The organism is Bacillus sp. FSL R5-0659, from assembly GCF_038008785.1.
GTDB lineage: Bacteria > Bacillota > Bacilli > Bacillales > Bacillaceae > Bacillus > Bacillus safensis.
On record NZ_JBBOZU010000001.1, the window covers coordinates 633,737 to 691,407 of the forward strand.

Genomic DNA, 57,671 nt, shown 5'->3' on the forward strand with positions numbered 1-57,671 from the left:
ATTGGTGAGGTGTTTTTTATCGATTTTTCGGTATCACTTTGTTTAAAATCCCATTCCCAGGGCTTTATTTCTAGCTCTTCGCACTTTTTAAACCAGTCTTCTATCCATGTGTTATACGTCATTTGTTTCTCCTCTGTCCAATAGAATTTTATTCGTAATTCCTCTTCAAAATCGCATACATAAACACATCATCAAACCCATACTGACCAAGATCATACTCCCGCAATAAACCCTCTCGTACAAAATCAAAGTTCTCCAATAATTGAACAGAAGATATGTTTGCTGGATCAATGATCGCTTCAATCCGATTCAGGTTCATTTCCTGAAATCCATATCGTAACACTGCAGCAATCGCTTCGCTCATGATGCCTTTTCTCCAATGATCGTGATGCAATTCATAGCCAATTTCCGTGCGGCAGTGCTGTTTTTCTAGATTGAGAAAGCCACAGCTGCCGATGATCGTAGGATCTTCTTTTAAAGAAATGCCCCAGCGGATGCCTGTTTGTTCTTTGAAGATGTTGTCATACCACTTGATTTCTCCTTTTGTGTCTTCAATCGTTTCATGAGCATCGATTCCCATGTAGCGGCACACGGTTTCATTGGATAAGTAGATGTGCATATCCTCAACGTCTTTGATCGTTGCTTGTTTTAAGATTAGTCTTTCGGTATGTATCGTTGGAAATGTTTGTGGAAAGTTGATTTTGTTCATTTGGTTATCCTCCATGCGATGTCTTTTGTTCTGTACATGCCTTACAATAAAAAACCCCTTCATTCCTCAGCCAAGCCTTTACCTCTGTCATTCCACGTCTCTTTGGATAGACGAGCTTGATGTACACTTCTTCGTTACCTTCTATCTTCTTCTGACAGCTAGCACATACGGGTTCTTCAAATAGAAACAATCGGCATACTCCTTTATGTAGATATTTCTTCCATTATATCAAATATGCAACATAATCTTTGCGGCCTGTTCTTCACTTTTTCTATTTTTGTCCGACATATGCTACGTGAAAGAAATTTCCGTTTGTTGAAACCGTTTGAGAGAAACCTTGCTCTAACAGGTGTAGGAGGTGTGGATGAGATGAAGCAAGTGCGTCTAATTAAAAAAGCACAAAAAGGGAATGTTCTGGCATTTGAGAAATTAATGCTGATGTATCAGGAGCGTTTATATAAAACGGCTTTTCTCTATACAAGAAATAAAGAGGATTCGTTAGATGCTGTTCAAGAGACGGTCATTAAAGCGTTTAAGCATTTATCTGGCTTAAAAGAACCGGCTTATTTTTCTACCTGGCTGACGCGGATTTTGATTCATACGATTTTTGCGATGAAGAAAAAGCAGCAAGATGTTGTTCCGTTTGAACAGCATCATGAGAGCGTTGAGCGACATGATTTTTTAGAAGACAAGCTCGATTTAAAAAATGCACTTGAAGTGTTAGATGAGCAATATCAGCTCGTGATTCAGCTATTTTATTTTCAAGATTATTCGATTTCGATGATTTCTGAACAGATGGGTGTGCCTGAAGGAACGGTTAAAACTCATTTGTATCGAGCAAGAAAGTTATTAAAGCAAACATTGGAGAAGGAGGAGAGTGTCGATGGAACGAAAAGAAATGAAAAAGCTTTATGATGAGATTGATGTACCAACAGTTGAAGTGACCTCTGCTATTCACCAAGCCATTGGGGATGTGAAAGCGGAACAAAAAAGACACTGGTTCAAATGGAACTGGAGAACGCCAATATACTCTGCCATTGTTCTCATCGTCCTTTACTTTTCATCAGGTTTCCTTTTTCCTTCTCTTAATACAGCGATGGCACGTGTCCCGATAGTTGGGCAATTTTATATGATGTTTCACGATAAAGTAGGAATGGCTCTTTTTCAGAGTGATTTGGTGAAGCATGTCAATGAGGGGGCTGAATCAAGAGGAATTACTGTGAAAGTAAACAGTGTATACTATGATGCCGGGCGTCTTGTTTATACGTTTACTGTCGATCATTTGAATACAAAGGAAGATTCTGTACCATTCATCGTCAGCAACTTAAATCATATAAATGAAAATTTCCAACCGAGTTACGACAATCAGGAATTGAAAAAATTAAAGGATGGCCGATATCTTGGGCAAATGGAAGTCTATACAAATGGACAGACAATTAAGCAAGGTCAAAAATTCCCACTCGTCATTTCAAAAATTGGAGATATTGTAGGGAATTGGCGTTTTGAATTACCTGTAGTGAAGCAAAAAACCACCTTACTAGCGGGACAAAAAGACGTGTCTATTTTAAATGGACGTTATCAAATAAGAAACGTAAAGGTAGAAAATGGAGTGAATGGCTCTGCTATTCAATATGCCATTGATTACAATGGTTTTGCCAAAGATGATAGAGTTAGTATTGATAGAATGAAGGATAATTTAGGGAATGAGTATGAGCTTGAGATTGGAACCGTTTTAAGAAAAAAACAACTGACTTCTGACAAAACTAGAAAAGATCATTTGACAATTTTGAATCAGCCGATCAATCCAAAGGCGACTGAATTGACATTTTACACAGATGTGAGATACGAACGAGAATACAGCCACATTATTCCTCTCAAGACAAAGCTGCCTGTTCAGTTCAAAACAAAACACCATGGCATCGGAATCAAAATCATTAAGATAGAGCAAAAAGACCGTTCTGTGATTGTTGATTATCAATTTACTGGAGTAGATCAAAAAGAATTAGATCAGGATGTGATGGAGAATATAGGTGAATTCCTTGGATTAGGCGATGTTGAAAAGATGAAATCATGGCCCGATCCACAAGCAGACTATGAAAGCGGATATTACTTGAAGGGGAACCATGCGAAGGTGACGAATTTAAAGACAGCTTCCATGCAATCCACCTTTGAATTTGATGATAAGAATTTAGAGACTTTATCATTAAACCATTTTTCTTTTAAAGAATATGGGCTTTATCTTGATTTGACTGAACTGAACATGTTGGCACCACAGGAAGAGATAAAGGTAACCATTCCAGTCAAAAAAGAAACTTCAAAAGCTAGTCAATAAATAAGTGAGCGAACATGATTACACATGTTCGCTTTTTGTCTGTTGTTCTACCAGTCGATGACGATTGAACGAGTACCGAATCAACATCAACGCCACAAAACTAGCTAATCCACCAATCCAACTTAAATTCGTTACATTTGTATACTGAATAATCACGCCGCCCATGGACGATCCGAGCATCATGCCGATGTTCATTATCGCTGTATTAAAGCTCAGCACGGTTTCAGATGCATGGGGTTTAAGGGAGATCAGATAAAACTGCTTCGCTGGTGTTGTTGTCCATGTGGCGATGCCCCAAATGGCAAGCGTTATCAAGACGGTAATTGTAGAGAATTGCGTAAAAAATAAGGTAAAGAGAGCGAACATCTGGATCATGATGCTGATCGAGATGGTTCGGTTTGGTCCCCATTGATCGACGGCGAATCCGCCAAAACGTGAGCCAATAAAAGCAGAAATTCCTAAGACGAGCAAGGCAATGCTTGTCATTTCAAGTGAAAAGCCGGCGGTCTGTCTTAATAATGGAGAGATATAAGCAAAGACCATCGTGTAGCCTAAGATCCAAAAGACCGTCGTTGCTAGGCTGCTGATCACTCTGCGGTCTTGAAGAATGTGTAATTGCTGCTTTAATGGCAGGTGAGAATGTCCCTCTATGCGTGGCAATAATTGATAAAGAAGCATGAAGAGACAAGCAGTACCTAGTGCAATGATGAGAAAAATATAGTGCCAATCCACATGACCTGATAGAAATGTTCCAATCGGCACACCAAGTACGAGTGAAACGGTGAATCCAGTGATGACCGTCGCCATTGCACTTCCCTTTTTTTCTGGCGGGGCGATCTGCGCTGCATAATTCGTGGCAACGACAATATATAAGCCGCCGTTCATGGCCATGATGACGCGAGATAGCAGGAGCAGCACGAAATGATGGCTAAAAAAGGCGAGCAAATTGCCTAAAATAAACACAAAAATAGCCGCTAACAAAACCTTTTTTCGGTTCAGTTTCGACGTTACCATGACTAAAAAGAGAGCGCCTACTGCATAAAAAAGAGAATAGACGGTGATGAGCTGTCCGGCAGCAGGAATGGAGATGTGTAAATCGACAGCAATGATATCTAGAATGCCTGACACGACGAATTCTGACGTGCCTGTGACAAATGAACCGACAGCTAAAAGAACAATCAATAGCTGATGAGATGTGTTTTTCATTTTGAACCCTTCCTTCATGTTGATACGTTGTCTTTAGTTTAAATTCCGTGCTAACATAAGTAAAATTGATGTTTTTCATGGAGGAGATGAGTAAATACTCATGAGCTTTGTTCGTTTTGATATTATCGCAAAAGTGGTGGAACTTGGCAGTTTTACAGCAGCAGCTGAAGCATTAAATATGACGCAGTCAGCTGTTAGTCATGCAGTGGCGAATTTAGAGTCAGAGTGGGGTGTGTCTTTATTCATTCGCGACCGAAAAAAGGGCATTATGCTGACGGACATTGGTCAAACGCTTCTCCCGCATATTAGAGAAGTGTTAAATAGAGTGGAGAAAATTCAGCAAGAAATTGCGTTAACGAAAAATATTGAAACAGGCTTGATTCGTATCGGCACATTTGCCAGTGCCTCTGCTTGTTTATTGCCTAAACTGCTTGTGAGCTATCAGAAAAAGCATCCAAAAATCGAATTTAAATTCTATGAGGGAACGTATGAAGAAATATTGGAGTGGCTGGATTCAGGCATCATTGATGTTGGATTTGTTGTGAAAGGCCATGCGGATGAAGCCTTTGATTTACTGCCGCTTATGAAAGATGAGATGGTCGTCGCTTATCACCCAAATCATCGATATGAACAGCAGCCCATTGTAGATATAACGGATTTGGCGGGTGAACCATTTATTATGCCGACTGGCATGTATCAATCACATGTAGAGGATATTTTTTCGGAGGCGCAAATGAAGCCGGCTGTTTTATTTGAAGTTCATGATTGTACGACCATTGCTCGTATGGTAGGGGAAGGACTCGGCGTCACGATTGGTCCGGAGTTGTTTTTAAAAACGCAGCAGCTTGTGCATATTCGTCAGCTGAATGTCTCTCATCATCGTGAAGTTGCGCTCGCCTGTCCTTCACTCACCCAAGCTTCTCCGGCAGTGAAAGAGTTTTTCCGTGTAGCCGAAACAGTATTTGCCAAAAGAGAAGGATTAGGAGAAGGGTGTATAAAGATCTAGATGTGAATTTCCAAATTCGTGTAATAAGACGAATGAAGCGGACATTTCTTTGAAAAATGTTCGCTTTTCGTATTGTGTTTTAAAAATGAAGTTGGTACAATAGACACAGAAATCAAATAGATAGAAGTCGTATAATCGCGGGGATATGGCCCGCAAGTTTCTACCAAGCTACCGTAAATGGCTTGACTACGTCAATTCACACTCGTTTGATATAAATCATGCATTGTTCTTGTTTTATGTCACAGTCTGAATTCACATATGTAGTCAAGCGTCCCAAAATTGTTGGGGCGTTTTTTATTTGACTAGTGAATGGGGCAGGCTAAAGCAAAAGGACATGAAGGGAGTCAGTTGGCTTGAAACAGTTTTTTCAGTTTGATGAGTTAGGAACGAATTACCGCAGAGAAATCATCGGTGGTTTAACCACATTTTTGTCGATGGCTTACATTCTGTTTGTTAATCCGATCACACTTGCATTAGTGTCGGTACCGGATTTTCCAGATAAATTACGTATTGATCAGGGCGCTGTCTTTACAGCAACGGCATTAGCTTCTGCTGCAGGGTGTATCCTGATGGGATTGATCGCCAGGTATCCAATTGCGATTGCACCAGGTATGGGTCTGAATGCGTTCTTCGCCTTTTCGGTTGTGCTTGGCATGGGCATTAAATGGGAAGCAGCACTTTCGGGTGTGTTTGTTTCAGGATTGATTTTCGTAGCCCTTTCTTTAACAGGTTTCCGTGAAAAAATCATCAATGCCATTCCGGCTGAGCTGAAGCTGGCGGTTGGGGCAGGTATTGGTTTATTCATTACGTTTGTTGGTCTTCAAGGCTCTGGCATTATCGCCAATAATGATAATACACTCGTTTCGATTGGAAATATTCATAGTGGTCCGGTTCTGTTAACGGTGTTTGGTATCGTAGTGACTGTTATATTAATGGTTCTTCGTGTGAATTCAGGTGTCTTCATTGGGATGCTTGTGACTGCTATTGCCGGGATGATTTTTGGTCTTATACCAGTACCGTCTCAAATTGTGGGAAGTATTCCAAGCTTGTCTCCAACCTTTGGTCAAGCCTTGATTCACTTACCAGAAATATTCTCGATTCAAATGCTTATTGTGATTTTAACGTTCCTTTTCGTTGGATTCTTTGATACAGCTGGTACGCTTGTAGCTGTGGCAACACAGGCTGGTTTAATGAAAAATAATGAGCTGCCACGTGCAGGAAGAGCGCTCTTGGCGGATTCTTCTTCAATCGTTGTAGGTTCTGTTCTTGGTACATCAACGACAACGTCTTATGTTGAATCTAGCTCAGGTGTAGCGGCTGGTGCGCGTTCTGGTTTTGCAGCGGTCGTCACAGGGATTTTCTTCTTGCTGGCGATGTTCTTCTCACCGCTTTTATCCATTGTTACACCTAATGTGACAGCACCTGCTTTGATTATTGTTGGTGCACTGATGGTCGCTCCGCTTGCAAAGATTGCATGGGATCGCTTTGAAATTGCGGTACCAGCGTTCTTAACGATGATTATGATGCCACTGACATACAGTATTGCAACAGGGATTGCGGTTGGCTTTATTTTCTACCCGATTACGATGATCTTTAAAGGGAAAGCGAAAGAAGTGCATCCAATCATGTACGGATTGTTTGTCATCTTTATTCTATATTTCGCTTTCTTAAATCATTAATTGAACATCTGAAACAGCAGCTCATGGGGCTGCTGTTTTTTTGTTAAAAAAATCAAAACATAGTTGACTTATAGGAATTATGTGTTTATGATAAAAAGACATAATTCGCTGATTGGATCACCAAAGGCGCTTTGATTTCCTTTTTTAATAGAAGGTTTCAGGGTGCCTTTTTTTCTTGCATACATTCAAAAGGGGAGGAGATGTCTTTTGTCACACTGGCTTAGACAGGTGATTGAACGAAAAAAGCAGGTGCTGATTCAAAAGCTCCTTTTATGGGGGCATGAAGAAAAGCAGGAAGCGCTCATGCATTACACGATTCATGAGCTGGAAAATGAGGTTCTCTATTTAAAAGAGCGAAAACAAAAATAGGGGGATGAGCGATGGATGAACAAAAGCTGAATTATATTTTATCTGCCTTAAAAGGGATCGACTATGGATCAGTGGTCATCACCATTCATAATGGCCATATTACACAGGTCGATACGACCAAAAAGACTCGGTTCCCCGCTCATCAGGAGAATCTCCGAGTTCAGCAAGGAAAGCGGAGTCACTATCGTTGACCATGAATTTCAACATTGATAAAAAGCTGATGGAGGCCGTCAGCTTTTTTGTTTTGTCTTATTTTCTCTCCATTTTAAAACCTCTGCTGGCTTTTATCCGTCTATTCGTATGAACGTCAAGGAATCTTGACTGAATAGAGAGACTCCGCTACTTTAAGAGGAGTCATCCGAACAGTTCATTCACTTGAGCCTGTAAGGATTGGATAGGAGTTGATATGAGATGTTAGAGAAAGATCAAGATCAGAGGACATCTGAAAAGAAAAATGAAGAGTCATCAATAGATCAAGAAACAAGGCAATCCCGCCTCAGCCGCAGCGCTGCAAAACGTGGAAGAATCTCAAAATCAGCGGATGATGAGCGTTCAACCATCCAGCGTATGCTGCAAGGTGCAGGAGGCGCGTTTAAGCGTTATGGTTCATATGGACTGGCGATGTTAAAATCACCGAGCAAGGCCATCAATCAAGCGGAAACATTGCGTATGAAGTACGCCTGGATCTCGATTGTGTTATTCAGTGTGTTTTTTGCTTTAGGCAACTATGTTCAATTAAAGGCGTCAAAAACCCGTTTATTAGGCTTTGGCATTCATTATTCTTTTGGTGACGCCTTTTTGAGGGTTGCAGTCTTTACACTCATTGTGTTGACATTGATGATGCTCACTGTCTGGCTGCTCGGAAAATACATGCTAAAAGGAAACATATCACTGAAAGAAGTGATCATGAAGTTTGGTGCTGCGCTTGTGCCGGTGTTGGTTTTATCCATCCTTTGGCTTGTATTTGCCATGCTGAATATTCCATATGTGACCGTCATATTATCCGTGATGATGTTTGTCGGCCTTCAGTTGATTGCGGTCGTGCTCTTTCGCTCGATTCAATCGGAGCATGATGCCGAACGTGGAGATTTGATGTATGCAGGCTGGGTCTTTTTATTGGTTGAGCTTGTCATCATCGCGCTGCTCTGGGGCATAGTCGGGGAGTATTTGATTCCATCACTTGTTCCTGTTCGATTCGGATAAAACACACATGAAAACCTCCTTTTTTGAAAAAGGGGGTTTTCATGTTGAGAAGAGAAAAAAACGGGTAAACTCTTGGTAACAAACACCACCCTTGTTGTCGAAAGATATATGTGTTTTGATCGCGTAAATTTGATTGTATCAAGGTATGTTCTCTAGTAGAATATGGGGTGCTTTATTTGATTTTTTAGTGCAGGGGGTTCGAATCGTGCTTCAACAACTTTTATCCAATGCGTTCACCATGGTTTTAATCATTTTAGTGATTAATATTGTCTATGTTTCTTTTTCCACCATGCGTTTGATTTTAACAATGAAAGGCAGACGGTACGCAGCTGCTTTTGCGGGTACGATCGAAATGCTCATTTATGTCATTGGGTTAAGTATCGTTCTAGATAACTTAGATCAAATACAAAATGTCATTGCGTATGCCCTAGGTTATGGAATGGGGATCATTGTCGGGATGAAAATTGAAGAGAAGCTGGCACTTGGCTACACAACTGTTAACGTGATCACAAAAGAATTGGATGTCGATCTCCCAAGACAATTGAGAGAAAAAGGATATGGTGTCACCAGCTGGGTAGCAGGCGGTCTTGAAGGAGACCGGACAGCATTGCAAATTTTAACACCGAGAAAATATGAACTGCAATTATATGAAACGATTAAGACACTGGATTCAAAGGCGTTTATCATTTCATATGAACCCAAGTCGATTCACGGCGGCTTCTGGGTGAAGGCTGTGAAGAAAAGGAGAATTAAAGAATGACCGCAAAACCAAAGAAGAAAAAATTCTATGTGGAAGACAACATGACGATTGATCAAGTGTTGTCCCAGATGGCAGCGGAAGGCTACTCGCCTGTCCGACGAATGGAGGAACCGATTTTTCAGGAAAAGAAGGAAAATGGGTCGATTCAGATCATTCCGATTGGGAAAAAAATCGTATTTGAAGGAAAAATAGTCTAAATCCGAACATTAAAACGACGACTTCATAGATTGTTCGATAAATCCGTTGACATCATGAACATCCGTTGTTAAGATAAACATGAAATCAAAACACGAGCCTCATATAATCTTGGGAATATGGCCCATAAGTTTCTACCCAGTTACCGTAAATGACTGGACTATGCAGGATAGTGAACAAAACTGACATGGCAATTCAAAAGCGAACAGCGCTTACCATGGCCCGGTTTGTGTTGCTTCCTAACAATGCAATGCAAATCGGGCCTTTTTGTTCGGCGTTTGACAAGCTGCTTAGGTTTGGGAAGCGTGTCAAACGATACAAAATCGAATATCAGCTTAAAGGTGGGGACAAAATGAAGCCGCTTGTAGGTGTCATCATGGGAAGTACATCTGATTGGGAAACAATGAAAAATGCGTGCGACATCTTAGAGGAATTAAACATTCCGTATGAAAAACAGGTAGTATCCGCACACCGGACACCTGACTTGATGTTTGAATATGCGACTGAAGCAAGAGGTAAAGGACTAAAGGTCATCATTGCCGGTGCTGGAGGCGCAGCACATTTACCGGGAATGGTCGCAGCAAAAACGACACTGCCGGTCATTGGTGTGCCTGTACAATCAAAAGCACTAAACGGGCTGGATTCCTTATTATCCATCGTTCAAATGCCAGGCGGTGTACCAGTTGCTACAGTAGCAATTGGCAAAGCCGGTGCAACAAATGCAGGCCTTCTTGCCGCACAAATGATTTCAGCATTTGATGAAACAATCGCAGCTCGCCTTGAAGAAAGAAGAGAGCAGACAAAACAGACTGTACTAGAAAGCAGTGATCAGCTTGGCTAAGCAGACCATTTTTCCAAACGCAACCATCGGAATCATTGGCGGCGGACAGCTTGGCAGATATATGGCCGTCAGCGCAAAGCAAATGGGGTACCGGGCAGCAGTTCTAGACCCGGTCACACAATCTCCTTGCGGACAGGTTGCCGATACAGAAATCACAGCCGCATATAGTGACCTTGAAGCGATTCGAAAGCTGGCAGAAATCAGCGATGTGGTGACTTATGAGTTTGAAAATATTGATTATGATGCACTGAATCAGCTGAAGGAAGAAGCCTATTTACCACAAGGAAGCGACCTTCTCCTTTTAACTCAAAATCGTGAGACCGAGAAAAAAGGGATTGTAGACGCAGGCTGTGAAGTAGCACCTTACCGCATCATTCATGATGAAAAAGAGCTGGAAGATGCCGTGAACGCGCTCGGTTTGCCAGCCGTGCTGAAAACATGCAGAGGCGGCTACGACGGAAAAGGACAGTACGTCATCAAAGAAAAAGGACAGCTTCCGGAAGCAGCTGCACTGCTCACACATGGAACATGTATTTTAGAAAGCTGGGTTCCATTCCAAATGGAGCTTTCGGTGATCGTCACTCGTTCTGTTCATGGAGAGATCGCAGTATTCCCAGTCGCTGAGAACATTCATAAGCATAATATTTTGTTCCAAAGCATTGTGCCTGCAAGGGTAGAGAACCGCATTCAGGAGAAGGCGAAAGAACTGGCAACAACACTGGCTGAAAAGCTGGGGCTGGTTGGTACTCTTGCTGTAGAACTGTTCCTGACAAATGACGGAAAGCTGCTCGTCAATGAACTGGCACCACGCCCGCATAATTCTGGCCATTATACGCTCGATTTATGTGAGACAAGTCAGTTTGAACAGCACGTCCGTGCTATATGTGGTCTGCCGCTTGGCGGTACAGCCCTTTTATCAGAGGGAATGATGGTGAATTTATTAGGCGATGAAGTGGACATTCCAAAAGAGCATCCTGAGCTTCTCAAAGAAGCGAAGCTTTATCTATATGGAAAGCATGAAGTAAAAGCCGGCCGCAAAATGGGGCATATGACGTTTATGAAAAAGCTCGATGATGAATGGATGACAAACATCACAAAGATATGGACTGAAAGAGATGGAGGAAACGGGAAATGATCGAACGTTACGCACGACCAGAAATGTCAGCAATCTGGACAGAGGAAAACAAATTTAATGCATGGCTTGAAGTAGAAATTCTCGCTTGTGAAGCTTGGGCAGAGCTTGGCGTCATTCCGAAAGAAGACGTTGTGACAATGCGCAAAAATGCAAGCTTTGATATTGGACGTATTCTGGAGATTGAACAAGACACGCGCCACGACGTGGTTGCCTTTACGCGTGCTGTATCTGAATCTCTAGGAGAAGAAAGAAAGTGGGTTCATTATGGATTAACATCGACAGACGTAGTGGATACGGCGCTTTCATATCTATTAAAACAGGCGAATGATATCTTGCTCAAGGACATTGAGAGATTTGTTGACATACTAAAAGAAAAAGCAAAAGAGCACAAATATACCGTCATGATGGGCCGTACACACGGTGTACACGCTGAACCGACAACATTTGGCCTGAAGCTTGGTCTTTGGTACGAAGAAATGAAGCGTAACCTAGAACGTTTTAAACAAGCAAAAGCTGGCATTGAATACGGCAAAATCTCTGGAGCTGTTGGCACATATGCGAACATCGACCCGTTTGTTGAGCAATATGTATGTGAGAAACTTGGCATCAAAGCTGCACCAATTTCAACCCAAACCTTGCAGCGTGACCGTCATGCAGATTACATGGCTACTCTTGCTTTAGTGGCAACGAGCATTGAGAAATTTGCTGTTGAAATCCGTGGTCTTCAAAAGAGTGAAACACGTGAAGTAGAAGAGTTCTTTGCAAAAGGACAAAAAGGATCATCAGCGATGCCGCATAAGCGTAACCCAATCGGTTCTGAGAATATGACGGGAATTGCCCGCGTTATTCGTGGATATATGCTGACAGCTTATGAAAATGTACCGCTTTGGCACGAGCGTGATATTTCTCATTCATCTGCTGAGCGCATCATTTTACCAGATGCTACGATTGCACTGAACTATATGCTCAACCGTTTCTCAAACATCGTGAAAAACTTGACGGTCTTCCCAGAGAACATGAAACGCAACATGGACCGCACACTTGGCTTAATTTACTCACAGCGCGTTCTTCTTGCATTAATCGATACAGGCATGGCACGTGAAGAGGCATATGACACGGTTCAGCCAAAGGCAATGGAAGCGTGGGAGAAGCAAGTGCCGTTCCGTTCATTAGTAGAAGCAGAAGAAAAAATCACGTCACGCTTAACACCTGAACAAATCGCTGACTGCTTCGATTACAACTATCATTTGAAAAATGTCGATATGATTTTCGAACGTCTAGGTCTTGCGTAAGAAATGGGTCGCCTGCTCGCCAGGCGCCCAATCCTGAAAATTGCCAACATTCAAATTAGGAGGCCAACCTGAATGACTGTGAAACAAGAACTTCTCTACGAAGGCAAAGCGAAAAGAATTTATCAGACCGATGACGAGCATATTTTATATGTTGAATATAAAGACTCAGCTACAGCATTTAACGGCGAAAAGAAAGCTGAAATCGAAGGCAAAGGCAGACTGAACAACGAGATTTCAAGCTTAATCTTTCAAATGCTGCATGAAAAAGGGGTCAACAATCACTTTGTAAAACGCCTCTCTGAAACAGAACAGCTCATTCAAAAGGTACAGATTGTTCCGCTTGAAGTCGTTGTACGAAATGTAGTGGCAGGCAGTATGTCAAAACGCCTCGGCATTCCAGAGGGAACGAAACTGGACACACCTTTGATTGAGTTTTACTACAAAGATGATGCACTCGGCGATCCGCTCATTACAGAAGATCATATTCGCATTTTACATGCAGCCACACCTGAACAGGTAGAGGAAATGAAACAGATCACAAGACAAGTGAATGAAGAATTAAAGCAAATCTTCTCAGACTGTCATGTGAATTTAATTGATTTCAAGCTTGAATTCGGAATAGATCACGAGAATCGTATTTTGCTAGCTGATGAGATTTCACCTGATACGTGCAGGCTTTGGGACAAAGATACAAACGAAAAGCTTGATAAAGACGTGTTCAGACGAAACCTGGGCGGCTTAACGAATGCATACGAAGAAATTTTCAAAAGACTTGGAGGCCATAAACATGTATAAAGTGAAAATTTTTGTCAGCTTAAAAGAGAGCGTTCTTGATCCACAAGGAAGTGCCGTGCAGCACGCTTTGCACAGCATGTCTTATCAGGAAGTAAAGGATGTCCGTATCGGGAAATACATGGAGCTTGTCATTGAAAAATCAGATCGTGATTTAGACACAGTCGTCAAAGAAATGTGCGAAAAATTACTTGCCAACACGGTGATTGAAGATTACCGCTATGAGGTGGAGGAGGTTGTCGCACAGTGAAGTTTGCAGTGATCGTCTTGCCTGGCTCTAACTGTGATATCGATATGTACCATGCGATTCAAGATGAGCTGGGTGAACAAGTTGAATATGTATGGCACGACGAAACGAGTCTTGACGGATTTGACGGTGTACTCGTACCAGGCGGTTTCTCTTATGGGGATTACTTAAGATGTGGTGCGATCGCTCGCTTCTCAAACATCATGCCGGCGGTGAAGAAAGCAGCTGAGGAAGGAAAACCTGTTCTTGGTGTTTGCAACGGGTTCCAAATTCTTCAGGAGCTAGGCATTCTTCCGGGTGCGATGAGACGAAATAAAGACTTGAAGTTTATCTGTCGACCAGTTGAACTCATTGTAGAAAACAACGAAACGCAATTTACAAGCGGTTATCAAAAAGGCGAATCCATTACGATTCCTGTAGCGCACGGTGAAGGCAACTTCTACTGTGATGAAAACACTTTAGCGAAGCTCATTGAACGCGGCCAAATCGCTTTCACTTACGGAGACGATATTAACGGCAGTGTGAATCGAATTGCAGGTGTAACGAATGAAGAGGGCAATGTACTCGGCATGATGCCGCACCCTGAGCGCGCGGTTGATTCATTACTAGGCAGCGCAGACGGACTTAAATTGTTTCAATCTATCGTGAAAAATTGGAGGGACACTCATGTCACTACTGCTTGAACCAAGTCACAAGCAAATTAAAGAAGAGAAATTGTATCAGCAAATGGGATTGAGTGATGAAGAATTCGCTTTAATCGAATCCATTATTGGCAGGCTGCCAAACTACACAGAAACGGGTATTTTTTCTGTCATGTGGTCAGAGCATTGCAGTTATAAAAACTCAAAGCCTGTTTTAAGCAAATTCCCGACAAAAGGAGAGCACGTTCTTCAAGGTCCTGGGGAAGGCGCTGGAATCGTTGATATTGGAGACAACCAAGCGGTTGTATTTAAAATCGAATCACATAACCATCCATCTGCGATTGAACCGTATCAAGGAGCGGCGACAGGTGTCGGCGGAATTATCCGTGATGTATTCTCCATGGGTGCGCGTCCAATTGCTGTATTAAACTCTCTTCGTTTTGGTGAACTGACTTCACCGCGCGTGAAGTACTTGTTTGAAGAAGTAGTGGCAGGGATCGCAGGCTATGGAAACTGTATCGGAATTCCAACAGTCGGCGGAGAGGTTCATTTCGATCAAAGCTATGAAGGCAATCCGCTCGTGAATGCAATGTGTGTTGGACTAATCAACCATGAGGACATTAAAAAAGGGCAGGCCAAAGGTGTTGGCAACACGGTCATGTACGTTGGTGCCAAAACGGGACGTGACGGAATTCACGGTGCAACATTTGCGTCTGAGGAATTTTCTGATGAATCAGAAGAAAAACGCTCAGCTGTTCAAGTCGGTGATCCGTTCATGGAAAAACTGCTGCTTGAAGCGTGCCTTGAAGTCATCAAAAACGATGCACTCGTTGGGATTCAGGATATGGGAGCGGCTGGCTTAACAAGCTCAAGTGCGGAAATGGCGAGTAAAGCAGGTTCTGGTATCGAGATGAATCTAGATCTCATCCCGCAGCGTGAAACAGGCATGTCAGCATACGAAATGATGCTTTCTGAATCTCAAGAGAGAATGCTTCTGGTCATTGAAAAAGGCCGTGAACAAGAGATCATTGATATTTTTGAAAAATACGATCTTGAAGCGGTATCAGTCGGTCATGTAACAGACGATAAAATGCTTCGTTTACTTCACCAAGGTGAAGTAGTATGTGAGCTTCCTGTTGACGCTCTTGCAGAAGAAGCGCCGGTTTATCACAAGCCGTCAAGTGAGCCTGCCTACTACCGTGAGTTTTTAGAAACAAAAGTTGAAGCACCTGCTATCACAGATGCAGCTGACACGTTAAAGCAGCTCCTTCAGCAGCCAACGATCGCAAGTAAAGAATGGGTCTATGATCAATATGACTACATGGTTCGGACAAATACAGTCGTTGCACCAGGCTCTGATGCGGGCGTTTTAAGAATCCGTGGAACGAAAAAAGCCCTTGCGATGACAACCGATTGTAACGCACGTTATCTGTACCTTGATCCAGAGGTCGGCGGGAAAATCGCAGTCGCAGAAGCAGCACGTAACATTGTGTGCTCAGGCGCTCGTCCACTTGCAGTAACAGATAACTTAAACTTCGGTAACCCAGAGAAACCAGAAATTTTCTGGCAAATTGAAAAATCTGCTGACGGTATTAGCGAAGCGTGCCGCAAGCTAAGCACACCAGTTATCGGTGGTAACGTCTCTTTATATAACGAATCAAATGGAACAGCCATTTACCCAACACCAGTCATTGGGATGGTTGGTTTGGTTGAAGATACAGCTCATATTACGACGCAGTCGTTCCAGCAGGCTGGCGATGTAATTTTCGTGATTGGTGAGACGAAGGAAGAATTCGCAGGCAGTGAGCTTCAAAAGATGACAGAAGGCCGTATTTACGGAAAAGCACCGGAAATTGATTTGGATGTAGAGCTCACGCGTCAGGAAGCCCTTCTTGCTGCGATTCAAAACGGACTTGTTCAATCAGCACACGATGTGTCTGAAGGCGGTCTTGGTGTCGCACTTGCTGAAAGTACATTTGGAACAGACGGTCTTGGCGCTCATATCCAAATGGATTTAAACAGCGAAGCTTCATTATTTAGTGAAACACAGTCACGTTTTGTTGTCACAGTGAAACCAGGGCACCGCGAAGCATTTGCTGCGGCTGTCAAAGATGCGAAAGAAGTTGGAACGGTCACAAATGATGGTGTATTCACCGTCAAAAATCAAGAAGGACAACAATGGATTCATGCAGCGGTCAACGAACTTGAACGTGCATGGAAAGGAGCGATCCCATGCTTGCTGAAATCAGAGGCTTAAACGAAGAGTGTGGCGTCTTTGGGGTTTGGGGACACGAAGAAGCCCCGCAAATCACATATTACGGATTGCATAGTCTTCAGCACCGAGGACAAGAAGGTGCGGGAATCATTGCAACAGATGGTGAAAACCTGACGGCACATAAAGGCCTTGGACTGATTACGGAAGTCTTTCAAAACGGTGAGCTAAAGGATTTGAAAGGAAAAGGTGCAATCGGACATGTCCGGTATGCGACAGCAGGCGGAGGCGGCTTTGAAAATGTGCAGCCCCTCTTCTTCCGCTCGCAAAACAACGGCAGTCTTGCCCTTGCTCATAATGGGAACTTAGTGAATGCAACGCAATTAAAGCAGCAGCTAGAGAACCAAGGGAGTATATTTCAGACATCTTCTGACACTGAAGTGCTCGCTCATTTAATTAAGCGCAGCGGCTATATTGAATTGAAAGAGCAGATCAAAAATGCCCTGTCCATGCTTAAAGGAGCATATGCTTTCTTAATTATGACGGAAACTGAAATGATTGTGGCACTTGATCCGAACGGCTTACGTCCGCTTTCACTTGGTATGCTTGGGGACGCTTATGTCGTTGCTTCTGAAACATGTGCATTTGACGTTGTCGGCGCCACGTATTTACGAGATGTGGAGCCTGGCGAAATGCTGATTATTAATGATGAAGGTCTCAAATCTGAGCGCTTCTCCATGAATATTAACCGCAGCATGTGCAGCATGGAATACATTTATTTCTCAAGACCTGACAGCAATATCAACGGCATCAACGTGCATAGTGCGAGAAAGAACCTTGGCAAAAAGCTTGCTGAGGAAGCGCATGTCGAAGCGGATGTCGTGACAGGTGTACCAGATTCGAGTATTTCTGCAGCGATTGGATATGCCGAAGCAACAGGTATTCCATATGAGCTCGGTTTAATTAAAAACCGTTATGTCGGCAGAACCTTTATCCAGCCGTCTCAAGCACTGCGTGAGCAGGGCGTGCGCATGAAGCTGTCTGCTGTGCGCGGGGTCGTCGAAGGAAAGCGTGTCGTGATGGTGGATGATTCCATCGTACGCGGAACAACAAGCCGCCGCATTGTGACGATGCTAAGAGAAGCGGGTGCGACGGAAGTCCATGTCCGCATTAGTTCACCGCCAATTGCACATCCGTGTTTTTATGGAATTGATACGTCCACACATGAAGAGCTGATTGCTTCTTCTCATTCAGTGGAAGAAATTAGACAGGAAATCGGTGCAGACTCCATTGCATTTTTATCTGTAGACGGTTTAATGGACGGGATTGGCAGAAAGTATGATGATCCGCAGCGCGGTCAATGCTTAGCATGCTTTACTGGGAAATACCCGACGGAAATTTATGAAGATACTGTTCTTCCGCATGTGAAGGAAACAGCACTGACGAAATAATCGAATAAAGGAGCAGCAGTCAAGATGATTTGATATGCTGCTCTTTCATTCTGCTGAAAATAAATGGAAGAGAAGCAGCTAAAAGGAGTGAATGGGATGTCAGAAGCATATAAAAACGCCGGTGTCGACATCGAAGCAGGATACGAAGCCGTCAAACGAATGAAAACACACGTAGAACGTACAAAAAGAGCAGGCGTCATGGGTGCTCTAGGTGGATTTGGCGGTATGTTTGATTTATCTGAGCTGCCATACAAAAAGCCCGTTCTTGTTTCAGGAACAGATGGTGTTGGAACAAAATTAAAGCTTGCCTTTTTAATGGATCAACACGATACGATCGGCGTCGATGCCGTGGCGATGTGTGTCAACGATGTGCTTGCACAAGGGGCAGAACCGCTCTTTTTCTTAGATTACTTAGCAGTCGGGAAAGCAGATCCTTTGAAAATTGAATCCATTGTTAAAGGTGTGGCTGACGGCTGTGAGCAGTCTGGTTCAGCGCTTGTCGGCGGAGAAACAGCAGAAATGCCGGGTCTTTATACAGAAGATGAATATGATATTGCTGGTTTTTCAGTAGGCGTCGTTGAAAAGGATGAAATCGTGACAGGAGAGAGCATCAAAGAGGGGCACTTGCTGATTGGACTCAGCTCAAGCGGAATTCATAGCAATGGGTATTCTCTCGTTCGTAAAGTATTGCTGGAAGACGCTGGTCTGGACCTTCATCAAACGTATGAACCTTTTACAAGACCGCTTGGAGAAGAGCTTCTTGAACCGACCAAAATTTATGTGAAGCCTGTTCTTAAACAAGTGAAAGCCGGTAAGGTTGACGGTATGGCACATGTGACAGGCGGCGGCTTTATTGAAAATTTACCACGTATGCTGCCTGAAGGGCTTGGCGTTGAGATTGATAACGGCTCATGGCCAGTACCGCCAATTTTCTCCTTTATTCAAGAAAAAGGACAGTTAAAGGCTGAAGAAATGTTCAACGTGTTTAATATGGGCATTGGTTTTGTCTTAGCCGTAAAAGAAGATGACCTTGTCGAAGTGATCAGAGGACTTGAAGAAGACGGAGAGAAAGCTTTTCTCATTGGACGTGTTCAAAAAGGAGAAGGTGTCACATTCGGCGGTGGAAGCCTCTCATGAAGAAGTTTGCGATCTTCGCCTCTGGAAGCGGGACGAATTTTCAAGCCATTATTGATACATTAAAAAAGGAACAGTGGCAGGCAGAGGCGGCCATTGTGATTTGTGATAAACCGGGGGCAAAGGTGCTGGAGCGTGCTGAGAAAGAGGGCATTCCCTCCTTTGCATTTACCCCGAAGGCTTTTCCGAATAAAGCCGCTTTTGAACAAACGATCATTGAACAGCTTAGGCTGCATGAAGTGGAATGGGTTTTCCTTGCTGGGTATATGAGACTGATTGGTCCGACATTACTTGAAGCATTTAGAGGGAAAATTGTTAATATCCATCCGTCCTTGCTGCCAGCCTTCCCAGGGCTTGATGCCATTGGTCAAGCCTATCAAGCAGGCGTCAAAGTGGTAGGCATCACTGTCCATTTTGTCGATGAAGGCATGGATACAGGTCCGATCATTGACCAAGCGTCGATTTACATCGAACAAGGGGAAGAGCTTGAATCGATTGAAAAAAGAATGCATGAACTAGAACACACACTATATCCAAAAGTGATCAAATCACTTTTAGAATTATCTTAATGAGGTGACGAAGGCATGACGATCAAACGCGCATTAATCAGTGTTTCCGATAAAACGAATCTTGTACCTTTTGTGAAAGGATTAACAGAACTTGGTGTTGAAGTGATTTCAACTGGAGGTACACACAAGCTTCTTCAAGAGAACGGTATTGATGTCATTGGGATTTCAGAAGTCACTGGATTCCCTGAAATCATGGATGGACGACTCAAAACACTTCACCCAAACATTCATGGCGGACTTTTAGCAGTGAGAGAAAACGATGAGCATATGGCACAGATTGAAAAGCATGGCATTCAGCCGATTGATCTAGTTGTCGTGAATCTCTATCCATTCAAAGAGACGATCTCAAAAGACGATGTAACATATGAAGAAGCGATTGAAAACATTGATATTGGCGGACCGGGAATGCTTCGTGCAGCATCAAAAAACCACCAAGACGTCACAGTGATTGTCGATCCTCGTGATTATGATACAGTCATTCAACAAATCAAAGAAGGCGGCGTGTCACTAGAGAAAAAGCGTGAGCTCGCTGCAAAGGTATTCCGTCATACGGCTGCATACGATGCTCTGATTGCGGATTACTTAACAAACTTTGTCGGCGAAACAGAGCCAGAACAGTTCACTGTCACGTTTGAGAAAAAACAATCCCTTCGTTATGGAGAAAACCCGCACCAAGCGGCGACTTTCTATGAAAATGCTCTTCCAGCGAAAGGTTCGTTGGCTACTGCAAAGCAATTACATGGAAAAGAGCTTTCCTATAACAATATTAAAGATGCAGATGCAGCACTCCAAATTGTACGAGAATTCACGGAGCCGGCCGCTGTTGCTGTGAAGCATATGAACCCGTGCGGCGTTGGTACAGGAGAGACGATTGCAGAAGCATTTGACCGAGCGTTCAAGGCAGACGAAACTTCTATTTTTGGCGGCATTGTGGCACTTAACCGTGAAGTAGATAAACAAACGGCTGACGTACTGCATACGATTTTCTTAGAAATTGTCATCGCTCCTTCGTTCAGCCAAGAAGCACTTGACGTGTTAACGGCGAAAAAGAACCTTCGTCTATTAACATTAGATGTAGAAGCGGATCTCGGGAAAAAAGAAAAACAGCTGACAAGTGTACATGGCGGATTGCTTGTTCAGGATATTGATACGTATGGCTTAGAGGAAGCAACGATCTCTATTCCAACGAAAAGAGAACCAACAGAAGACGAATGGAAAGACTTAAAACTTGCTTGGAAAGTGGTCAAGCATGTGAAATCAAATGCCATTGTACTTGCGAAAGATCAAATGACAGCAGGGATCGGCGCTGGACAAATGAACCGTGTCGGCTCAGCGAACATTGCGATTGAGCAAGCAGGTGAAAAGGCAAAAGGAAGCGCACTAGGCTCTGATGCGTTCTTCCCAATGGGCGATACAGTGGAAGCTGCTGCAAAGGCAGGCGTCACAGCGATCATTCAGCCAGGCGGATCTATTCGTGATGAAGAATCGATTCAAAAGGCAGATGAATACGGCATCGCCATGGTCTTCACTGGCGTTAGACATTTCAAACATTAAGGGGATGACAGTGTGAACGTACTAATTATCGGCAGAGGCGGAAGAGAGCATACCATCGCATGGAAAGTGAATCAAAGTGAACTTGTCAGCCAAGTATTTGTCGCACCCGGCAATGATGGAATGACAGATGCTGCGAAGCTTGTACCAATTGACGAAGGCGATCATGAGGCATTAATTCGTTTTGCAAAAGAAAACGAAATCGGCTTAACCATTGTCGGTCCAGAGGTTCCTTTAATCGCAGGTGTCGTTGATGCATTTGAAGAAGCAGGTCTAAAAGTATTTGGACCGAATGCAAAAGCTGCGGTCATTGAAGGCTCAAAGGAATTTGCAAAAGACTTAATGAAAAATTATGATATCCCAACAGCCGCCTATGCTGCCTTCACATCGTTTGAAGAAGCAAAAGCGTATGTGGAAGAAAAGGGTGCGCCGATTGTCATTAAAGCAGACGGGCTCGCTGCAGGAAAAGGCGTGACAGTGGCTATGACGCTCGAAGAGGCGATCGATTGTCTGCATGATTTCTTAGAGGATGAAAAGTTTGGCGATGCCAGTGCATCTGTCGTCATCGAAGAATTTTTAACAGGCGAAGAATTTTCACTCATGGCCTTTGTCAACGGAGAAAAGGTGTACCCGATGGTGATTGCGCAGGATCACAAACGGGCCTTTGAAGATGACAAAGGGCCGAATACAGGCGGAATGGGCGCTTATTCACCAGTTCCGCAGATTTCAGATGAAGTGGTTCAGAAAGCGGTGGAGGACGTCGTCAAACCGGCAGCTCGCGCAATGGTGCAGGAAGGGCGTCCATTTACAGGCATTTTATATGCAGGCTTAATGCTGACACCAGAAGGCTCAAAGGTGATTGAATTCAATGCACGCTTTGGCGACCCTGAAACGCAAGTGGTTCTCCCTCGTCTACAATCAGATCTAGTTCAAGTATTTCTCGATATTCTTGATGGAAAAGATGTGGACTTACAGTGGAAAGACACTGCGGCTGTCAGTGTGGTTCTTGCATCAGAAGGATACCCAGAAGACTATGCAAAAGGCACACCAATCGGTACCTTGCAAACGACTGTCTCTGATGTCGTGACCTTCCACGCAGGAACAAAAAAAGAAAACAATCAATTCGTCACGAATGGCGGCCGTGTAGCGAATGTAACCGCATTTGACGACACATTTGAAGCGGCAAGATCAAGAGTGTATGAAGCGGTTGAAGAAATCATACAGCCAGGTCTATTTTATCGCCGTGACATTGGTGCCCGTGCGCTGAAGGCTGCGGGGAAAAACGTTTAATCAAAACACCTTTCTATCTGACGAGATGGAAAGGTGTTTTTTGTTCAGGAGAAGGGATGATGCTCGAATATGAAGAAGTAATATGGGATGACGAATTTATGAGGAGGCAGCATGGTCATTCAAGGAATCATTCTATTTGCCATCGTTCTACTTATTTTATTTATACTGTTCTCAAATCTCATCATGTATGAAGCGAGAAGGCAAAACAAAGCCAAAAAAGGCTCAGCCATTAGGTATATGATCATGTCGATTTTTTCTGGTATCGTCATTGTTTCATGTTCCATTTGGATTTTTTTTATTAGCTGATTTATAAGAGAGGATGAGTATATGGTGCAATTGAAGGAACTTGCGAACGAGCGTTTTTCTGCCTCGATCTGTATTGATTCATTTAATGAGCGAATCCGTTTGGATGACTATAGCGGCAGGGTGCGGGATGTGATTCAGTCGGTTCTTCAGGAAGCGGCGGACTGTAAGGCTTCTAAGGTCATTGTGAAAGTCAGGCGTGAGCATATGCCTCTTTTTTTAGAAAAAGGCTTTCGGCTTGAAGGTGTGTTTTCTCATTATTTTCTTGGAAGTGATGCGTACGGCATGTCGCTCTTTCTGACGGAGAGTCGAATGAACAGCCCGTATTGGCTGAAGGAAGATGAAATTGTTGCGTCTATTCAAGAAAAGCCTCTCAAAAAAGATCAAGGCACGTGGCAGGATGAGTATGTGATGAGGAAAGCGGATACGCAGGATATTCACAAGCTGGCAAAGCTCTATGATACCGTCTTTGAAACGTATCCTACGCCAATGAATGAGCCAGATTACATCCAAAAGGTGATGGAGGAAGGGACGGTTTTTTATGCCGTTGAACATGACGGGCACATTGTGAGTGCAGCATCTGCTGAAATCAATGACCCTTATGGTCATGCGGAATTAACAGATTGTGCGACCCTTCCGGCATACAGAAAGCTAGGATTCATGCACCATTTGATTCTAGCACTCGAAAAAGAACTTCAATCCATGCACATTTATGTCTTTTATTCTCTTGCACGTGCACTATCCTATGGAATGAATCAAGTGTTTTATCAGCTCGGCTATACATATACCGGCCGATTCCAAAACAACTGCTATATTTTTGACAAAATTGAAGATATGAATCTATGGGTCAAAACGCCGAATGAATCATGAAATGGTTCTCATCTGATCAAGCAGACCAGATAGGCGGTACGCCATGATACTGAGCTGCAGCTTCATCCGATCATCCGTGGATTTGAGGCTGCAGCCTGTTCTCGTTTCAATTTGTTTCAGCCGGTAGCTTAATGTATGTCTGTGAATAAACAATTCTCCCGCAGATTTTTGAATATTTTCATTGTGGGCCAAATACACTTCGAGTGTATGGATCAGGTCTGCTCCCTGTTTTTTCGTATAAAGCAAAGGACTTAACAGCTCCACGTAAAAGTCATGCAAATTCATCCCCGCTTCATTCATTTCAAGAAGCATCCCGTATAAGCCAAGCTTCTGATAATGAATGATGCATTCGTCTGTCTTTAAAAGCGGAAGAAGCCTTGCTGCATACTGCGCTTCCTTCGCGCTTTTTGCAAAGAGACCGATCTGGTCATAGGCTCTCCCAATGCCAATCACGATCGGATGGACGGGAAAAAAATAAGACCAAGTGCTCCGGCACTCTTCTGCTGCGCGATACCACTCCGCTTCTTGAAACGCTTTTTTTCCTGCGGGGGTAAGAACAAAAATGGAATCGAGCCTTGTCTTAAGTAAAAAAGGAATATGTCTGCGTTCAAATATCGACGTGAGCAATTGAGATAGGCGCTGCATCATTTGGTGATCGAGCTGTGTGTGCTGATGCTGAAATTGAAAGTAGATGACCACCTGCTCATCGCTCATATCATATTGCAGCTTTGTTGCTTGTTCGATGACATAGCTTTCTTCTGTGTATTGCTGCTGCAAAATATCATCTAACAAATGACCTTGCATTTGGTTTTCTGTATCTTGAATGGCTTTTTGCTTCAGCCATTCAATCGCATACACGGCCCCGGCATGCTCGATGGCAATCGCGTCGAGATGATGCCACGCATCCTTTCTTTTCAAAGACACAATAAACCCGAAAATATCACCCATCGCAATCACCGGGCACGCAGCCAGCACAAACGCACCGCACGTGTCATAGACGAGCCGCCCTTTCTCCTCAGCCTGCTTGAGAAGAGGTGTCGTTTCAATTGGTTCACGATCTGTCAGAAAGCCAAAAGCAGGAGAGTACGTCACTTCATCTTTGATGAGATGAGCTGCTGTTTGATGTAAAAAAACATCAAGCACAACAATGTTTGCCGAAGTGAGATGTGCCAGCTCATCTGTAATTTGTGTGACATTTTTATTGCTGACATTTAAATGAGTCAGTCTTTGGTGAATGGCTGAAGAATATTTAAGCTGGTGGAGCTGGCTGCTGACGATTTGCTCTAGAACGGCTTTTGTAATGTCTGAGAAGTTGACATGTGAAGGAATCTCGATGAGTGGAATGCCGCTGTTTTTGGCAGCTTCAATCAGTGATGCAGGAATTTCCGTTAAGTACACGCCTTTATAAATGGCAATGGCGGATAGACGATCAGATTGAATCAGTTCTTCAAGCCGGGCGCGCCTTTCCCTATTGTCTGCAAGCCCAAAGCCGGTTGTGACAAGCAGCTCTCCTTCTGAAAGCCTTGAAGTATCTTCGATAATTTCCACGATGGTCACCCACTGAATGAGGCGGTCCAGTCCATTTTCTCCAGCAAGCAGCTTTGTTTCCTTCATGATATCGAGCGAGAGTGCATCTTTGACGAGAATCGCCATAGACTCATGACCTCCTTTTGAACACTCTTATACACGATGTATAAAAAATACGTGTGAAATTCGGGCATATGGCGAATGGAGGATGACTGCCCTCTTGATTAAGCTAATCTTATAACAAGTATACAAAATTTTCTTGCGATTCATGAAAAAAGAAAGATGCAGCTGCTGACGAGAGAGGGAGGAATGACAAAGTGGAGACCCGGGATTACTTAATCAAACCAATGTTGAATCAGCATTATCCTGTGGCTGTGAAAGGAGAGGGGATTTATTTATATGATCGGGACGGGAAAAAATATTTAGACGGCTCATCTGGTGCTGTCACGGCAAGTATTGGACATGGCATAAGAGACATCATTGATGCCATGACAGAGCAAGCGAAAAAGGTGAGCTTTACGTACAGATCACAATTCACAAATGAACCAGCAGAAGAACTTGCCTATGAATTGAGTACACTCTGCCCAGGGAACCTGAACTGGTCTTTTTTTGTCGGAAGCGGGTCAGAGGCAACGGAAACTGCGATGAAAATTGCCATTCAGCATTGGCAGGAGCAGGGGAAGGCAGAGAAGAATCACATCATCTCAAGATGGATGAGTTATCACGGCATTACACTTGGTGCGCTGTCGATGTCAGGACATATTGCAAGGAGAGAGCGCTTTGAACCACTGCTCGAAAAACACCCGGTGCTGTCTCCGCCATACAGCTACCGTTCATGGCTACCAAAGGAAGAAAGTAAGCAGGTCGAATGGTATGTCCAGGAATTTAAAACGGTCATTCAGCGTATAGGAAAAGAGAGGATTGCGGCTTTTATTGCAGAGCCGATTGTTGGAGCAGCGGGCGCGGCACTTGTACCGCCAGATGGATATTTTGAGGCAATGAAGCGTGTCTGTGAGGAAAACGATATTTTAATGATTGCAGATGAAGTCATGACAGGCTTTGGACGAACTGGGAAAATGTTTGCCATGGAACATTGGGGCGTCGTCCCAGACATTATGGTGCTTGGAAAAGGCATGAGTGCCGGCTATTCACCGATTGCGGCAGCTGTCTCAGCGGATCATGTGATTGCACCAATTCTCAGCGGTTCGGGCTCTGTGATGGCAGGCCACACATATAGCGGCAATCCGCTTTCAGCAGCCATCTCACTGGCTGTCATTCGATATATGAAAAAACACCAGCTTTCAGAACGGGCTGATTTGTCTGGCCGATATTTAATGAATGCTTTAAAGGATTTGCAATCAAAACATTCCATTATAGGAGATGTGAGAGGAAAGGGACTGCTCATTGGCATTGAGTTTGTCGCAGACCGATTATCGAAAACACCATTTCCTGCCCATGCTCAAATGACACATTTAGTTGTGGAGACGGCCAAACAGAATGGTTTGCTTGTTTACCCAGCAAGCGCTGGAGAGGATGGCGTAGGAGGTGCAGCAATCATGATCGCACCGCCGCTTTCCATCGCGCAGCAGGAGATGGATGAACTCATTCATTTATTCGGGCAGACAATGACGCAGGTTGAACAAGAAGTCATCAATCGAGGGTTTTTCCCATCTGCGATGTAGGGAGGAAAGAGGATGAACAAAACAGCGAGTCTTGATGAAGTGATCACACATTTTAAGGACGGGATGACCATCATGTTTGGCGGGTTTGGCGGTGTGGGGTCACCGCCATCATTGATCGATGCCATCCTAGAAGCCAATATCAAAGACCTGACATTGATCGGAAACGATGCAGGCTTCCCGCAAATCGGTGTTGGCAGGCTGATCACAGAAGGAAGGGTGAAGAAAATCATTGCTTCACATATTGGCTCTAATCCAATTGCCGGGCAGAAAATGCAGGCGGGTACACTAGACGTTCTTTTTTACCCTCAGGGCATTCTAGCGGAAAAGATTCGGGCAGGCGGAATGGGTTTAGCGGGCATTGTGACAGATGTCGGCATGGATAGCCTCAATCTTGATGAGAAACAATTGGTTCCGCTAGGTGGAAAGCAGTATATTCTTGAGCCTGCGCTGACTGCGGATATTGCGATTGTGAATGCCCTCAAAGCAGATGAAGCAGGGAACCTGATTTTTGATAAAAGTGCACGGAATACAAACCCGATTGTGGCGATGGCAGGAGACTGGACCATTGCAGAAGTAGAAGAGATTGTGCCTGTGGGCAGGCTTCATCCAGAGGAAATTGTGACGCCAGGCGTATTTGTGAACCAGATCGTGCAATCAAAAGGAGTGAACTGGACATGGGCATGGGAGACATCGATTTAAGACACCGCATAGCCAAACGTGCGGCACAGGAAATTGAAGATGGGATGATCGTCAATCTTGGGATCGGCATCCCAACCCTTGCAGCTGAATACATCCCACCACATTACGAGGTGTTACTGCATGCAGAAAACGGCATTATGGGAGCAGGCGCTTCACCAGCACGAGGGGAAGAAGACCCGAATTTGTGCAATGCCGGAGGTTTCCCTATTACGTTAACAAAAGGCGGCTCATATATGGACAGCACAACCGCTTTTGGCATCATTCGCAAAGGGATGCTGGATATGACGATTTTAGGTGCACTAGAAGTCAGCAGTCAGGGGGATCTTGCGAATTGGATTGTACCAGGTAAACGAGTACCGGGTATGGGCGGAGCGATTGAACTCGCGCAAAAAGCGAAAAAGGTAGTGGTCGTGATGAGCCACCTTGATAAACACGGACAATCTAAGATAAAAGCCGCCTGCACGCTCCCTTTAACAGCTAAGTCTTGTGTGGATCTGATTATTACAGATATGGCAGTCATTGAGGTCAAATCACAGCTGCTCATTTTGCGTGAAGTCATGCCGCCGTTTCAGCCGGAAGATGTCATGAGGGCGACAGAGGCGCCGCTCATTTTAGCGCCTGATGTCAAATCTGTTGTGTAGAAAGGATGACCGACTTGCAGCCAACCACACGTATCAGAAACTGGATGAAAGAGCATAAGGAGGAAGCCGTGACGCTTCTTCAGCAAATGGTGCAATGTGACAGCACACAAGGAAATGAGCAAGAGGTACAGCAAATCGTAGCAAATAAACTTTCTGCCATTGGCTTTGATGTTGACGTATGGGACATTGGCGGAGATGATTTGCTGAACCACCCGTATTTTTATTCCCCGAGGCGTTCTTTTAAAGGAAGTCCTAATGTCGCCGGACGATTGAAAGGAAAAGGCGGCGGCAAATCTATTTTATTAAATGGGCATGTGGATGTTGTCCCAGCAGGAGATCACAAACAATGGACATATCCGCCTTACAGCGGGCATATCATAAACGGGAGACTTTATGGACGCGGGGCAACAGATATGAAAGGTGGAAACGTTTCTTTACTCTTTGCACTTGAGGCACTGCATGCACTTCAGATTCCGCTGAAGGGAGATGTCGTGTTTCATAGTGTTGTTGAAGAAGAGAGCGGCGGTGCAGGCACCCTTGCAGCCATACTGAGAGGATATACAGCAGATGCAGCCATCATTCCAGAGCCAAGTCATATGAAAATCTTTCCGATTCAGCAAGGATCTAAATGGTTCAGACTGCATATTAAAGGAAGGGCTGCTCATGGCGGAACAAGATATCACGGTGTTTCTGCTATAGAAAAGAGTACGATTGTCCTTTCACATATAGCGGCACTAGAAGAAAAAAGAAATCAGCGAATCACGGAGCCGCTGTTTCAGCATATCCCAATTCCGATTCCGATCAATATCGGGAAAATTCAAGGCGGTGATTGGCCATCCTCTGTAGCAGACCTTGTCACAATGGAAGGCAGGCTCGGGGTGATGCCGGGTGAAACGGTAGAACAGGCAGAGAAGGAACTAGAAAATTGGATGGCAGGACTCGGAGAAAAAGATGAATGGTTCCATGAACATCCTGTTGAGGTCGAATGGTTTGGTGCAAGATGGCTTCCGGGTTCAATCGATACGGATCATCCGCTTTTAGGTTTATTGAAGGAACAATATGAAGCGGTCATGAAGCAGCCGCCGAAGATCGAAGCCGCCCCTTGGGGAACTGACGGCGGATTACTGTCACAGGCAGCAGGTATTCCAATTATCGTGTTTGGACCTGGAACAACGGAGCTTGCCCATTTTCCGAATGAATCTATCGACATTGAGCATGTGATAGAAGCAGCAGAAATTATTGCAGGGACAATGGTCGAATGGTGTGAAGCAGCGGAATGAGATGAAAATGATCACAAAAAAGAAGGCTGCCTTACTCAGCCTTCTCTTTATGTGTGTCCTGCTGCTCACACATATATGTCACTGGACAAAAACGAAGAATGCCAGATCCTAGTTTCATACCGCCAAACATGATGCCCAAAAGCAGCATTTTACTCCATGGTTTTCTAGCATATAAGGATCCAGCTACAGTACATATTGTCATTCCGCAGGCAATTCTAATGAGCGCTTCCATTAAGCCGAGATTAGGTTTCATTGAAGGTGAATCTCCTTTTTTAAATTATTTTAAGTGTGATTTCAAGAAATTGTAACGTTTCATTAATGCGTAACGTGGTTCGTTATGTTACGATAGGGCTAATACAAATGAAGGAGAGTATGTGAATGTCCGAACGTACTTTTAATTGGAGAAATAATGACATCCGCACACAAATCGATGTAGTCGACTCAAAAATAGTTCCAACACTCCTTTTAACGAATGGACTCGTGCTTAACCCGTTTTTGAAGCAATGGGTGAAGGCAAATATTTGGATACATGATGATCGAATTGTTTATGTCGGAGCAGAGCTTCCTCAAAATAAATCAGCTAAACGTGTGATTGATTGTGAAGGGAAATACATTGTGCCTGGGTATATAGAGCCTCACGCGCACCCGTTCCATATTTATAATCCCCAATCACTTGCAGAATATGTGTCTCAATTTGGCACAACAACAATGGTCAGCGATAACTTATTTCTTCTTTTGCAAAGCAATGAAAAGAAAGCGCTTTCCACTCTATGTGAATTAAAAAAGCAGCCATTTCAGTATTTCTGGTGGTCCAGATACGATCTTCAAACGGAAGTCAGATATGAAGATGAGATGCTGCCAGTCAACTACCGGAAGGAATGGATTGATCATCCTGACGTCCTTCAAGGCGGCGAATTAACAAGCTGGCCAAGATTGATGGACGGTGATGATCTCATTTTATATTGCATGCAAGAAACGAAGAAGCAGAGAAAACGAATTGAAGGGCATTTCCCCGGAGCTTCTGAGAAAACGCTAACAAAAATGAAGCTGTTTGGCGCGGACAGTGATCATGAAGCGATGAATGCGGACGATGTGTTAAAACGCTTGTCCCTTGGCTATCATGTTTCATTGCGGCATTCTTCCATCCGCCCAGATTTAGTGAACATTTTAAGAGAATTGCATGAGCGTGATTTTAGACACTATGACCACTTTTTCTATACAACAGATGGTGCTGCTCCTCACTTTTATGAGGAAGGCATGATTAACCGCTTGATTTCGATCGCCCTTGAAGAAGGCGTGCCGATCATTGATGCGTATAATATGGCGACATTTAACATTGCAAAATACCATCAAATTGATGACTTATTAGGCGTTGTCGGTCCTGGACGACTGGCTTCTTTGAATATTTTAGATGATCCAATGAACCCAAATCCTGAAACGGTCATATCTAAAGGGGTTATCCTCAAATTAGATGGCGAGAACCAGCATCAATTCCAAGAAACAAAATGGGGAAATGGCGGGCTTCTTCCATTAGATTTGGGGTATGATCTGACGATGAGTGATTTGCAATTCTCTATGCCGCTAGGTGTGAAGATGAGAAATGCCGTCATCATGGAGCCTTATACAGTGGAAATTGATAACTCAATCAACCAGCTGTCATGTGACCATGATCAAAGCTTCTTTAGCCTGATTGACCGAAAAGGCGAGTGGCGTGTGAATACGATGCTAAAAGGATTCGCAAACAAAGTGCAAGGCTTTGTCAGCTCATTTTCGCTCACGGGTGACATTTTAGTGATCGGGAAAAATAAAGAGGATATGATGCTGGCACATAAGCGGATGAAAGAAATTGGCGGGGGAATCGTCCTCACAGAGAACGGGAAAATTTTGCATGAAATCCCGCTGCAATTATCAGGCTGTGCATCGGCTGAACCATTTGAGACTGTTCTTCAGCAGGAACAAACATTACGCGAGCTGCTCATTGAGCGCGGCTATCCATTTGACTGCCCAATTGATACACTTGTCTTTTTCCAAAGTACACATTTGCCATATATTCGAGTGACGCCAAGAGGAATATTTGATGTCATGAAAAAAACTGTACTCTTTCCGTCTATAATGCGTTAAAATATAACAGAGTGGAGCTGTATCATCTTTGCCGCATTTCTGACTGCTGTTATAGGGCAGAAGTGAGCTATGGTTCTCTTCACTGCCATGTAAGTGATCATGATCTTATGTGGAGCTGTTGACAAAGCAGAGGGCTTTGACATGACGAATGAAGTACTCTAATTGTAAAATGATTCTGTCGGTTACGCTGACCGGCCAACATATTTTGAATGATCGAGCAAGGCGGGGCGCATATTTGTGGGTCTCGCTGAGCTTTCCGCAAAGTCTATATATTAGGGCAGAAGACCTAACCAAGCAGAAGTGATCTTTATACCAGAAGCAAACAAGTTTGTCAGATTGTCATACAAGGAAAATGACAGAACTTGTCGAATTTGTTTACGATAAAGAAGCTTCGGCTTACGAAAGAACCTGACGGCATTTTCAGCGTAGAACCAAACCTGTCATGATCTGTTCAAAGCTCATTGCTGAGGTTTTAAAAAAATTAGTCAGGAAAGATACCGCTTTCTTAGAAGAAGATCGTGCGAAGCGGTGTGGCAATAGTAAAGGAGAAGATGTATTAAGATGCAAATTGATAAATTAAGGGGCAAAAGTTTAGATCAGTTATTCAACTCCATCTTATCCCTTAAAGACCTGGAAGAATGTTATCGATTCTTTGATGATTTGTGTACCATCAATGAAATTCAATCTTTATCACAGCGTCTTGAAGTAGCACGTATGCTTCGCGAGGGGAACACGTATCATAAAATTGAGACGGAAACAGGTGCAAGCACTGCAACTATCTCACGTGTCAAACGCTGCTTAAACTACGGCAACGATGCCTATACGATGGCACTTGACCGCGTAGCCGAACAGCAGGAAAATAACGAAACAAAATAAAGCAGCTTTCACTGTAAACAATCCTTTTCACGAAAAATGGACTTGTTTGCAGTTTTTTTATGAAAAGGCGGGCAGGGACTGATAAATGGTCCCTGTTTTTTTAATTTAGCTCGCCCATAAATCATCTTTCTCCCTCATAGGAGATGCTATCTTCGTTTGAGATGATTTTCTTAAACTCTACTGTTTGCTAACTTTATACGAAAATGTTAATAAAAAAAGGTGCGTTTCCGCACCTTTTCAAGCTAGACAGATGGCTGTGTGCCTGAGAACATCGGCACTTCGCTTGTCTCGCCATTCTCTTGTCTAAAAATAATATGTTTTTCATTAAAATGAATAGGCGATTCTATTCCCGCAGCTGCGGATAAGTTAAATAAACCTTCTCTAAGAGACAGGATATAATTGCACACTCGGTATTTTTTTTCTTCAATCGATAAACCCTTTTGCAGCTTTGGATCAGTTGTGGCGACCCCGACTGGGCATTTATTCGTGTGGCAGACTTGGGCGCGAATGCATCCGACTGAAAACATGAGACCTCTAGCAATATTCACAAAGTCAGCTCCCATTGAAAGGGCAATCGCAATTTTATCAGGCGAGAGAAGCTTGCCAGAAGCAAAGAGCTTCACCTGATCTCTGACACCGTATTCTTTCAAAATTTGATGAACCATAGGGAGTGCCGTGAAAATTGGCAGCCCTGCGGAATCCGCCAATTCATGAAAGGATGCCCCTGTACCGCCTTCTCCGCCATCAACTGTAATGAAATCAGGGTGTTTCCCGCTTGTTTTCATATAGCTGGCAAGCTCTTCAATATTTTCTTTATGTCCGACAACAAGTTTGATTCCAACTGGCTTTCCGCCTATACTCCGCAGCTCCTCAATGAAATCAAACATGTCAGGAATGGAGTGGAACATCTCAAAGCGGTTTGGGCTGTCAATGGATTGGTGAGGCGGTAATTTACGGATATTCGCAATTTCTTCCGTTACTTTTTCGCCGTCAATATGACCGCCGCGTGTTTTTGCTCCTTGTGCCAGCTTGAGTTCAAAGGCTTTGACTTCCTCGTGCTCGCTTTTTTTCTTGAATTCTTCAAAGGAAAATGCGCCATCCTCTGTTCTAACGCCAAATAAACCGGGCCCAATCTGACAAATGATATCTGCGCCGCCTTTGAGGTGATAAGGAGAAAGCCCGCCTTCACCTGTGTTCATCCACGTACCGCCGGCCATTTTTAATCCTGAGGATAGAGCGGTAATGGCCCTGTCGCCTAAGGAGCCGTAGCTCATAGCGGATTGACCGATCAGTCCTTTCACATGGAAAGGCTTTTGACATGTGTGTTCGCCAATGACTTGTACATCCTCTTGATGGAGAAAATAAGGATTTGCTTCGACTTCTTTGAAATGTTCACTTCTTCGCAGTAAATTGTCTTGATCAATTTGATACACTTTCGTTTTGATTTTTTCAGATTGATCGATTCGTAGTTCATCTCGCTGCTTTGGAAACAGGACGTTTCGAATGTAATAGCCTGGCTTGTCAAAATCACGTTTTGATCCAAAGCCCATCGTCCGGCTTTTGTACTTTCCTGACATGACCGCCTGCTCGTATTCTCTTCTTGAGAAGGGCAGCTCCTCTCGGTCATTCAGAAACAGATATTGGCGAAGCTCAGGTCCTATTTTTTCAAAGATAAACCGCAGCTTTCCAATGACCGGATAATTTCGCAGAACTGAATGTTCTTCTTGTTTTTCATCCCTCATCCAAATCCAGATCAATAGAATGATTGGGATGATCAAAAAAATGATTAGCAATGTGCCGATGATCATTAAGGTTGTGGTCATGAAGATCCCCTCTTTTCTCTTTCATTGCTGTTGTTATTCCACTTTTCATAAAAAGAGAAACCACATCAACATATTGTGACGTTTAGAAATGAAAAGGCGGGGTAACTTACAAATAAGATCATAAGGGGAGGGAACATACATGAATAAGCGTCCAAATGCGTATGTACTTGCAGGATTAGGGGTTGGAGGAGCTGTGTTATTAGCGGTAAAAAATAAACAGCATCTGAAAAAATGGGCAAGCATGTTCCGGTCAGATGAAAAGGTTCCTGAAAAAGCCGGCCACCCAGATCCATTAGATATCCAAGACAACAAGATGGTCGACGAAGGGGCCATGACATCCGTCCATTATTTTAATGAAGCGAGACAATAGTTTGAAAAAAAAACCGTTTTGAAAGATCAAAACGGTTTTTTTCTTGTGATGTTATATCGAAGAGGATCGACAATGGTAAAACCGATCAGCCTTTTTTGATCAGGTGTCGAGAATTGGAATTCAACGCCTGACAGATGATAGGTTGAGAGAACTTCCTGATCCGTCAAACGTAAAGAAAGATGATCCTCATAAACCGGAGCGTTCCGCAGCACTTCGGATCCTTCTGCAAATAACTCCAATCCAGCCACTCGGTCCTCTTTGTCGATATCTACATTGATACATTCATTGACATCTAATTCAATGGTTTCTTTGATTTTCAAACGCTCCGATTGCGGGGTGATATAGATGTATCCGATATCTATACTTTGTTCATATGTAATCGTTCTTTTCAAAAGAGTCACCTCTGTTCAATAGATCTTTTTTAAATCTATAGTAAAATATTCCTTTATTGTATAATAGCATGTGACAAAGTGCCAAAATATCAACCTCTTTCAGCTCCTCTCCAAGTCGATTTTTTCATCTATTCTCCAGCCATTTTATCTAAAGTCACAATCGCTCATTTTCAAAAGAATGAAACTTTTAGCTGAAGGAGGTTACCCATTTTTTGCGGCCTTTGATTTTGTTATAATATTTAAATGGAATGAAACGAATGGAGGAACGTTTTTCATGTATGATGTTACCGAGTGGAAGCATGTCTTTAAACTCGATCCAAATAAAGAAATTTCCGATGAACAGCTAGAAGCGATTTGCGAATCTGGGACGGATGCCATATTGATTGGCGGAAGTGATCATGTGACAGAGGACAACGTGCTTCAATTGATGTCAAAGGTCCGCCGCTTTCTAGTGCCATGTGTGCTCGAAATCTCCACACATGAGATGATTGTGCCGGGCTTTGATCTGTATTTCATCCCGACTGTCTTAAACAGCTCTCATCCTGACTGGATTGTTGGGCTTCATAAGGACGCGATGAAGGAATTCGGTGATTTGATGTCAATGGAAGAGATTGTGCCTGAAGGCTATGTCATCTTAAATGAAGATTGTAAAGCGGCCAAGCTCACAGAGGCAAATACAGCGCTGGATATCGATGACGTCAGGGCATATGCAAGAGTGGCAGAGCATTTGATGAAGCTGCCCATTTTTTATCTGGAATACAGCGGAACGCTTGGAGACATAGAGCTTGTCAAAGAAACAAAAGCAGTGCTTGATGAAACAGTTCTTTTTTATGGCGGCGGCATCGAGAACGCTAAGCAGGCAAAAGACTTCTCCCAGCATGCAGACGTCGTGGTTGTAGGAAACGTCATTTATGACAATTTCAAAGAAGCATTAAAGACAGTGGATGCAGTCAAAAAGTCATCATAGTCAAATAAGATGAAACGGGTTAAAATAGAACATAAGTTCGAATTGGCGGTGAATGGAATGAATGAAATATCGAATCATCTATTAGAAGGGCTGAATGACGCGCAGAGGGAAGCGGTCAAAGCAACAGACGGGCCTTTGCTGTTGATGGCAGGAGCAGGAAGCGGGAAGACACGGGTGCTCACACATCGAATTGCCTACTTAATGGCAGAAAAACATGTAGCTCCGTGGAACATTTTAGCGATTACATTTACAAATAAAGCAGCACGTGAAATGCGTGAACGTGTCCAGGCTATTTTAGGACCTGGCGCGGATGACATCTGGATTTCTACGTTCCACAGCATGTGTGTCCGTATTTTAAGACGCGATATTGACCGCATTGGTGTGAATCGCAACTTCTCTATTTTAGACACATCTGACCAGCTTTCAGTCATTAAAAACATTTTAAAAGAACGAAATATCGATCCTAAAAAGTTCGATCCACGCAGCATTTTAGGATCGATCAGCAGTGCAAAAAACGAACTCATTGACGCAGAGGAATACGCCAAAACAGCCGGTGATTTCTATGATCAAGTGGTGAGCGATGTCTATACAGATTATCAAAAGCGTTTACTCAAAAACCAATCACTCGACTTTGATGATTTAATTATGATGACAATTCGTCTGTTTGAGCGCATCCCTGAAGTGTTAGAGCACTATCAGCTGAAATTCCAATACATTCATGTGGATGAGTATCAAGATACGAACAGAGCGCAGTACATGCTTGTGAAACTGCTCGCGCAGCGTTTTCAAAATATATGTGTTGTCGGTGACTCGGATCAGTCTATTTATCGCTGGCGCGGAGCGGATATTACAAACATTCTCTCCTTTGAAAAAGATTATCCATCCAGTGAAGTGATTCTGCTTGAGCAAAATTACAGATCGACGAAACGCATTTTGCATGCTGCAAATACGGTGATTCAAAACAATGCAAACCGAAAGCCAAAAAATCTTTGGACAGAAAATGATGAAGGCGCGAAGATAGCCTATTACCGTGCAGATAATGAATTCGGTGAGGGACAATTTGTCGCAGGAAAGATTCGTCAGCTTCATCAAAGCGGAAAGCGTAAATTATCCGATTTTGCGATCCTTTACCGCACAAATGCCCAGTCTCGTGTCATAGAGGAAACGTTAATGAAAGCCAACATTCAATACAACATTGTCGGCGGCACGAAGTTCTATGACAGAAAAGAGATCAAGGACATCTTGGCATACTTACGCCTAGTGGCAAACCCAGATGACGATATTAGTTTTGCACGAATTGTCAACGTACCAAAGCGCGGAATCGGTGCGACATCTGTTGATAAAATTGCAGCATATGCGGAGATGAATGATCTGTCTATGTTTGAAGCACTTGGTCAGGTGGATTTCATTGGACTGAGTGCACGAGCAGCCAATGCGCTTGATGAGTTCAAACAGCTCATTGATCAAATGACGAACATGCAGGATTATTTATCTGTCACAGAATTAACAGAAGAAATTTTAGAGAAAACAGGCTATCGTGAAGCGCTTAAGCTTGAAAAAACGATTGAAGCACAAAGCCGCTTAGAAAATATTGACGAGTTTTTATCCGTCACGAAGAACTTTGAAGAACAAAATGAAGACAAGTCACTTGTGACCTTCCTGACAGATCTTGCCCTCGTCGCAGATATTGATAAGCTGGATGAAAATGAAGAAGAAGATCAGGATGCTGTCATCTTAATGACACTTCACGCCGCAAAAGGTTTGGAATTCCCTGTTGTTTTCTTAATGGGAATGGAGGAGGGTGTCTTCCCGCACAGCCGTTCATTAATGGAAGATGCAGAGATGGAAGAAGAGCGCCGCCTCGCTTATGTAGGCATCACACGGGCTGAAGAAGAGCTTTATTTATCAAGTGCGAAAATGAGAACACTTTTCGGCCGGACGAACATGAATCTTGAATCAAGATTCATTCGAGAAATACCAGCCGATTTATTGGACAACCTAAATGAGAAAAAAGAAACAAAAACACCGTTTGGCCAAACAAGAGAAAGACCGCAAAGACGGGGACCTGTCTCACGTCCGCAAACACAAACCATTCAAAACACAGGCGGCGGCAGTATTGGCTGGGCTGTGGGCGATAAAGCGGCCCATAAAAAATGGGGTGTTGGTACGGTTGTGAGTGTGAAAGGCAGCGGAGACAGCACAGAGCTTGATATTGCGTTCCCAAGCCCTACAGGCATTAAGCGTCTTCTCGCAGCATTTGCACCAATCGAGAAGCAATAAACTGATAGGACTGACAAAACGGATGAATTGAAAGGAAGAAGCAGATGGATAAAGAAGCAGCGAAACGCCGGATCGAGGAACTGCACCAGATTTTGAATCAATACAACTACGAATATCATACACTTGATCGTCCAAGTGTTCCTGACGCTGAATATGATGCGCGGATGCGTGAGCTGATCTCTTTGGAGGAAGAGCACCCTGACTTAAAAGCAGCGGATTCTCCTTCACAAAGAGTGGGCGGTGCTGTTTTAGACGCCTTTCAAAAAGTGCGTCACGGCACACCAATGCTCAGCCTTGGGAATGCGTTTAATGAACAGGACCTTCTTGATTTTGACCGCCGGGTTCGTCAAGCAGTCGGTGACGATATCGCATACAATGTCGAGCTGAAAATTGATGGACTCGCTGTTTCTCTCCGTTATGAAAATGGCGTGTTTGTTCGAGGAGCGACGCGCGGCGATGGAACAACGGGTGAGGATATTACTGAGAATCTCAAAACGATTCGTTCCATCCCGCTTAAAATCAAACGCCCTCTGTCGATTGAAGTGAGAGGCGAGGCATTTATGCCAAAACCTTCTTTTGAAGCATTAAATGAAAAAAGAATACAAAACGAAGAAGAGCCGTTTGCAAACCCGCGTAATGCGGCTGCAGGTTCACTTCGTCAGCTTGATACGAAAATTGCAGCGAAACGAAACCTTGATATATTCGTCTACAGTATAGCGGAGCTTGATGAAATTGGTGTTGAAACGCAAAGTGCAGGACTTGATTTTCTCGACGAACTTGGCTTTAAAACAAACAAAGAAAGAAGGATGTGCCAAACGATCGAAGAAGTCATCGACCTCATTGAAACATTAAAAATAAAGCGTGCCGATTTTTCATATGAAATCGATGGAATCGTTATTAAAGTCGATTCACTCGCTCAGCAGGAAGAACTCGGCTTCACGGCAAAAAGCCCGCGCTGGGCGGTTGCGTATAAGTTTCCGGCTGAAGAGGTCGTAACGAAGCTGCTTGATATTGAACTAAGTGTCGGACGTACAGGCGTGATTACACCAACAGCGATTCTTGAGCCTGTCAAAGTAGCAGGGACGACAGTGCAGCGTGCATCTCTTCATAATGAAGATTTGATCAAAGAAAAGGATATTCGCTATTTCGATCAAGTGATTGTGAAAAAAGCCGGGGATATTATTCCTGAAGTCGCAGGTGTCCTAGTTGATCAGCGGACAGGCGAAGAAAAGCCGTTTCACATGCCAACTGAATGCCCAGAGTGTCATAGTGAGCTGGTGCGAATCGAAGGCGAAGTGGCCTTGCGATGCATCAACCCAGAATGTCCTGCCCAAATACGTGAGGGGCTCATTCACTTCGTTTCCCGTAATGCAATGAATATTGATGGACTTGGCGAGCGGGTCATTACACAGCTCTTCAAGGAACAGCTCGTTTCTCGTGTGTCCGACCTTTATCGATTAACGAAAGAAGAGCTCATTCAGCTTGAACGAATGGGCGAAAAATCTGTCGACAATTTACTGCGTTCGATTGAACAATCGAAAGAAAACTCTCTTGAGCGGTTACTATTTGGACTCGGTATTCGATTTATTGGTTCAAAAGCGGCAAAGACCTTGGCGATGCATTTCGAAAACATCGATCAATTAAAGCAAGCGACGAAAGAACAATTACTTGAAGTCGACGAAATCGGTGAAAAAATGGCTGATGCCGTCGTCACGTACTTTGAGAAAGAAGAAATACTCGATCTGCTGAACGAACTAAAAGAGCTCGGAGTCAATATGACCTACACAGGGCCAAAGCCGGTAAAAGCAGAAGAAAGTGATTCCTACTTTGCAGGAAAAACCATTGTGCTGACAGGAAAATTAGAAGAAATGGCTCGAAACGATGCAAAAGCAGCGATCGAAGCATTAGGCGGAAAGCTGGCAGGCAGTGTGAGTAAAAAAACAGATCTAGTCATTGCCGGAGAAGCAGCGGGAAGTAAGCTGACAAAGGCAGAAGAACTCAATATTGAAATTTGGGACGAAGCTAAAATGCTCGAGGAGCTAAAGAAATAAGAGGAGTGTTTTCTATTGAAAAAGTTGTTATTGCTGCTGACAATGCTCACACTGGTATTGTCAGCGTGTGCACCTTTTGGGGGAAAGGAAGAGGAAGAGGTCACACAAAAAACGGATGAAACGAAGGAAACAAAGGAAACAGCCATCATCCCGATGTACAATATCTCAGACTCCTATTACAAAATGGTGCTGCCGTTTAAACAAGGAGCTGCTAGAGGTCTTACAGCGGAGCGTCTCAATACACGCTTGGACATTGATGAATTTGAAACAGGACTCATGCGCCTTGCAACAGAGTCATTTAATACAAACGACTATCTATTCCAAGAAGGACAGCATTTAGATGAGGACACCGTTCTTAGCTGGCTGGCGCGCAAAAAAACAGGCAGTGATCTGAAAAAGGCAGAAAAAGAAGATAAAGACTTTAAGAATCTGGGCTTAAATCCTGCTCTTCCAAACTCAGGTTCAACAAAGTCTAAAAATGAAAATAGTCCAATTTACTTAGCTTCAATGCTAGAGCATAATTACTTAATTCGAAAAGACAAAAACAGCTTACAGCTTGGCGGAGTTGTCATTGGTCTTGCGCTGAACTCGGTTTATTATTACCGTGAAAAGATCGGTGACCCGCAGCAAGAGGTGACCATCGATTCATCGAAAAATTCAAAGAAACTTTTGGCAGAGGGTGAAAAAATCGCTGAACAAGTGATCAAGCGAATTCGTCAAATGGACGGACTGCAAAAAGTGCCTGTCATGATTGCCCTTTATAAGCAAGCACCAAAATCATCTATCGTTCCAGGTAACTTTATCGCCAAAACAGATGTGAAAGCAGGCTCCGCTGATATCGGAAATTGGGATACGATCAAAGAGGAGAATGTATTCTTCCCTTCAGATAGTGCGAAAAGCAGCTACAAAGATGATTCAGAGCGATTTGACCGCTTCAAGACAAAGGTAGAAGATTACTTCCCGAATTACACTGGTGTTGTAGGAAAAGGCTTTTACAAAAACGGCAACCTGCAAAAAATGAAAATCGAAATTCCAATGCAGTTCTATGGAAAAACGGAAGTCGTAGCCTTCACACAATATTTAACCGGAGAAGTCATGGATTACTACAAGAGTACCAATATTGAAATCAACATCACATCTTCTGATCAACAAGAAGCCCTGATCACGAAAAATGCTGAGGACAAAGAACCGACTGTTCATATATATGACTAAATAAGAGGGATTTCCAAACTCTTGTCAAAATATTAGTAGAAACCAAGAAGAAAGGCAGGTATGTTGATGCTCGTATAATGCTGATTACCGTCAAGAACATTTAAAAAGACGATAAAAGGAGAATCAGCATGCATAAAGAAGTAAAAGCACGATACGATGAACAGAAAGTCTTAAAGAAAGCGGCTCACTTGTATGACTTTCAGCTTGACCAAGTGACATTTCTAGCCGATGCAGAAAATTATGTGTATGAATATAAGGCAATGAATGGGGAGAATTATATATTAAAAATCACCCATACCATTCGTCGCTCACCGACATATATTTTAGGAGAAATGGACTGGCTTCGTTTCCTGTCTCATCATGGTATTTCCGTAGCAAAGCCGATTTCATCAGCAAGAGGAAAAGACGTTGAAACCATTCCTGATCAAGCCGGAGGCGCATTTTTACTCCGTGTGTATGAAAAAGCACCGGGGAGAAAAGTGAATGAAGGAGATTGGAATGGGAAGCTGTTTGAAGCGTTAGGGTCCTATACAGGACGAATGCATCAAATAACAAAACAATATCAAGTAAAAGATCCTCTCTATAAGCGTCAAGAGTGGTATGAAGAGGAGCAATTAAAGCTTGATCAATATATTCCATCTGATCAAACGGTTGTGCTTCGAAGAAAAGATGAACTGATGCAAAAGCTTCACCAGCTCCGAATTTCGAAGGATGTGTATGGACTGGTGCATGCCGATTTGCATCACGGGAACTTTCATTATCATCAAGGAGAGATTATCGCATTCGATTTTGATGATATTGGATACCACTGGTTTATCAATGATATTAGTATTTTGCTATACAATGTTCTTTGGTATCCAGTGATTCCATATGATGATAAAGCTGAATTTACGGCAGAATTTATGAGTCATTTTCTAAAAGGCTATCGACAGGAGAATGAGCTTGATGACGCGTGGCTGGCAACAATCCCTGATTTTCTCATGCTGCGTCATATGCTTATTTATGGGCTTTTACATCAAGCATTTGATCTCCAAACATTGACTTCTGACGAAAAAGCCATGCTGTCATGTTTTCGAAAGGAAATTGAGCAAAAAACACCCATTACTCCTTTTGACTTTCAACAGCTAGCACGATAAAAGAAACCCCTTGCTGTGTTAAACAGCAAGGGGTTTTTTTATAACTACACCGTATCACACTTCACGCCAACGACGCCTTCTAGATCTTTAATATCAAAGTACACATCGGTTGTATAGCGGTCTTTATGCACACGTACGCGTACTTCCATGATTGGATAGTCTTTTTCTTTTAAATCATCAATTCGTACAGAATGAATGCGGATATTGAGGGCTTTCATTTCTTTTAAAATATCGGTCATGCGGTTTCTGTCAGAAAGAGACATTCTGATGCGAATTTCTTTTTCCTGCAGGCGAATCGGTCCGATCCGCTGGAAGAGCCATGGCAGGAATTCGACACTAATCAGAATAAAGAAAAGGCTGAGGAAGGCTTCTTTATAAAATCCTGCACCGGTTGCAACCCCAAGTCCTGCTGCTCCCCAGATCATCGCAGAAGTCGTGAGACCTGAGATGACATCATTGCTTTTTCGAAGAATCACACCTGCTCCAATAAAACCAACACCAGATATAATTTGCGCCGGTAACCTGAGTGGGTCCATTTGAAGCTTAGAGACTCGAGGGAAATTGTAGGCTGCATCAATGCTGATGATGGTTAAGACGCAGGAGCTGACAGCAATGACAATACACGTTTTTAAGCCGAGGGGCTTTTTCTTCAGCTCTCGTTCAAGCCCGATAATCAGCCCGATTAAAGTGGCCACGGCTAATTTTAAGACTGTATCCCATTCAATTGTCCAAAACATGCGTATCGCTCCTTTCACTTCATGTACGTTTCACAACATGTATATGATCTTCTCACAGCCCATATGGCTGCACAACTCTTATTTTATTCAGTTTCTGAAGAAAGAAAAGCTTTTTATTTTATTTAAAAAGAGAGTCATCCGCATAGGGCAGATGACTCTTCAATTCTTTATTTTGTTTCTTCCTCAAGATGATCTTCCATTTTGTGAAATAGCTGTTTTGATGCTTTTGACGGCTTACTTGTCAATAAGCTCACAATAATGGCAGCTAATCCACTTAGCGTAAAGCCTGGAATCATTTCATAAATACCTGTGGCATGGTTGAGACCTGTCGTAATCCATGTCAGAACCACAACTGCACCAACGATCATCCCAACTAGGGCACCATGATGATTCATTCGTTTCCAGTATAGGCAAAGCAAGATGACTGGACCGAATGAAGAACCAAATCCTGCCCATGCATAACCGACAAGATCAAGAATGGTGTCACTTGGGTTAAGTGAAAGGCATAAGGCAATCACAGCGACAACGAGTACAGACATCCGGCCAATCATGACAAGCTCTTTGTCTGAAGCTGTTTTTCTAAAGAACGTTCTGTATAAATCCTCTGTCATTGCACTTGCTGTGACAAGCAGCTGAGACGAAATTGAACTCATAATCGCAGCTAAAATCGCAGAAAGTAAAAATCCAGTGATATATGGATGGAACAATACTTTAGAAAAGACGATAAAGATGGTTTCAGGGTCAGCAAGGTTCATGCCCGTTTCATGAACATAGGCAACACCCACTAAACCGACAGACAGTGATCCAATCACTGAAATAATCATCCAGCTCATTCCGATTCGGCGTGCTGGTTTTAAATCTTTTACAGACGTAATGGCCATAAAGCGCACGATAATATGCGGCTGTCCAAAGTAACCTAGTCCCCAAGCGAGGAAGGAAATAATGCCAATGACGCTCGTTCCTCTAAAAATATCTAGCAATTTAGGGTCAATCTGTTGAATATCTTGGAATGTAGCAACAGGTCCGCCTAATTGTGTAAAGGCAACGATCGGCACGAGCACTAATGCTAAAAACATGATAGCTCCTTGGACAAAGTCCGTTAAGCTCACTGCCAAAAATCCGCCGAACAATGTATACAAAATGACAATACTTGATGTTAAGATCAGTCCAAACATGTAGTGAGCACCGAATGCTGACTCAAATAAACGTCCGCCTGATACCATCCCAGACGATGTATACAGCGTAAAGAAAATTAAAATGATGACGGCTGACACAGCTTTTAATAAAGCAGATGATCCTTTGAATCGTTTATCAAAGAAATCAGGAATCGTAATTGCATCATCCGCAATTTCTGTATAAGAACGTAACCGAGGTGCAAGAATGAGGTAGTTCAAGTAAGCACCAACGATTAAACCAATCGCAAGCCAGGCTGTCGATAAACCTGTTTTATACATTTCACCTGGCACACCCATCAACATCCATCCGCTCATATCCGCAGCACCTGCTGAAAGGGCTGTAACGAATGGACCAAGCCCGCGTCCACCAAGCATATAATCATTTAAATCGTGTGTTTTCCTGAATGCATACCAGCCAATGGCAAGCATCCCGATAAAATAAATAGATAAGGAAATTGTAACTTCAATACTCATTTTGTGTTCTCACCTTTTTCGTATTAATTTGACATCACCTCAATCAAAATATACAGAAGTGCGATGGCAGCTTTTTTGTTTGACTGTCCCGCTCACTGCTATGGTTACTTAACCTAACAGAGTATTCCCAAGTGATCAACCTGCCTAAACCTCTTCATTTTGAAGAAAAAATGGACAGATCGGTGATAAGAATCATCATGTAAGCGATTACAAAAATGATCAAAAGTAAAAATTTTCTGAAAAATAAAAAGTCACCTGATGAATATTTCTTTTATCGATCTGATCATAGAGACGTTTCAAGAGAACGGACCTTTTACCGCACCTGCGTAAAGTTGCTTTAGAACAGTAAAATTTGATATGATAAAGTGTATATGACTTATGATCATGACCACGATCACGCATCATTTTTGGAGGTGAACCTGCATGTCAAGAATTTCAATAGAAGAAGTCAAGCACGTTGCGCATTTAGCAAGGCTTGCGATTACAGAAGAAGAAGCTGAGATGTTTACAGAACAGCTTGATAGCATCATTTCATTTGCAGAGCAGTTAAACGAGGTAGATACGGAAAACGTTGAACCTACTACACACGTATTAAAAATGAAAAACGTCATGAGAGAAGATGTTCCGAATAAAGGTCTTTCCATTGAGGCAGTCGTCAAAAACGCGCCTGATCATAAAGACGGCTATATTCGTGTGCCATCAATTTTGGACTAAAGGAGGCCCGAGACATGTCACTGTTTGATCACAAAATTTCTGAATTAAAAGAGCTTTTACATAAAAAGGAACTGTCTGTTTCTGATTTAGTGGACGAGTCTTATAAAAGAATCAATGAAGTAGACGGGAAAGTACAAGCATTCCTTGCACTGGACGAAGAAAAAGCACGTGCGTACGCAAAGGAATTGGACGAGGCAGTTGGTGAAAAGGACGAGCTTGGCCTATTGTTCGGTATGCCGATCGGTGTGAAAGATAACATTGTTACAAAGGATCTGCGTACAACAGCTTCAAGTAAAATCCTGCAAAACTTTGATCCAATTTATGATGCAACCGTTGTGAACCGCTTAAGAGACGCAGAAGCAGTCACAATCGGTAAATTAAATATGGACGAATTCGCAATGGGATCTTCTACGGAGAACTCAGGCTTCAAAGCGACGAAAAACCCGTGGAATTTAAACACCGTTCCAGGCGGATCAAGTGGTGGATCAGCAGCTTCAGTTGCAGCAGGTGAAGTACCGTTCTCACTTGGATCAGATACAGGCGGTTCTATTCGTCAGCCGGCATCTTTCTGCGGAGTTGTAGGTCTTAAGCCGACATATGGCCGTGTATCCAGATACGGATTAATTGCATTTGCTTCATCATTAGACCAAATTGGTCCGATTACACGCAATGTAGAGGACAACGCTTATGTTCTTCAAGCGATTGCTGGTGTCGATCAAATGGATGCAACTAGTGCAAATGTCGATGTCCCAGATTTTCTTTCTTCATTAACTGGCGACATCAAAGGTCTGAAAATCGCTGTGCCGAAAGAATATCTTGGCGAAGGCGTTGGCGAGGAAGCAAAAGAGTCTGTTCTTCAAGCGTTAAAAGTATTAGAAGGACTTGGTGCTTCGTGGGAAGAAGTGTCTCTACCGCATTCTAAATATGCGCTTGCGACTTACTACTTACTGTCTTCTTCAGAAGCATCTGCAAACCTTGCACGTTTTGACGGTATCCGCTATGGCTACCGTACAGATAATGCAGACAACCTGATTGATTTATACAAAAATACTCGTTCTGAAGGCTTCGGAGACGAAGTGAAGCGCCGCATCATGCTTGGTACATTCGCGCTAAGCTCAGGATATTACGATGCGTACTATAAAAAAGCGCAAAAAGTCCGTACATTGATCAAAAAAGACTTTGAAGATGTTTTCGAAAAGTATGATGTCATTGTTGGACCGACAACGCCAACTCCTGCATTTAACATTGGTGAAAAGACAAGCGATCCATTGACTATGTATGCAAACGATATTTTAACGATCCCTGTTAACCTTGCAGGCGTTCCAGGAATCAGTGTGCCTTGTGGATTTGCAAATGGTCTTCCGTTAGGACTGCAAATCATCGGCAAGCACTTTGACGAAGGAACAGTGTACCGCGTGGCTCACGCTTTTGAGCAAGCAACAGATCATCATAAAGCAAAACCTGAACTGTAAGGGGTGAATCAGAATGAACTTTGAAACGGTAATTGGACTTGAAGTCCACGTAGAGCTAAAAACACAATCGAAAATTTTCTCAAGCTCGCCGACACCTTTTGGTGCAGCTGCCAACACGCAAACAAGTGTCATCGACCTTGGATATCCTGGCGTACTGCCTGTACTGAACAAAGAAGCGGTGAACTTTGCGATGAAAGCGGCCATGGCGCTGAACTGTGAAATCGCAACGGATACAAAATTTGACCGTAAAAACTACTTCTATCCTGATAACCCAAAGGCGTATCAAATTTCTCAATTTGATAAACCGATCGGTGAAAACGGCTGGATTGAAATTGAAGTAGAAGGCAAAACAAAACGAATCGGTATTACGCGTCTCCATTTGGAAGAGGATGCAGGGAAACTAACGCACACAGGAGACGGTTACTCACTCGTCGATTTCAACCGTCAAGGAACACCACTTGTTGAAATCGTATCTGAGCCAGACATTCGCACGCCAGAAGAAGCGTATGCTTACTTAGAAAAATTAAAATCCATTATTCAATATACAGGCGTTTCTGACTGTAAGATGGAAGAGGGCTCACTTCGCTGTGATGCCAACATTTCTCTTCGCCCAATCGGCCGTGAAGAGTTTGGTACAAAGACAGAGCTCAAAAACTTGAACTCATTTGCTTTCGTACAAAAAGGCCTTGAATTCGAAGAGAAGCGTCAAGAGCAAGTATTGCTTTCTGGCGGCTTGATCGAGCAGGAAACACGCCGTTATGACGAAGCGTCTAAAAAGACAATTCTCATGCGCGTTAAAGAAGGCTCTGATGATTACCGCTACTTCCCAGAACCGGATTTGGTGGAGCTGTACATTGATGATGAGTGGAAAGAACGCGTAAGAGCATCCATCCCAGAGCTTCCAGACGAGCGCCGCAAACGCTACATCGATGAGCTTGGCCTTCCTGCATACGATGCAATGGTACTCACGCTGACGAAAGAAATGTCTGATTTCTTTGAAGCGACCATTTCAGAAGGTGCAGAAGCGAAGCAAGCATCGAACTGGCTCATGGGTGAAGTATCTGCATACTTAAACTCTGCTCAAAAAGAGCTGGAAGATACAAAGCTAACGCCGCAAGGGCTGGCTGGTATGATCAAGCTTATTGAAAAAGGAACGATTTCCTCTAAGATTGCGAAAAAGGTATTCAAAGAGCTCATCGAAAATGGGGGAGATGCAGAAACAATCGTCAAAGAAAAAGGACTTGTCCAAATTTCTGACGAAGGTGCACTGCTCAAACTTGTCACAGAAGCACTTGATAACAACCCGCAATCCATTGAAGACTTTAAAAATGGTAAAGACCGCGCGATTGGTTTCTTAGTCGGACAAATCATGAAAGCATCGAAGGGCCAAGCGAACCCGCCGATGGTGAACAAGATTCTCCTTGAAGAAATCAAAAAACGCTAAATAGCAAAAAACCGCCTGATGAAAAAGGCGGTTTTTTTTGATTGAAATGACAGGGTCTTACTATAGATTCGGACCACAGCCGTATATCAATTTAGAGATACTTTTCTTATAATGAAGCATAAGCGAAAGTGCACATTCGAAGGGGGAAAGGTGAGCTAAATCAAAAAACAGCACGTTATGTTACTGAAGAAACAGCCTCAATTGTTCCACTGCTCTTAGAACAGCAGGGTCCTCGCACTTTTCTAAATTCGTCAGCATTCCTTGGATGACTGGCTTACGAGGTTCAGCTTTTGCCAGCTCTTCTTCAATCACTTCAATGGATACAACGGTATCATCAGAAAGCAGATGCTCCAGCTTTAACAAACGAAGCTCCTCTTGAAGGGAAGCAGCACTCGGCGCTTCATCGTCCCAAATGGTTTGCTTCAAAATCGGCTTCGTCTGAGAACGAAGCAATCCTTGAACCAAATCATCAAACCGTTCGAGTATAAAGGATGAGAGCTCATCAAATGATAATTGCATTTGATCCTGTAAAAGCAGAACCTGCACATACGATTGGATAATTCCTTGAATCATGACTGACAGGTCAGTTATATATGGTTCGATCTCCTGTCCATAAGTGGTCAAGATGGAAATTTGAATTTCATCATTCATTTGCTTTTTCACGGTTTTTGAATACTTTTTAATTTGTTGGTTTTCCGGAATAATGTTCTCGCTGAGGATCAGAATGATAAAATCCTTGTTCTCAGCAAAGTGCTGAAACTGTTCAGCAATTTGTTTCTGAAAGATCTCTCTCGGCGCGAGATGCTGATTCTCTTTTCGAATCGTTTCGATAGTTTGCATCGAAGTGTCGATATAATATTCAAACGCTCGGTTGAAAAGCTGTTCTTTTGATTTGAAATGTAAATAAAATGCGCCTTTTGATATTCCGCATTCATCTGCAATTTCCTGAATGGTCGTAGAAGAAAAACCCTTTTTCGCAAACAATTGGATGCTTGCTTTAATGATTTTTTCTTTTTTTTCGTTCATGAAATAAGGCCCCTTCAGCTTTAGAATGTTACGTCAAACGCAAGTGAAATGGTTGACGGCATTGTATATCACCGTTTATTATGATATAGAATGACCAGTCAGTCAATACATAAAGGAAAATGGAGGATATAATGAATTCGATCATCAATTTTGTATTAAAGAATAAGTTCGCTGTATGGCTCATGACGATTATCGTAACAGTTGCTGGTCTATATGCCGGATTGAATATGAAACAAGAATCAATCCCGAATATCAACACTCCAGTCATTACGGTTTCTACAACGTACCCTGGCGCAACGCCGGACGAAGTATCAGATAAGGTGACAGATCCAATTGAAAAGTCGATTCAAAACCTCAATGGGGTCAACGTGGTCACTTCTAATTCTTTTGAAAATGCATCATCCATTCAAATCGAGTACGATTACAGCAAAGACATGGATGAAGCAAAAAAGGAAATTGAAGATGCGATTAGCAATATTGATTTCCCTGAAAATGCAGAAAAACCTAAAATCGCACGCTTTAGTATTAATGCGATTCCAATCCTAGCCCTTAGTGTCTCAGGTGATAAAGAATCATTACAAGACCTTACACGAAAAGTAGAAAATGACCTCGTTCCTTCACTTCAAGGATTAGACGGCGTCTCTTCTGTGGAAGCTTCAGGACAGCAAATCAAAGAAGTTGAATTTTCGTTTAAAGAAAAGAAACTAAAAGAATACGGTTTAGATGAAGAAACCGTCCAAAACATGATCAAAGGCTCTGATGTGAATGTACCATTAGGTCTATACACATTTGGCAACAAACAAAAATCAGTTGTCGTGGACGGCAATATTTTAAGCGTCAAAGATTTGAAAAACATGCGAATTCCTGTTACACCAAGTGCAGGCGGCGGTGCGGGAAGCGCTGGAGCGGGAGCACCATCTAGCAGCGCAGGAGCACAAGGTGCCGAGCAGCAGGCGGGAAGTGCAAGTCAGCAGCAAGCAACAGCACAGCAGCAAGCAGCAGCACAGCAGCAAACAGGTGCAGCAAGCAGTCAATCTGTAGAGCTACCAACGATCAAGCTGTCTGAGATTGCAGATATTAAAGTCGTCAAAGAGGCAGAATCGATCTCTAGAACGAATGGGAAAGACAGTATCGGTCTGCAAATTGTCAAAGGCTCTGATGCCAACACAGTGAGTGTTGCAGAAGAAGTGACAAAAGAGCTTGAGAAATTCAAAAAAGACAACAAAGGAATCAAAGTAAGCACCACATATGATCAAGCAGAGCCGATTAAAGAGTCTGTCAGCACAATGCTGAACAAGGCGATCATCGGAGCAATCTTTGCGATCATTATCATTCTCTTGTTCCTGCGAGATATCAAATCAACATTAATCTCGGTCATCTCCATTCCGTTATCTCTGTTGATTGCTGTTTTACTATTAAATCAGCTGGATATCACGTTAAATATCATGACACTTGGTGCCATGACCGTCGCCATCGGGCGTGTTGTCGATGACTCGATAGTGGTCATAGAAAATATCTATCGACGAATGGCGTTAAAGGATGAACCGTTAAAAGGCAAGGCACTCGTCAGAGAAGCCACAAAAGAAATGTTTATCCCAATCATGTCTTCAACGATTGTGACAATTGCGGTATTCTTACCGTTAGCATTAGTAGGTGGAATGATTGGTGAACTATTCATCCCATTTGCCTTAACGATTGTGTTTGCGTTACTTGCTTCACTGCTTGTCGCTATTACAATTGTTCCAATGATGGCACACACTCTATTTAAAAAGAACCTGTACGGCACAGCGAAAAAGGTAAAAGAACATAAACCAAGTAAGCTTGCTGGCGGTTATAGACGTGTACTTAATTGGACACTCAACCATAAATGGATCACATCAGGAATTGCCATTCTTATGCTTGTCGGAAGCTTATTCTTAGCACCACTTGTCGGTGTCAGCTTCTTACCACAGGAAGCAGAGAAAACGGCGATGGTGACATATACACCTGAACCTGGACAAACGAGAGAGCAAGCAATTGATGAAACGAAAAAAGCTGAAGAATATTTGATGAAACGTGACCATGTCAATACAGTTCAGTATTCTCTTGGCTCTTCAAATGCCATGACAGCAAGTGTTGGGGGTAACTCTAACGGTGCATTATTCTTCGTACAATATGACGAGGACACACCGAATTTTGATAAAGAAAAAGATCGTGTAGTCAAAGCCCTGCAAGACAAAGCGTCTAAAGGGGAATGGAAATCACAAGACTTCTCATCTGCTGGCGCCAGCAATACTGTGACGTACTATGTGTACGGGGACAAAGCAAGTGATATTGAAGGCACAGTAAAAGATGTTGAGAACATCTTAAAAGATGAGAAAAACCTGAAAAATGTCAGCACAAGCTTATCTGAGAAATACGACGAATATACGTTTAATGCAGATCAAGAAAAACTGGCGAAACTAGGTCTAACTGCTTCACAAATCGCTCAAGCGATTGCACCTCAAAATAGTGAAACAACACTGACGAAAGTCACAGAGGACGGCAAAGAACTTGATGTGAAGCTTCAAACGGAAAAAGATGAATATAAGAGCAAAAAAGATTTAGAAAATAAAAAGATCACCACACCAACAGGGCAAGAAGTCCGAATTGGTGATGTCGTCAAAGTAAAAGATGGGACGACAGCAAATACGGTGACAAAACGTGATGGAAAAATCTACGCAGAAGTGTCTGGTGACATGACAACAGACGACGTCTCAAGTGTGACACAAGATGTTCAGAAGAAAGTTGACAAGCTTGATCTGAAATCTGGCGTAACGATTGACACAGGCGGCGTAAGTGCGGATATCCAAGAATCCTTTACACAGCTTGGCCTTGCAATGCTTGCAGCGATTGCCATTGTGTATCTCGTTCTCGTCATCACATTTGGCGGAGGTCTTGCACCATTTGCAATTCTTTTCTCACTTCCATTTACGGTTATTGGCGCTCTCGCTGGATTGTTTATAGCAAAAGAAACTATCAGCTTAAATGCCATGATTGGATTGCTTATGCTGATCGGTATCGTTGTAACAAATGCCATTGTCTTGATTGACCGCGTGATTCATAAAGAACAAGAAGGTCTCTCAACAAGAGAAGCGTTACTTGAAGCAGGTACAACAAGATTACGTCCAATCTTAATGACGGCACTTGCAACGATTGGTGCACTGCTGCCACTCGCATTAGGGTTTGAAGGCGGAAGCCAGATCGTATCAAAAGGACTTGGTGTTACCGTAATTGGCGGTTTAACAAGTTCTACACTTCTCACATTGGTCATCGTTCCAATCGTGTATGAAATGTTAAGCAAGTTTAAACGTAAGAAAAAGTACGCAGAAGAAGAATAAGAGGAAGCCCCGCTCATTGGCGGGGCTTTTTTTATTTTGAAATCTGGCAAACAGCTTTTCTCATTAGTTCTTCAAATGCGTGGAAAAAGGCATCACGATCGACATGGTCAATCACTTGAATTGATTTTCCATCTGGATGTTCTTCTGTCCGTCCTTGCTTTGGCGTCTCGGTATAAACGATCGCATTCACTTCTTTTGAACGGGTAAATGATAATGATGTAGAAGCAAGAGTAATTGTTGTCAGCACGTCCCATAAGTAATACGTCGAATTGGTTTCATGATGAATGAGCGGCGGACAAAAGGCGTAGCACTGTCCGATAAAATCTATTCCAATATGAGAACGAAGAGAAGCCCAGCGCTGACGTACATCAAGTGTAAGCGGGACTTGATTTGTACTTTCAAGTGCGACCATTTCAATAGGAAACGGTTCCTGAAAGACAGTGCTCACAGCATAAGGATCCCAAAATGCATTCCATTCTGCTGTCCCGTCATGCTCGGGTTCTTCAACATTGCCTTTTTCAAGGAACGTGCCGCCCATCCACACCAATTTCTCAATTTTGTTAGAGATTGAAGGATCTTCTTCTAAAGCGCGTGCAAGATCTGTGAGCGGACCAGTAAAGAGCAGGGTGACAGGTTCTTTTGCCTTCTTAACCGTTTCAATCAGATGAAGGTGTGCTGGCAGCTTGGACACTTTAGTATCAACAGTACCTTTTTCATTTAAAATTGGCAGAGCATCTACATAAAAAGCATGCATACGCCACTCCTTCGGAAATGGATTGACGCCTCTAGAAGTTGAAGCAGCGACTTCAATTTCATAAGGGCTGAATCGATCAATGATTTTTTGAGATGCACTGAGCGCAGGCTCTAAATAACAATCAGCAGGAATCACAGACATTCCGATGACTTTCAGATGTTCCATTTGAAGGAGAAGAAATAAAGAGACGAGGTCATCAACACCGCCGTCATGATTAAAATAGACAGGCTTTTTCATCGCATATCATCCTTTACAGCGTTTTCTTTTATCTTATCAGAATGCTTTCTTGCTGCGGGAAATGTGGTAGGAGATTTCACAAATTAGGTGGTTGTTTTGTTGCCATTTTCAAATCTCATAGTATAATTAAAGGTTGTTAGTGGTGAAAATAGATTGCATAATGAATATAGGATGATGATGAATGAAACGTGCTCGAATTATATACAATCCGACATCTGGGCGTGAACTCTTCAAGAAGAATTTACCGCAGGTTTTGCAAAAATTTGAACAAGCTGGCTATGAAACTTCTTGTCATGCGACGACATGTGCAGGAGATGCCACGCAAGCAGCAGAAAAAGCCGCACAGAGAGATTTTGATTTAATTGTAGCAGCAGGTGGAGACGGCACGATCAATGAAGTCGTCAACGGACTAGCACCGCTTGAAAAAAGACCAAAACTAGGAATTATTCCAGTTGGAACGACAAATGATTTCGCAAGAGCACTTGGAATTCCACGAGAAGGTGTTTTGAAAGCGACAGATGCCATTATTGAGGGTGTAGCGAAGCCGCTTGATATCGGTAAAGTCAATGGCCATTATTTTATTAATATTGCTGGCGGCGGCCGGTTAACAGAGCTCACCTATGAGGTGCCTAGTAAACTGAAGACCATGCTTGGACAGCTTGCTTATTATTTAAAAGGCATGGAGATGCTTCCTTCAATCCGCCCGACAGAAGTCGAAATTGAATATGACGGCAAATTGTTTCATGGAGAAATCATGCTGTTCCTTGTTTCACTCACAAACTCAGTAGGCGGCTTTGAAAAACTAGCGCCAGATTCCATTTTAGATGATGGGATGTTTGACCTGATTATTCTAAAGAAGGTCAATCTAGCAGAAGCCATTCGAGTGGTCAGCCTTGCTCTCAGAGGCGAGCATATTCATGATAACAATGTCATCTACGCAAAAGCGAATCGCGTGAAGGTAGATGTAAAAGATAAAATGCAATTGAATTTAGATGGTGAATACGGCGGCATGCTGCCAGGTGAATTTGAAAACCTGTATCGCCATATTGAATTTATTGTGCCAAAAGAAACAGCTGAAAAAATAGGGTGAAGACTGAACTTGGTTCCTTATGGCGGCCAAGTTTTTCTTTGCAAATGAGGTGATAAAATTGGTGAAAATGAAACCGCCTGTTGAAAAGAATGAATACTACAATGTAACCTTCGAAGACTTAACGCATGAAGGTGCAGGTGTAGCAAAAATTGAAGGATTCCCTGTCTTTGTACCAAATGCCCTTCCTGACGAACAAGGGCAAATCAAAGTCACACGAGTCAAAAAAGGATTTGCTTTTGGACGACTCATGGAGCTGACAAAGGAAAGTCAGCACAGGCAAGATGCGCCATGTCCCATTTACAAGCAGTGCGGCGGCTGTCAAATTCAGCATATGAGCTATGAAGGCCAGCTGCTATTTAAACAGAAACAAGTAAAGGACGTTTTAGAGCGGATCGGCAAGCTTGATATGAGCCGTGTAAAAGTTCATCCTGTACTCGGCATGGAAGACCCTTGGAATTACCGAAACAAAGCGCAAGTGCCAGTTGGCGAACGCGAAGGCGGACTTGTTGCAGGATTTTATCAACAGCGTACCCATGAAATCATTGATATGGAAAAATGTTTGATTCAGCAGTCAGAAAACGACGAAGTGGTACAGGCCGTAAAAGACATATGCAATGCGTTTGGCATCAAAGCGTATAACGAAGAGCGGCACAAAGGCTGGCTGCGTCATGTGATGGTTCGCTACGGTATTGCAACAGGTGAAATGATGGTTGTGTTTGTTACTAGAACGGCTGATTTTCCGCAAAAGCAGCAGGTGATTGAGCAGATTATAGCACGCTTCCCACATGTTCGGTCAATTGTACAAAACGTGAATTCAAAGAAAACAAATGTCATTTTCGGAGACGAAACAACCATTTTATGGGGCGAAGAATACATTTATGACACGATTGGCGACATCAAATTTGCCATTTCAGCCCGCTCGTTTTATCAAGTGAACCCAGCCCAAACAAAGGTGCTTTATGACAAAGCGCTTGAATATGCCGAGCTGAAAGGCGAAGAAACTGTTATCGATGCCTACTGCGGAATCGGTACGATTTCCTTATTTCTCGCACAAAAAGCAGGCAGAGTATATGGCGTTGAAATTGTCCCAGAAGCAATTGAAGATGCAAAACGCAACGCTGCCTTAAACGGAATCAATAATGTTGAATTCGCAGTCGGCGAAGCAGAAACCGTCATCCCAAACTGGTACAAAGAAGGCATCAAAGCAGACACCCTCGTCGTCGATCCGCCAAGAAAAGGCTGCGACGAAGCACTGCTTGACACGATTTTAAAAATGAAACCAAACCGTGTTGTTTACGTCTCCTGTAACCCAGGGACGCTTGCTCGTGATTTGCGCATTCTTGAAGATGGCGGGTATGTGACGGAGGAAGTGCAGCCTGTGGATATGTTTCCGCATACGTCACATGTGGAATGTGTAGCAAGTCTTGTGATTAATTAGTAATGTATTGAGACATCCCGATTTCGTGAAAAACATCGATATTGGGGTGTTTTTATTTTTGTATGTTCAATCGGCACTAAAAAATGATATTTGGAAGTGGAATCAATATTTTCCCCCCACAATTCATTACCAAATGCCCTTTTTTGCAATTTTGCCCGGTTCATATTAAAGTATATAATGATAAAAATTGCTGAAAGACTTTATAGAAGGACATGCCCTTTAGGCGCTATGTCATGAGAGGAATTGGATGAAAGATGAGTAAAAATTTCTGGCGTGATTTACCGCGGCCATTTTTTATATTAGCACCAATGGAAGAAGTGACAGATGTTGTGTTTCGTCATGTTGTGAGTGAGGCGGCGAGACCTGATGTGTTTTTTACAGAGTTTACGAATAGTGAGAGCTATTGCCATCCTGATGGCATTCAAAGTGTGAAGGGGCGTTTAACGTTTACAGAGGATGAACAGCCGATTGTTGCTCATATTTGGGGAGACAAGCCTGAGAACTTTAGACAGATGAGCATTGGAATGGCTGAGTTGGGATTTCAGGGGCTTGATATTAATATGGGCTGTCCTGTCCCAAATGTCACACAAAATGGGAAGGGCAGTGGCTTGATTCTTCGCCCAGACGTTGCCGCAGAGCTGATTCAAGCGGCAAAAGCTGGGGGATTACCTGTCAGCGTGAAAACAAGACTTGGTTTTACTGAGGTCGATGAATGGCGCGGATGGCTTAGACACATTTTGGAGCAAGATATTGTGAATTTATCGATCCATCTTCGTACAAGAAAGGAAATGAGCCAGGTGGATGCGCATTGGGAGCTCATTCCTGAAATCAAAAAACTTCGTGATGAAGTAGCACCTGATACGCTTTTGACAATCAATGGTGATATTCCTGATCGTCAAACAGGCTT

The 57,671-nt window shown here is 43.1% G+C and carries 54 protein-coding genes and 2 riboswitches (2 of these 56 running past the window's edge); of the genes, 42 read left to right on the forward strand and 12 right to left on the reverse strand.

The annotated features are described in order from the left end of the window. The 3 genes in view from NSQ72_RS03125 to NSQ72_RS03135 are tightly spaced (at most 26 nt apart) and all read right to left on the reverse strand, a layout consistent with a single transcriptional unit that may run on beyond the window. On the reverse strand, positions 1-122 hold the beginning of the coding sequence (locus NSQ72_RS03125; RefSeq protein ID WP_039176916.1) for a hypothetical protein. Its footprint begins 769 nt before the window's first position; 122 of the gene's 891 nt are visible here — the first part of the coding sequence; the start codon lies at positions 120-122; the stop codon falls past the left edge of the window. A 26-nt stretch (positions 123-148) separates the two neighbouring features. Then, a complete protein-coding gene (locus tag NSQ72_RS03130) occupies positions 149-709 on the reverse strand; it encodes a GNAT family N-acetyltransferase (protein ID WP_039176918.1) in 561 nt (186 codons plus the stop codon). A gap of 4 nt (positions 710-713) precedes the next feature. Then, entirely contained in the window at positions 714-899 is a 186-nt protein-coding gene (locus NSQ72_RS03135) for a hypothetical protein (RefSeq protein ID WP_039176920.1), read from the reverse strand. 179 nt (positions 900-1,078) lie between these two features. On the opposite strand from NSQ72_RS03135, the gene NSQ72_RS03140 reads away from it, so the two are divergent. Further along, positions 1,079-1,624, forward strand: coding sequence for a sigma-70 family RNA polymerase sigma factor (locus NSQ72_RS03140; RefSeq protein WP_039176922.1), 546 nt, complete (start codon positions 1,079-1,081; stop codon positions 1,622-1,624). Further along, the gene (locus tag NSQ72_RS03145) at positions 1,593-3,041 is read left to right on the forward strand and encodes a DUF4179 domain-containing protein (RefSeq protein ID WP_341083257.1); all 1,449 of its coding nucleotides are present in this window, start codon (positions 1,593-1,595) and stop codon (positions 3,039-3,041) included. Before NSQ72_RS03140 ends, NSQ72_RS03145 begins: the two co-directional genes overlap by 32 nt. 18 nt (positions 3,042-3,059) lie before the next feature. Here the strand turns inward: NSQ72_RS03145 and NSQ72_RS03150 are convergent, their stop codons facing one another. After that, positions 3,060-4,247 carry an MFS transporter gene (locus NSQ72_RS03150; RefSeq protein WP_341083258.1) on the reverse strand — a complete coding sequence of 396 codons (1,188 nt, stop codon included), beginning with the start codon at positions 4,245-4,247 and terminating at the stop codon, positions 3,060-3,062. 100 nt (positions 4,248-4,347) lie between these two features. On the opposite strand from NSQ72_RS03150, the gene NSQ72_RS03155 reads away from it, so the two are divergent. From NSQ72_RS03155 to ablB, 21 genes are all read left to right on the forward strand, one after another. After that, positions 4,348-5,253, forward strand: coding sequence for a LysR family transcriptional regulator (locus tag NSQ72_RS03155; protein ID WP_341083259.1), 906 nt, complete (start codon positions 4,348-4,350; stop codon positions 5,251-5,253). Between the two features lie 107 nt (positions 5,254-5,360). Continuing rightward, positions 5,361-5,462, forward strand: a riboswitch (purine riboswitch). Positions 5,463-5,606: 144 nt separating this feature from the next. Then, on the forward strand, positions 5,607-6,932 hold the full coding sequence (locus NSQ72_RS03160) for an NCS2 family permease (protein ID WP_151284105.1): 1,326 nt from the start codon (positions 5,607-5,609) through the stop codon (positions 6,930-6,932). 207 nt (positions 6,933-7,139) lie between these two features. Next, positions 7,140-7,301: a hypothetical protein gene (locus NSQ72_RS03165; RefSeq protein WP_165585024.1), complete on the forward strand. Its 162-nt coding sequence runs from the start codon at positions 7,140-7,142 to the stop codon at positions 7,299-7,301. A gap of 11 nt (positions 7,302-7,312) precedes the next feature. Beyond that, complete coding sequence (locus tag NSQ72_RS03170; protein WP_047202807.1) at positions 7,313-7,492, forward strand: YezD family protein; 180 nt, start codon at positions 7,313-7,315, stop codon at positions 7,490-7,492. A gap of 220 nt (positions 7,493-7,712) precedes the next feature. Continuing rightward, a complete protein-coding gene (locus tag NSQ72_RS03175; RefSeq protein ID WP_039176931.1) occupies positions 7,713-8,504 on the forward strand; it encodes a hypothetical protein in 792 nt (263 codons plus the stop codon). 205 nt (positions 8,505-8,709) lie between these two features. Next, positions 8,710-9,264 (forward strand): DUF2179 domain-containing protein, encoded by a 555-nt coding sequence (locus NSQ72_RS03180; protein ID WP_024424505.1) that lies wholly within the window; start codon positions 8,710-8,712, stop codon positions 9,262-9,264. Beyond that, the gene (locus tag NSQ72_RS03185; protein ID WP_012009137.1) at positions 9,261-9,461 is read left to right on the forward strand and encodes an NETI motif-containing protein; all 201 of its coding nucleotides are present in this window, start codon (positions 9,261-9,263) and stop codon (positions 9,459-9,461) included. The genes NSQ72_RS03180 and NSQ72_RS03185 overlap by 4 nt, the downstream gene beginning before the upstream one ends. 79 nt (positions 9,462-9,540) lie before the next feature. Beyond that, positions 9,541-9,642: riboswitch (purine riboswitch) on the forward strand. 169 nt (positions 9,643-9,811) lie between these two features. Beyond that, positions 9,812-10,300 (forward strand): 5-(carboxyamino)imidazole ribonucleotide mutase, encoded by a 489-nt coding sequence (gene purE / locus NSQ72_RS03190; RefSeq protein ID WP_039183007.1) that lies wholly within the window; start codon positions 9,812-9,814, stop codon positions 10,298-10,300. Further along, the gene (gene purK / locus NSQ72_RS03195) at positions 10,293-11,435 is read left to right on the forward strand and encodes a 5-(carboxyamino)imidazole ribonucleotide synthase (protein ID WP_064497674.1); all 1,143 of its coding nucleotides are present in this window, start codon (positions 10,293-10,295) and stop codon (positions 11,433-11,435) included. The genes purE and purK overlap by 8 nt, the downstream gene beginning before the upstream one ends. After that, positions 11,432-12,727 (forward strand): adenylosuccinate lyase, encoded by a 1,296-nt coding sequence (purB, locus tag NSQ72_RS03200; protein ID WP_024426701.1) that lies wholly within the window; start codon positions 11,432-11,434, stop codon positions 12,725-12,727. The genes purK and purB overlap by 4 nt, the downstream gene beginning before the upstream one ends. Positions 12,728-12,799: 72 nt before the next feature. Beyond that, positions 12,800-13,522 carry a phosphoribosylaminoimidazolesuccinocarboxamide synthase gene (gene purC, locus NSQ72_RS03205; protein WP_039176936.1) on the forward strand — a complete coding sequence of 241 codons (723 nt, stop codon included), beginning with the start codon at positions 12,800-12,802 and terminating at the stop codon, positions 13,520-13,522. Beyond that, the gene (purS, locus tag NSQ72_RS03210; RefSeq protein WP_003214349.1) at positions 13,515-13,769 is read left to right on the forward strand and encodes a phosphoribosylformylglycinamidine synthase subunit PurS; all 255 of its coding nucleotides are present in this window, start codon (positions 13,515-13,517) and stop codon (positions 13,767-13,769) included. The genes purC and purS overlap by 8 nt, the downstream gene beginning before the upstream one ends. Beyond that, positions 13,766-14,449, forward strand: coding sequence for a phosphoribosylformylglycinamidine synthase subunit PurQ (purQ, locus tag NSQ72_RS03215; RefSeq protein WP_064497675.1), 684 nt, complete (start codon positions 13,766-13,768; stop codon positions 14,447-14,449). The genes purS and purQ overlap by 4 nt, the downstream gene beginning before the upstream one ends. After that, positions 14,433-16,664, forward strand: a complete 2,232-nt coding sequence (gene purL, locus NSQ72_RS03220) for a phosphoribosylformylglycinamidine synthase subunit PurL (protein ID WP_064497676.1) — start codon at positions 14,433-14,435, stop codon at positions 16,662-16,664. The genes purQ and purL overlap by 17 nt, the downstream gene beginning before the upstream one ends. Beyond that, positions 16,640-18,070, forward strand: a complete 1,431-nt coding sequence (gene purF / locus NSQ72_RS03225; protein WP_039183010.1) for an amidophosphoribosyltransferase — start codon at positions 16,640-16,642, stop codon at positions 18,068-18,070. The genes purL and purF overlap by 25 nt, the downstream gene beginning before the upstream one ends. A 96-nt stretch (positions 18,071-18,166) precedes the next feature. Further along, positions 18,167-19,207: a phosphoribosylformylglycinamidine cyclo-ligase gene (gene purM, locus NSQ72_RS03230; protein WP_039176942.1), complete on the forward strand. Its 1,041-nt coding sequence runs from the start codon at positions 18,167-18,169 to the stop codon at positions 19,205-19,207. Continuing rightward, positions 19,204-19,773 carry a phosphoribosylglycinamide formyltransferase gene (purN, locus tag NSQ72_RS03235; protein ID WP_341083264.1) on the forward strand — a complete coding sequence of 190 codons (570 nt, stop codon included), beginning with the start codon at positions 19,204-19,206 and terminating at the stop codon, positions 19,771-19,773. Before purM ends, purN begins: the two co-directional genes overlap by 4 nt. A gap of 15 nt (positions 19,774-19,788) precedes the next feature. Further along, positions 19,789-21,327, forward strand: a complete 1,539-nt coding sequence (gene purH, locus NSQ72_RS03240; protein ID WP_216431054.1) for a bifunctional phosphoribosylaminoimidazolecarboxamide formyltransferase/IMP cyclohydrolase — start codon at positions 19,789-19,791, stop codon at positions 21,325-21,327. Positions 21,328-21,339: 12 nt separating this feature from the next. Continuing rightward, on the forward strand, positions 21,340-22,614 hold the full coding sequence (purD, locus tag NSQ72_RS03245; RefSeq protein WP_341083268.1) for a phosphoribosylamine--glycine ligase: 1,275 nt from the start codon (positions 21,340-21,342) through the stop codon (positions 22,612-22,614). 111 nt (positions 22,615-22,725) lie between these two features. After that, on the forward strand, positions 22,726-22,920 hold the full coding sequence (locus NSQ72_RS03250; protein WP_247544679.1) for a hypothetical protein: 195 nt from the start codon (positions 22,726-22,728) through the stop codon (positions 22,918-22,920). Between the two features lie 21 nt (positions 22,921-22,941). Next, entirely contained in the window at positions 22,942-23,787 is an 846-nt protein-coding gene (ablB, locus tag NSQ72_RS03255) for a putative beta-lysine N-acetyltransferase (protein ID WP_039176955.1), read from the forward strand. On the opposite strand, the gene NSQ72_RS03260 is transcribed toward ablB, so the two are convergent. Continuing rightward, a complete protein-coding gene (locus NSQ72_RS03260; protein ID WP_144490774.1) occupies positions 23,782-25,440 on the reverse strand; it encodes a PucR family transcriptional regulator in 1,659 nt (552 codons plus the stop codon). The two genes, ablB and NSQ72_RS03260, sit on opposite strands and share 6 nt — an antisense overlap. A 191-nt stretch (positions 25,441-25,631) precedes the next feature. On the opposite strand from NSQ72_RS03260, the gene NSQ72_RS03265 reads away from it, so the two are divergent. From NSQ72_RS03265 to NSQ72_RS03280, 4 genes are read left to right on the forward strand one after another with little or no spacing between them, the layout of a single operon-like run. Continuing rightward, positions 25,632-26,996 (forward strand): aspartate aminotransferase family protein, encoded by a 1,365-nt coding sequence (locus NSQ72_RS03265; protein WP_144490775.1) that lies wholly within the window; start codon positions 25,632-25,634, stop codon positions 26,994-26,996. Between the two features lie 12 nt (positions 26,997-27,008). Beyond that, positions 27,009-27,695 (forward strand): CoA transferase subunit A, encoded by a 687-nt coding sequence (locus NSQ72_RS03270; RefSeq protein WP_058837843.1) that lies wholly within the window; start codon positions 27,009-27,011, stop codon positions 27,693-27,695. Further along, positions 27,671-28,336 (forward strand): 3-oxoacid CoA-transferase subunit B, encoded by a 666-nt coding sequence (locus tag NSQ72_RS03275; RefSeq protein ID WP_064497685.1) that lies wholly within the window; start codon positions 27,671-27,673, stop codon positions 28,334-28,336. Before NSQ72_RS03270 ends, NSQ72_RS03275 begins: the two co-directional genes overlap by 25 nt. A 14-nt stretch (positions 28,337-28,350) precedes the next feature. Then, positions 28,351-29,616, forward strand: coding sequence for a peptidase (locus NSQ72_RS03280; RefSeq protein ID WP_059376564.1), 1,266 nt, complete (start codon positions 28,351-28,353; stop codon positions 29,614-29,616). A gap of 31 nt (positions 29,617-29,647) precedes the next feature. Here NSQ72_RS03280 and NSQ72_RS03285 read toward each other — a convergent pair whose 3' ends face one another. Continuing rightward, positions 29,648-29,869 carry a YgaP family membrane protein gene (locus NSQ72_RS03285; RefSeq protein ID WP_024424522.1) on the reverse strand — a complete coding sequence of 74 codons (222 nt, stop codon included), beginning with the start codon at positions 29,867-29,869 and terminating at the stop codon, positions 29,648-29,650. A 125-nt stretch (positions 29,870-29,994) separates the two neighbouring features. Between NSQ72_RS03285 and NSQ72_RS03290 the strand changes: the two genes are divergently transcribed. Continuing rightward, positions 29,995-31,737 (forward strand): adenine deaminase C-terminal domain-containing protein, encoded by a 1,743-nt coding sequence (locus NSQ72_RS03290; RefSeq protein ID WP_106025838.1) that lies wholly within the window; start codon positions 29,995-29,997, stop codon positions 31,735-31,737. Between the two features lie 561 nt (positions 31,738-32,298). Next, a complete protein-coding gene (locus NSQ72_RS03295; protein WP_024424524.1) occupies positions 32,299-32,613 on the forward strand; it encodes a YerC/YecD family TrpR-related protein in 315 nt (104 codons plus the stop codon). Positions 32,614-32,855: 242 nt separating this feature from the next. On the opposite strand, the gene NSQ72_RS03300 is transcribed toward NSQ72_RS03295, so the two are convergent. Continuing rightward, the gene (locus tag NSQ72_RS03300; protein WP_058837840.1) at positions 32,856-34,436 is read right to left on the reverse strand and encodes an FMN-binding glutamate synthase family protein; all 1,581 of its coding nucleotides are present in this window, start codon (positions 34,434-34,436) and stop codon (positions 32,856-32,858) included. Positions 34,437-34,575: 139 nt separating this feature from the next. Here NSQ72_RS03300 and NSQ72_RS03305 point away from each other — a divergent pair, with 139 nt between their 5' ends. Further along, complete coding sequence (locus tag NSQ72_RS03305; protein WP_039176971.1) at positions 34,576-34,806, forward strand: hypothetical protein; 231 nt, start codon at positions 34,576-34,578, stop codon at positions 34,804-34,806. 26 nt (positions 34,807-34,832) lie between these two features. Here NSQ72_RS03305 and NSQ72_RS03310 read toward each other — a convergent pair whose 3' ends face one another. Beyond that, positions 34,833-35,198, reverse strand: a complete 366-nt coding sequence (locus tag NSQ72_RS03310) for a DUF2283 domain-containing protein (protein ID WP_341083272.1) — start codon at positions 35,196-35,198, stop codon at positions 34,833-34,835. A 274-nt stretch (positions 35,199-35,472) separates the two neighbouring features. Here NSQ72_RS03310 and NSQ72_RS03315 point away from each other — a divergent pair, with 274 nt between their 5' ends. From NSQ72_RS03315 to NSQ72_RS03335, 5 genes are all read left to right on the forward strand, one after another. Then, positions 35,473-36,165, forward strand: coding sequence for a heptaprenylglyceryl phosphate synthase (locus tag NSQ72_RS03315; protein ID WP_056767551.1), 693 nt, complete (start codon positions 35,473-35,475; stop codon positions 36,163-36,165). A 57-nt stretch (positions 36,166-36,222) separates the two neighbouring features. After that, entirely contained in the window at positions 36,223-38,445 is a 2,223-nt protein-coding gene (gene pcrA, locus NSQ72_RS03320; RefSeq protein WP_341083273.1) for a DNA helicase PcrA, read from the forward strand. 44 nt (positions 38,446-38,489) lie between these two features. Beyond that, a complete protein-coding gene (gene ligA, locus NSQ72_RS03325) occupies positions 38,490-40,496 on the forward strand; it encodes an NAD-dependent DNA ligase LigA (protein WP_058837834.1) in 2,007 nt (668 codons plus the stop codon). 15 nt (positions 40,497-40,511) lie between these two features. Then, positions 40,512-41,708: a CamS family sex pheromone protein gene (locus NSQ72_RS03330; protein ID WP_039176984.1), complete on the forward strand. Its 1,197-nt coding sequence runs from the start codon at positions 40,512-40,514 to the stop codon at positions 41,706-41,708. A 128-nt stretch (positions 41,709-41,836) separates the two neighbouring features. Next, complete coding sequence (locus NSQ72_RS03335; protein ID WP_064497688.1) at positions 41,837-42,844, forward strand: phosphotransferase enzyme family protein; 1,008 nt, start codon at positions 41,837-41,839, stop codon at positions 42,842-42,844. 44 nt (positions 42,845-42,888) lie between these two features. On the opposite strand, the gene NSQ72_RS03340 is transcribed toward NSQ72_RS03335, so the two are convergent. Then, positions 42,889-43,581 (reverse strand): MgtC/SapB family protein, encoded by a 693-nt coding sequence (locus NSQ72_RS03340; protein WP_024424547.1) that lies wholly within the window; start codon positions 43,579-43,581, stop codon positions 42,889-42,891. 167 nt (positions 43,582-43,748) lie between these two features. Further along, positions 43,749-45,230, reverse strand: coding sequence for a sodium/proline symporter PutP (putP, locus tag NSQ72_RS03345; protein ID WP_034282812.1), 1,482 nt, complete (start codon positions 45,228-45,230; stop codon positions 43,749-43,751). 423 nt (positions 45,231-45,653) lie between these two features. On the opposite strand from putP, the gene gatC reads away from it, so the two are divergent. Genes gatC through gatB form a run of 3 tightly spaced genes read left to right on the forward strand, consistent with a single transcriptional unit; the run spans position 45,654 to position 48,860 of the window. Then, complete coding sequence (gene gatC, locus NSQ72_RS03350) at positions 45,654-45,944, forward strand: Asp-tRNA(Asn)/Glu-tRNA(Gln) amidotransferase subunit GatC (RefSeq protein WP_024424549.1); 291 nt, start codon at positions 45,654-45,656, stop codon at positions 45,942-45,944. A 14-nt stretch (positions 45,945-45,958) separates the two neighbouring features. Next, positions 45,959-47,416: an Asp-tRNA(Asn)/Glu-tRNA(Gln) amidotransferase subunit GatA gene (gatA, locus tag NSQ72_RS03355; RefSeq protein ID WP_041116096.1), complete on the forward strand. Its 1,458-nt coding sequence runs from the start codon at positions 45,959-45,961 to the stop codon at positions 47,414-47,416. Between the two features lie 13 nt (positions 47,417-47,429). Next, entirely contained in the window at positions 47,430-48,860 is a 1,431-nt protein-coding gene (gene gatB, locus NSQ72_RS03360; protein WP_059374649.1) for an Asp-tRNA(Asn)/Glu-tRNA(Gln) amidotransferase subunit GatB, read from the forward strand. Between the two features lie 180 nt (positions 48,861-49,040). On the opposite strand, the gene NSQ72_RS03365 is transcribed toward gatB, so the two are convergent. Beyond that, complete coding sequence (locus NSQ72_RS03365; RefSeq protein WP_039176996.1) at positions 49,041-49,886, reverse strand: TetR/AcrR family transcriptional regulator; 846 nt, start codon at positions 49,884-49,886, stop codon at positions 49,041-49,043. A 131-nt stretch (positions 49,887-50,017) separates the two neighbouring features. Here NSQ72_RS03365 and NSQ72_RS03370 point away from each other — a divergent pair, with 131 nt between their 5' ends. Further along, entirely contained in the window at positions 50,018-53,245 is a 3,228-nt protein-coding gene (locus NSQ72_RS03370; protein ID WP_341083275.1) for an efflux RND transporter permease subunit, read from the forward strand. Between the two features lie 31 nt (positions 53,246-53,276). On the opposite strand, the gene NSQ72_RS03375 is transcribed toward NSQ72_RS03370, so the two are convergent. Then, positions 53,277-54,236: a nucleoside hydrolase gene (locus NSQ72_RS03375; protein ID WP_048239985.1), complete on the reverse strand. Its 960-nt coding sequence runs from the start codon at positions 54,234-54,236 to the stop codon at positions 53,277-53,279. A 181-nt stretch (positions 54,237-54,417) separates the two neighbouring features. Here NSQ72_RS03375 and NSQ72_RS03380 point away from each other — a divergent pair, with 181 nt between their 5' ends. The 3 genes from NSQ72_RS03380 to NSQ72_RS03390 form a co-directional block, all read left to right on the forward strand. After that, positions 54,418-55,326 (forward strand): diacylglycerol kinase, encoded by a 909-nt coding sequence (locus tag NSQ72_RS03380; RefSeq protein WP_039177003.1) that lies wholly within the window; start codon positions 54,418-54,420, stop codon positions 55,324-55,326. 61 nt (positions 55,327-55,387) lie between these two features. Beyond that, positions 55,388-56,764: a 23S rRNA (uracil(1939)-C(5))-methyltransferase RlmD gene (gene rlmD, locus NSQ72_RS03385; protein ID WP_341083277.1), complete on the forward strand. Its 1,377-nt coding sequence runs from the start codon at positions 55,388-55,390 to the stop codon at positions 56,762-56,764. A 254-nt stretch (positions 56,765-57,018) separates the two neighbouring features. After that, a protein-coding gene (locus tag NSQ72_RS03390; protein WP_017366774.1) for a tRNA dihydrouridine synthase crosses the window boundary here: on the forward strand, positions 57,019-57,671 show its 5' portion. The gene runs 322 nt beyond the window's last position; the window shows 653 of its 975 coding nt (coding positions 1-653); its start codon is at positions 57,019-57,021; its stop codon lies off the right edge, out of view.

Excerpts from the sequence above, each read along its gene's own strand:
- ablB (WP_039176955.1), top strand. The coding sequence starts at position 22,942 with ATGGTGCAATTGAAGGAACTTGCGAACGAGCGTTTTTCTGCCTCGATC.
- gatC (WP_024424549.1), top strand. The coding sequence starts at position 45,654 with ATGTCAAGAATTTCAATAGAAGAAGTCAAGCACGTTGCGCATTTAGCA.
- NSQ72_RS03260 (WP_144490774.1), bottom strand. The coding sequence starts at position 25,440 with ATGGCGATTCTCGTCAAAGATGCACTCTCGCTCGATATCATGAAGGAA.
- purS (WP_003214349.1), top strand. The coding sequence starts at position 13,515 with ATGTATAAAGTGAAAATTTTTGTCAGCTTAAAAGAGAGCGTTCTTGAT.
- NSQ72_RS03275 (WP_064497685.1), top strand. The coding sequence starts at position 27,671 with ATGGGCATGGGAGACATCGATTTAAGACACCGCATAGCCAAACGTGCG.
- purM (WP_039176942.1), top strand. The coding sequence starts at position 18,167 with ATGTCAGAAGCATATAAAAACGCCGGTGTCGACATCGAAGCAGGATAC.
- NSQ72_RS03290 (WP_106025838.1), top strand. The coding sequence starts at position 29,995 with ATGTCCGAACGTACTTTTAATTGGAGAAATAATGACATCCGCACACAA.
- NSQ72_RS03170 (WP_047202807.1), top strand. The coding sequence starts at position 7,313 with ATGGATGAACAAAAGCTGAATTATATTTTATCTGCCTTAAAAGGGATC.
- NSQ72_RS03185 (WP_012009137.1), top strand. The coding sequence starts at position 9,261 with ATGACCGCAAAACCAAAGAAGAAAAAATTCTATGTGGAAGACAACATG.
- NSQ72_RS03140 (WP_039176922.1), top strand. The coding sequence starts at position 1,079 with ATGAAGCAAGTGCGTCTAATTAAAAAAGCACAAAAAGGGAATGTTCTG.
- purE (WP_039183007.1), top strand. The coding sequence starts at position 9,812 with ATGAAGCCGCTTGTAGGTGTCATCATGGGAAGTACATCTGATTGGGAA.
- purB (WP_024426701.1), top strand. The coding sequence starts at position 11,432 with ATGATCGAACGTTACGCACGACCAGAAATGTCAGCAATCTGGACAGAG.
- NSQ72_RS03130 (WP_039176918.1), bottom strand. The coding sequence starts at position 709 with ATGAACAAAATCAACTTTCCACAAACATTTCCAACGATACATACCGAA.
- NSQ72_RS03295 (WP_024424524.1), top strand. The coding sequence starts at position 32,299 with ATGCAAATTGATAAATTAAGGGGCAAAAGTTTAGATCAGTTATTCAAC.
- NSQ72_RS03315 (WP_056767551.1), top strand. The coding sequence starts at position 35,473 with ATGTATGATGTTACCGAGTGGAAGCATGTCTTTAAACTCGATCCAAAT.
- NSQ72_RS03370 (WP_341083275.1), top strand. The coding sequence starts at position 50,018 with ATGAATTCGATCATCAATTTTGTATTAAAGAATAAGTTCGCTGTATGG.
- purC (WP_039176936.1), top strand. The coding sequence starts at position 12,800 with ATGACTGTGAAACAAGAACTTCTCTACGAAGGCAAAGCGAAAAGAATT.
- NSQ72_RS03150 (WP_341083258.1), bottom strand. The coding sequence starts at position 4,247 with ATGAAAAACACATCTCATCAGCTATTGATTGTTCTTTTAGCTGTCGGT.
- NSQ72_RS03250 (WP_247544679.1), top strand. The coding sequence starts at position 22,726 with ATGGTCATTCAAGGAATCATTCTATTTGCCATCGTTCTACTTATTTTA.
- NSQ72_RS03375 (WP_048239985.1), bottom strand. The coding sequence starts at position 54,236 with ATGAAAAAGCCTGTCTATTTTAATCATGACGGCGGTGTTGATGACCTC.
- putP (WP_034282812.1), bottom strand. The coding sequence starts at position 45,230 with ATGAGTATTGAAGTTACAATTTCCTTATCTATTTATTTTATCGGGATG.
- NSQ72_RS03335 (WP_064497688.1), top strand. The coding sequence starts at position 41,837 with ATGCATAAAGAAGTAAAAGCACGATACGATGAACAGAAAGTCTTAAAG.
- purL (WP_064497676.1), top strand. The coding sequence starts at position 14,433 with ATGTCACTACTGCTTGAACCAAGTCACAAGCAAATTAAAGAAGAGAAA.
- NSQ72_RS03270 (WP_058837843.1), top strand. The coding sequence starts at position 27,009 with ATGAACAAAACAGCGAGTCTTGATGAAGTGATCACACATTTTAAGGAC.
- NSQ72_RS03305 (WP_039176971.1), top strand. The coding sequence starts at position 34,576 with ATGAATAAGCGTCCAAATGCGTATGTACTTGCAGGATTAGGGGTTGGA.
- purF (WP_039183010.1), top strand. The coding sequence starts at position 16,640 with ATGCTTGCTGAAATCAGAGGCTTAAACGAAGAGTGTGGCGTCTTTGGG.
- NSQ72_RS03145 (WP_341083257.1), top strand. The coding sequence starts at position 1,593 with ATGGAACGAAAAGAAATGAAAAAGCTTTATGATGAGATTGATGTACCA.
- gatB (WP_059374649.1), top strand. The coding sequence starts at position 47,430 with ATGAACTTTGAAACGGTAATTGGACTTGAAGTCCACGTAGAGCTAAAA.
- gatA (WP_041116096.1), top strand. The coding sequence starts at position 45,959 with ATGTCACTGTTTGATCACAAAATTTCTGAATTAAAAGAGCTTTTACAT.
- ligA (WP_058837834.1), top strand. The coding sequence starts at position 38,490 with ATGGATAAAGAAGCAGCGAAACGCCGGATCGAGGAACTGCACCAGATT.
- NSQ72_RS03300 (WP_058837840.1), bottom strand. The coding sequence starts at position 34,436 with ATGACCACAACCTTAATGATCATCGGCACATTGCTAATCATTTTTTTG.
- NSQ72_RS03175 (WP_039176931.1), top strand. The coding sequence starts at position 7,713 with ATGTTAGAGAAAGATCAAGATCAGAGGACATCTGAAAAGAAAAATGAA.
- NSQ72_RS03155 (WP_341083259.1), top strand. The coding sequence starts at position 4,348 with ATGAGCTTTGTTCGTTTTGATATTATCGCAAAAGTGGTGGAACTTGGC.
- NSQ72_RS03285 (WP_024424522.1), bottom strand. The coding sequence starts at position 29,869 with ATGAAACCTAATCTCGGCTTAATGGAAGCGCTCATTAGAATTGCCTGC.
- purH (WP_216431054.1), top strand. The coding sequence starts at position 19,789 with ATGACGATCAAACGCGCATTAATCAGTGTTTCCGATAAAACGAATCTT.
- purN (WP_341083264.1), top strand. The coding sequence starts at position 19,204 with ATGAAGAAGTTTGCGATCTTCGCCTCTGGAAGCGGGACGAATTTTCAA.
- NSQ72_RS03340 (WP_024424547.1), bottom strand. The coding sequence starts at position 43,581 with ATGTTTTGGACAATTGAATGGGATACAGTCTTAAAATTAGCCGTGGCC.
- NSQ72_RS03380 (WP_039177003.1), top strand. The coding sequence starts at position 54,418 with ATGAAACGTGCTCGAATTATATACAATCCGACATCTGGGCGTGAACTC.
- NSQ72_RS03365 (WP_039176996.1), bottom strand. The coding sequence starts at position 49,886 with ATGAACGAAAAAAAAGAAAAAATCATTAAAGCAAGCATCCAATTGTTT.
- pcrA (WP_341083273.1), top strand. The coding sequence starts at position 36,223 with ATGAATGAAATATCGAATCATCTATTAGAAGGGCTGAATGACGCGCAG.